Source organism: Photorhabdus caribbeanensis (assembly GCF_018448885.1).
GTDB classification, from domain to species: domain Bacteria; phylum Pseudomonadota; class Gammaproteobacteria; order Enterobacterales; family Enterobacteriaceae; genus Photorhabdus; species Photorhabdus caribbeanensis.
In genome coordinates this window covers 1-57671 of the sequence record NZ_RCWB01000022.1, presented here as the reverse complement: position 1 = coordinate 57671, position 57671 = coordinate 1, and the positions used below count along the sequence as shown (strand labels likewise).

Genomic DNA, 57671 nt, shown 5'->3' with positions numbered 1-57671 from the left:
CAATGAGAACAATCGTCCAGCCCATCCACTTTGTGTTGAGCTATACCCTCGTCTGCCTCAACCTGAGCTGCTACGTCTTGCTGCACTATTCCATGATATCGCCAAAGGGCGTACTGGCGACCATTCTGAACTTGGCGCTGACGATGCGCTAGCGTTTTCACTGCAACATGGACTTAACTCACGAGAAGCTGATTTAGTAGCCTGGCTGGTTCGTCATCATCTGTTAATGTCAGTTACAGCTCAACGACGAGATATTCAGGACCCAGAAATCATCAAGCAATTTGCCCATCAAATCCTCAATGAAACCCGGTTACGCTATCTGATCTGCCTGACAGTCGCTGATATCTGCGCAACCAATATCAACCTATGGAATAGTTGGAAACAGAGCTTGTTACGGGAACTCTATTTCTCTACAGAGAACCAATTACGCCAGGGAAATACGCCAGATTTTCGGGAACGCATCCGTCACAACCGTTTTCAGGCGCTTGCTCTGTTGCGCCAGGATAATATTAACGAACAGAAACTTCATCAGCTCTGGAGTCGTTGTCATGCAGATTATTTCGTTCGCCATACACCAAAACAACTTGCCTGGCACGCCCGTCATCTAGTGCAACATGATTCTCAAGAGTCACTGATACTGATAAGCACCAAGCCAACCCGCGGCGGTACAGAAATTTTTATCTGGAGCTTAGATCGTCCTTCCCTGTTTGCGGCAGTTGTCGGCGAACTGGATAGACGTAACCTGAGTGTCCATAATGCTCAAATATTTACCAATCGTGATGGTATGACAATGGACACTTTCGTGGTACTGGAACCCAATGGTCATCCTTTAGCATTGGATCGCCACGAAATAATACGTAACGCACTTTTACAAGTCGTTCTGGACCCTCATACCAAGACACCGAAAACACGAAAATTACCCACCAAACTGCGCCACTTCAACGTACCAACAAAAGTGACCTTCTTACCTACCCATAACGAGCGACGCACCTATATGGAACTATTTGCCTTGGATCAACCGGGGTTACTGGCAAGAGTCGGTAATATTTTCGCCGAAATGGGGGTTTCACTACATGGTGCGCATATCACCACGATCGGTGAACGTGTTGAAGACTTTTTTGTTCTGGCCGATAAGGATCACAAAGCATTAAATAAAAAAGTCAGAGAAGAATTATCAGAAAGGTTGACAGCAACCCTAAATCCAAAGGATAAAATATAACTCAATATAAGCCCATGATTCGGACGATAACCAAGGAACCGATGCAATGCAGCAATTACAATCCATTATTGAAAATGCTTTTGAAAACCGCGCAACGCTTACTCCAACAACAGTCAACCATGAAACACGTGATGCTGTTACTCAAGTCATCAATCTGCTGGATAGTGGAAAACTGCGTGTTGCAGAGAAAATTGACGGTCAGTGGGTCACTCATCAATGGCTGAAAATGGCTGTACTGCTCTCTTTCCGTATTAATGAAAATCAGATTATCGATGGCACAGAAAGCCGTTATTTCGATAAAGTTCCGATGAAATTCTCTGACTATGATCAGGCAAGATTTGAAAAAGAGGGCTTTCGTGTCGTGCCTCCTGCGGCAGCGCGTCAAGGGGCTTATATTGCCCGTAACTGCGTACTGATGCCTTCCTATGTCAACATCGGCGCTTATGTTGATGAAGGAACAATGGTAGATACTTGGGCAACAGTCGGCTCCTGTGCCCAAATTGGTAAAAATGTCCATTTATCCGGTGGTGTCGGCATCGGCGGCGTATTGGAACCATTGCAAGCTAATCCAACCATCATTGAAGACAACTGCTTTATTGGCGCTCGTTCTGAAATTGTAGAAGGTGTGATTGTCGAAGAAGGTTCAGTGATTTCAATGGGTGTCTATATCGGTCAAAGCACCAAAATCTATGATCGTGAAACAGGCGAAATCCATTATGGTCGCGTCCCTACGGGTTCTGTTGTTGTCTCTGGCAACCTCCCATCAAAAGATGGTAGTTACAGCCTGTATTGTGCTGTCATTGTCAAAAAAGTGGATGCCAAAACACGAGGAAAAGTGGGCATTAATGAACTACTTAGATCGATAGATTAAACTTTAAAATAGCGGATAATAAATAAATCCGCTATTTTTTTGCTTTTTATCATCATTACCGACCTCAGTCAGTGTTATTAATATAGGGAGTTTGAATGCGGACAACGCGCACAACCCGAAACGTACACAGAGTACGTAAGGCGCTTGGCGACAATCCGAATTCAAAATGACACATAAAATAACCTACTGGGAAAAATACCCTTAAGGTGGTGCTATGTACGATAACTTAAAGAGTCTGGGGATCACATATCCCGAAGAAATTGACCGCTATAGTCTGCGTCAAGAAGCTAACAACGATATTCTGAAAATCTATTTCCGCAAGGACAAAGGTGAATTCTTTGCTAAAAGCGTGAAATTCAAATATCCGCGTCAACGCAAGACGGTAACTGCAAACAACACAGAGCAAGGATACAAAGAGATCAACGAAATCAACACTAACCTGCGTTATGTGATTGAAGAGTTAGATCAAATTTGCAAACGTGACCAAGCAGAAGTCGATTTGAAACACAAAATTCTCGACGACTTGCGTCATCTTGAACACGTTGTTGCCAACAAGATTGCCGAGATTGAAGCCGATCTGGAAAAACTGACCCGTAAATAAAACGGTTCTATTAATTACACCGCCTATATCTTATTTGGTATAAGCGGTGTATTGAGATTATTCAAATAATTCTCCCCATTGCTTGATCCAAGACTGAGCAAAAACTTCCGGTTCAGCTTCTTCCACCGCATCCACCATCAAAACCTCACCGATTCTTATTGCCCCTTGCTCTTGTAGCAACTCATCAAAAGCGCGACCACCACCACAAAAATTCTCGTAACTGCTATCACCCAAGGCGATCACGCCATAGCGTAATTCTGGCTGATACCCCAGTTCATCTCGCAAGGCATAGTAAAGAGGCCGAATATTATCGGGCAAATCTCCTTGCCCGGTAGTTGAAGTGATAACTAAAACCATTTGATCAAGATAGGATTGCCACTGTTCCAGCTCCCCTTCTTCAAAGACTTCTACATCATGACCTTGTTGTTCAAGGATCTGCTGTGCTTCTTCTGCAACAGCAAGCGCGTTACCATAAACAGTACCAACAAAAATACCTATCTTTGCCATAATTTATTATCTCTTTTTCAAGGAATTATTTAGTTATCCTCGCTGGCAACAGCAGAAAACTCAACCCTTCCCAAATCAGGGATAATTACCTTTACCAGCTAAGCCGTCGTATCAAATCAAATATTGCCACTATTAAGTTCACTCTGTCATGTAAACAGTATCCCATCAGCACTAATGACTAATCATATATCTGTTAAGCCAATTACGAACAAACGTAGCGATCAATAACTGTAGTTATTCTACATAAAACGGTAACAGGTAATCATCAAAAACATCGTTTTCTGTGACAACCAAGATCAAGTAACAGAAGTGAAGTCATCTTAAATCAAGCTATTTAGCCAATAATAATTCAGTGTTAAAATCACTTTTTTAAACAACTTTAGTTTATGACATTGATATTAATATTAAAAATGACCATATACTTTTTTTCAAGATCAACAATAGTATTATGAGATTAATAGAACGGCATAAGTAAGCGCTAAATAAAGGAAAACCATCACTATGTTTAACAATAGAGCTGTTGTGCTAAGTATACTATTAAGTGCCGCAAATATTACCGGCTCATCTGGCCTGATGATTTGGGTAGATACCGTGCTTAAAGATGGAAGCATGATTTTAAACGCTTATATTCCTGTTTTTTCCTATTTATTGGGGTTATCTCTGGGATGTATGACTGTATCCTTTTTTATTCGAAAAATGAATATTGCTTTTTTTGAAAGAAATATTTTTGGCTTCTTCTTATTACTAGCAACCATAAACTGCATTCTCTTTGCAAAAGAAACAACATTTATTCCAGTTTGGCTGGATACTCTGCATAGAATATTATGGGGAGTAATAAGTGGATTTATTGTCATAATGGGAAGAAATATTCTTATAACCACAGAAAATGAAAAGAAAACGAATAGTAATTTTTCTATTTTAAGCCTCGCGTTATTAAGCCTGCCATTTTTAATTCCAGTTATTTTCTCTCTTTTAAGTCTAAATTCCCGCACATCAGCAGACTTTTTTGCTGCTTTTATTTATTCTATTGCTTCAATTATCTATTTCACTAGCTTTAAAAGCCATAATTTAAAAAAACAAAAACAGGATATTAAAGATTCTGTGAAAACAACCAATAAATTAGTTATTTTACTTGCCTTTTCCAGTTTAGTTATCATCAATGTTTGCTTTTTTCTATCCTTAATGATTATGCCAGCAATGCGAACAAAATATTTTGAACATATTGACATGACTCAAATGTATATCATATTACTGGTTACATGGTTCCCCTGTGCAATTGGCATCATGAAAATCATTAAATCCGCACTTTTAACCAAAAGAATCATGATAGGTAATATCCTACAATTATTTTCTCTCGGATTCTGCTTACTTAGCATTATGATAAATTCTGGCATACTCTATTTACTATTCACAATTATGGTATTTTTAGCTAATACCATTATGCAACCTGTTTTTTTATCTTATTTGGGATTATATTCAAAAAACTCTCTTTATACTTTGGGTATGCAATCAGGTATTTATGTCTTTATTACTATGAGCATTCTTTTTTATACTATTTATTCAGGTGTTGGCGTTGAAGAAATCATTGCTGGATTTACAATATTATTAGTTTCTTCAATAGTTATATCGACTATTTTTCTTTCAAAAATCAATTCAAATAATAATATAATCAATAAAAACCAATAAATTTATATATCATCAATCTTTGCTAATAATATATAAATATTGCCTTTATCTCTTAATTAAAATAATTAAGAGATAAAGGCAACAGGTATTCTTTGAAGACATCCTAATCTATGAAATCTTCTACCTTACTCACTTCATCATATTCCAAATCGGGGATAATACCTTGCCAGCCAAATTGTCGTATCAAATGCTGCCATGATGCATCCCATTTTGCCGTAAGCGATAATTTCTCCCCCGTAACAGGGTGATCCAACTCAAGACAACTGGCATGAAGCATCAACCGGTTGGTTTGATAATGAGCGGCAACCCCTCTGTTTTGCCGTAAATCGCCATGTGTCGTATCACCAATAATGGGGTGACGAATATGTGCCATATGGCGTCTTAATTGATGTTTTCGGCCTGTTTTCGGTGTCAATTCCAACAAACTAAAACGTGATGTAGGATAACGACCTATCTCTACCGGACACTCCACTGTTGCCAGTGATTGGTAATAAGTCACACTGGGTTGAGCTTCTTTACCGCCATCCGCAAATTTATCCGCGATCTTATCCAGTTCCTCAACCAGAGCGTAATCAATAATAGCTGATTCCAACACATAACCGCGCACAACGGCATGATAAGTTTTTTGTAACTGATGATGTTCAAACTGTTGGGATAGCTGACGGGCAACATCGCTGGAAAGCGCCATCAGCAATACGCCTGATGTTGGTCTATCCAGACGGTGTACCGGGAAAACATGCTGACCAATCTGATCACGCAATGTCTGCATAACAAAGACCGTTTCGTGACGCGCCAACCAGCTACGATGAACTAACCACCCCGCTGGCTTGTTAACTGCCACAATATGATCATCCTGATATAACACTTCCAACATATCAGATGTTATCCTGCATAAATAAGCGATCCAACGCACGAAGATGTTCAAGCAGTTGCTGGTAACGCCCAGTAGTATCTTCTTTATAAGATTCCTCAAAGTAAGGCGCGATAGCAAATGCCGTAGGCAACGCCAATCCCTGCTCCAACAACGCATACATTCTCGGAATCAATACCCACTGCAACCACTCTTCCGCTGACATCGTATCAATGGAGAATGGTTCAACACTTTCGAAAGCTTCTGGTTTAGGCGGATGGCTCTGCCACAGGTCAATTTCCCTCATGGCTTCTTCAATTAACTGTAATTTATGCAGAATTTGTTTTGTGGTACTCATATTTTCAGCCCGACTCAGTTTTTACTCAAAACAACCAAGTTCGCAAGAATACCATCGATACCCCTTAAGCTGAAAATTTGCTTGCCCCACCAAATAAGAGAAGGGAGCGAACAAGCGCTCCCCTTAAGTTGATTTTATAGCAGTCCCGCTAATAATAAGATGCTCCCTGCTCACTCCTTGACAAATTGTCCCTAGTTTGGTTATCCCTTACCCATCATTTTATTTATGTTGCATACGATCCTGTTATGCATGGCGTCATCCTGACCATCATCACTTATCTATCCTTGAGAAATTGTGCGCAATGATTCCTTTCCTGCTGAGGACAGCATGAATTAATTCGTTCGATGAAACAAGCTACACATAATGAAACCAGTAAGTGAAGATAGTGAATAAAATCGGTGACTATTTATAGCCTATTGAAATAAAATGGAAATAATAAACTAATGTGAAGCTCACAAAAGTAAACAATGATATCTCTTACATGAAGTGTAAGAGATATCTCACAAATACAACGTTAAAAATCCAGCTCTAACAAATAAAGACAGGTTCAATTGCACCAAGAAACCCAATTAAGTCGGTAAATAACCGTGTTCGTTGATGGCTGCCAAATTGCTCTAAAATCACTTCACCGGTCAAATTACACAGAGAAATGATACCCATATCATCTGATTCCATCGTCGCAATAAATGCCGTTGGCGACAGTTTCAGCCGCTTCTGCGTCACCAAATGTCCTATCAGGTTTTCCTGTAAACGGATAAAGTCATCTTCACTCCAGACCTGAATCAAACTAAGTCGTTGACCTTCAAACGTTACCGTCATATCACCGGCTAATTGTGATGTATAAAAATCATGAATTGCCGGTTGTAATTGAATATCCAGTGCAACTTCGACGCTATTCAGCTTTTCCTCTAAAGGAAAAGGCTGTGGAAGCCAATAAACAATGTTGTCACCAGTCTGGACAATACAAGGTGATGGTACTCCATAAAGTTCACGGCTGGCAGGAGGAGCTCCAGTTTCTTTTTGCCACAAATCAACATAACAACGGGTAAAATTAGACAACGCTTCTGTAACATTAGAAATCATATTATTTTCAATCGGTAACTGTTAGGGTGTACTTAATAATTTTATACTAAACCAAAGATAGTGAACTGAGCGAACAAATAAAATTCAGACAAACGCGCTAACTTGCTAAACTTAAGCCATCACTAATATCAGATTTTGAGGAATAACATGTCGTTATATCGGGATCACCAAGCTCTTGAGCAGCTTACTCTGGGTAAAACCACTTTATATCGTGACCAATATGATGCCAGCTTATTGCAAGCTGTACCCCGCAATATGAACCGTGAACCACTGGAAATTTTCCCTGATAATTTGCCGTTTTACGGCGCTGATATCTGGACGCTATATGAGCTATCATGGCTAAATAGCCGTGGTTTGCCACAAGTTGCTGTCGGGCATGTTAGTTTAAATGCAACAAGTAAAAATCTGATTGAATCTAAAAGTTTTAAGCTCTATCTGAACAGCTTTAACCAAACTCGCTTTGAAAACTGGCAAGTCGTTGCAGAAACACTACAGCGCGATCTGGCTGCTTGTGCTGAAGGCAAGGTGGAAGTGACTCTTCATCATTTAGATCATTTCAATAATCAACCAATCTCCGCTTTTACAGGTGAATGTATTGACGATCAGGAGATTGAAGTGACTGAATATGATTTCAATCGTCATTATCTGCAAGGTGCAGCACAAGGCCCGCAGGTAGAAGAAGTTTTGGTTAGCCATCTGCTGAAATCTAATTGCCTGATCACCCATCAACCTGACTGGGGATCTGTCCAGATTCACTACCAAGGGGCAAAAATCAATCGGGAAGCATTGTTACGCTACCTAATATCATTCCGGCATCACAATGAGTTTCACGAGCAATGTGTTGAGCGTATCTTCAACGACTTACAACAGTTATGCGCACCGGAAAAACTCTCAGTCTACGCTCGTTATACCCGTCGTGGGGGATTAGATATCAACCCGTGGCGTACAAATAATGCAAGCTTTATTCCAGCTATAGGCAGACTGGCACGTCAATAAATCTGTTTTTCTAAACGCAATTTTTGAAAAATAAGCTGAAATAGGGTATGTAATACATTCAGTTTAGTGCTATTGATATGTAATCTATACACGGTATACAAGGAGTCATTCTTGATCACACATATCAACCCACTCGGCTCAATGGATTTACTATCTCAACTTGAAGTAGATATGCTAAAGAGTACCGCAAAAAGTGATCTGTATCGCCTGTTCCGTAATTGCTCACTGGCCGTACTCAATTCAGGTAGCCAAACCGATAATAGTAAAGAGCTGCTCTCTAAATACACCGATTTTGAAATTAACGTACTGCGCCGTGAGCGTGGAGTAAAACTGGAACTGATAGATCCACCAGAAGACGCATTCGTTGATGGAAAAATTATTCACTCACTACAAGCTAACCTGTTCGCAGTTCTGCGGGATATCTTGTTTGTCCATACACAGATTACCGATCCAGGACAACAGGATTATTCCGATTCAGAGAATAGCGCACATATCACCAACAGAATATTCTCTATTCTGCGCCATGCCAGAGCGCTGCATACCGATGACGAGCTCAACATGATCGTCTGTTGGGGAGGCCACTCAATTAGTAAGCAAGAGTATCAGTATGGCCGTAAAGTCGGTAATCAGCTTGGGTTACGCGGGCTGAATATCTGTACTGGCTGTGGCCCTGGCGCAATGGAAGCGCCGATGAAAGGCGCGGCTGTCGGCCATGCCCAACAGAATTATAAAAATAGCCGTTTTATTGGTATCACCGAACCATCAATCATTGCGGCTGAACCGCCAAATCCATTAGTGAATGAGCTGATTATCATGCCAGACATAGAAAAGCGTCTGGAAGCTTTTGTTCGTATTGCTCATGGTATCGTTATTTTCCCAGGTGGTGTCGGTACAGCAGAAGAATTACTTTATTTACTAGGTATTCTGATGAATCCAGAAAATCAGGAGCAAGTACTGCCATTAATTCTTACCGGGCCAAAGGAGAGTGAGGACTATTTCCAGGTTCTGGACGAATTTATTGTTCATACCTTGGGCGAAGATATGCGACGCTATTATCACATCATCATTGATGATGCGCCTGAAGTTGCCAGAATAATGAAAGAAGCGATGCCATTAGTGAGAGATAGCCGCCACAGTACTGGTGATGCATATAGCTTTAATTGGTCAATGAAGATCAATTATGATTTGCAACAGCCGTTTGAGCCATCCCATGAAAACATGGCAGATCTTAATCTCCATCCTGATCAACCATCTGAAAAACTGGCGGCGTCACTGCGCCGGGCTTTTTCCGGGATTGTTGCAGGTAATGTGAAAGAGGTGGGTATTCAAGCAATTGAAAAACAAGGTCCATTCAAAATCCACGGAGATGTTAAAATAATGCGCCATATGGATAAGCTATTGAAAGACTTTGTGGAACAGCATCGAATGAAACTACCGGGAGGCACTGCCTACGAGCCTTGCTACGAAATTATCAAATAAATTACCTGAAAAAATATCTGCGCTCCACGGATGGAGCATTATGCTATTTAAAGTGATCCCATATGATACACCTTCTTATTGTTGATGCCCTTAACCTTATCCGACGCATTCATGCTGTGCAGGGCAGCCCATGTATTCCTGCTTGTGAACATGCACTAAAGCAGCTTATCCAACATACTCATCCCACACATGCCGTCGCAGTATTCGATGAAGAGAATCGCAGTCACAGTTGGCGTCACCAGATATTACCTGACTACAAAGCCGGCCGTTCGCCCATGCCTGACAATCTGCAACAAGAAATGCCGCAAATCAGAACATCATTTGAGCAACAAGGCGTCGCCTGCTGGCATGCAGAGGGACACGAAGCTGACGATCTGGCAGCGACACTGGCGGTAAAAGTGACTTCTGCTGGTTACAACGTGACGATTGTTTCTACTGATAAAGGGTATTGCCAGCTACTTTCACCCAATATCCGTATCCGTGACTACTTTCAAAAACGCTGGCTGGATATGCCATTTGTTCAACAAGAATTTGGCGTTTTACCAGAACAATTACCCGATTATTGGGGGCTGGCGGGGATAAGCAGTAGTAAAATTCCGGGGATTCAGGGGATCGGGCCTAAAACCGCCGCCACTTTACTGCAACAGGCCGGTACACTGGATAATCTGTTCCAGAACCTCAACCAACAACCCGATAAATGGCGCAATAAACTAGAATCCAATAAAGAAATGGCGTTTATCAGCCGGGAAGTTGCATCATTACGTACCGATCTGGCTTTAAATGGTAATCTACAACAACTCCGGCTGACAACAGCAACCTAACGAAAATACTTCGCTATCTTATCCAGATGTTCGCCTTTTAATTCTCCGGCCTCACTAAGCAGGCCGATCCAGGATTTAATATAATTATATTTTGCTTGTGAGAGATCACGTCGAGCAGTATATAACTGCTGTTCAGCATTCAAGACATCCACATTGACCCGCTGCCCAAGCGCAACACTTTTACTGGTCGCGTCTACCTGCAAGCTAGCTGATTCAACCGCCATTTCATAAGCACTGATCCGTTTTTCACTATTTAAGTACTGATTATAATTGCGGCGTAATGCATTGAGGATTTCTCCAGCCTGAGCATCAAGATCATATTTAGTCCTGCCATAGTTGGCCGCCGCCTGACGTACAGAGGCAGACGTAGCACCACCATTATAGATATTCATGCTCATCCGCAAGCCAATGGTATCGGTTCGATATTTTTGATCTATGGTATTATCGCTACTGGATTCGTTTTCAGAATGGGAAGCATAGAACTCCAGCCTAGGTAAATAGCCCGCCCGATTACGTTGCACTTCATGGTACGCGGCTTGCACTTCCTGACGAGAAGCCGCCAAAACCGGATTGTTAGCCAATGCCAATTTTTCCCACTCTTCATAACGCTCCGGCGACAACCTCAATATATGGAAACGCTTTTTATCTGATAGCCGTTGTACAGGTAAATCAACAGGGAGGGGAGCGCCCACAATTAGCTGTAAACTTCGGATTGCCGCATCCAAATCGTCTTTGGCTGCTATCTCATCGGCAATCGCCTGACTGTAACGGGATTGCGTTTCCACCACATCAGTACGTGTCCCTTCACCAGAAATAAACAATTTCTTATTCAGTTCCAGTTGTTTTTCATAAGCCATTTTCTGTCGTATGACTAAATCAATCTGATCCTGCGCATAAGCCACATCCACGTAAGCATTCACGACCCGAACAGCCAGTTGCTGAAAATTCGCCCGAAAACGCTCATTGCTCATCAAAGTGTGGGCTTGGCTGGCTTTATAACGCGCCCATATTTCAAAATCTATCAACGGCTGAGTCAACACAACAGCCGCGTTATAACTGCTATATTGGCGATCCCGGCTGCTAGTTGTCTTCCTGCCCCAGAGGTCATACCCAACAGACTCCATATGTTGCCAATTCCGCGGGGAATTCTGATAAGACATTATTACTTTAGGTAACAATTCTGCCCTGCCGAGCTTTTCATACTCTTCACCGCCTTCCCGCTCTTTCACGGCGGCAAGAAAAGTAGGATCATTTTCTAACGCCAGCGCATAGGCTTCAGTCAAACTCAATGACCATGCAGGAAAAGAGAACAAACTGACGCTGAAAAGAATCAGCAAACCCATTGAGAAAGAAGCATTATTCAGTTTCATAATCACTCCTCTATCAACGATGTTGAAGCCCGATCCAACAGTGGCTTAAACAGATAGCTCAACAGAGAGCGGGAACCCGTTTTGACAAAGACTTCAACCGGCATTCCTGGCCTGATATCCAACCCTTTCAGTTTTTCCATTCCCTCAGGAGAAACAACCACTCTCATCTGATAATAAGGTTGACTGGTGACGGGATCGACCAACCTATCCGCGGAAATCACGGCAACTTTTCCTTCAACTTTTGGCGTCTGATTCTGGTTAAAAGCGGTGAACATCAGATCCACATTTAACCCTTTGCTAATCTTATCTGCCAAATTAACCGCCACACGCGTTTCCACTTCAAGCGGCATCTGGGCCGGCAGAATTTCCATTAGCTTTTCGCCGGGAGCAACAACCCCACCTTGGGTAAAAATATTTAATCCCACAACAGTGCCGTCAACCGGCGCAACAATTGAAGTATGAGTCAGCTCAAACTGTGCGGTATCCAACTTATTTCTATATTCACTGGCGGAAACCTGCACTTCCGCTAATTGCGTGCGCACTTCCCGCTGATAGTCTGCTTTGCGCTGAATAATACGCTGCTGTGTTTCCTGTAACTGTTTTTCAAGCTGACCAGCTCGTCCTGCCATTTCCGCCGTGCTGCTGTTAAGTTCAGCCTGTTCACGCAGAAGTTCCAAGTAACGATTACGCGGAAAATAGCCCTCATCCGCCAAAGATTTTAGATTTGTTATCTGTTCCTTAAGCGCCGCCTGCTGCATGCGCTTACTGAGAAGAGAAGATTTAAGCCCTTTAATTTGGAAATTTATTCCTTCGACAGACTGCTCAAGCCCTTCCAAATCGCTTCTCAATACTTCACGACGTGATTTAAAAAGTTGTTTTTGCAGTTCGATTATCTCATTCACCCGCGGTTCAGATTGTAATTGCTGTAATATGTCGGGGAAAATTAACACTTCATCACCATGCTGCTCGGCTAATAAACGGGCTTCCGTTGCCAGCGTGGTATACAGTTGATCCTGAATCGCATCGACTTGTGCCTTTGCCTGCACTTGGCTAAGCTGAACGAGTATCTGACCCGCTTTTATCGTTTCTCCTTCAACAACCTTAATCTGGCTGATAATACCGCTTGCCGGAGCCTGAACTGTTTTACGATTACCATCCACAACCACCACACCCGAAGACGCCACCCCTTTATCCAACGGCGCTAATGCGGCCCAAATGAGAAATCCCAAGATCCCCACACCAATCACTAACCATCCTAGTCGTAAAAAATTCCTTTCTTCCAAAGGCAATAATCCTTTTTCATCTCTTACCGGCGTAATCTGATCAGACATATCCACTCCCGGACAGAAATCTCCGTCTCAACTATTTGATATTATTATAATTAAATGCACATTTACCTATGATGCCTGTGCGACTGCCTTGGTCGCAGAGTGTTCCTGACTGTTATTTCTTTGTGATAAAGCGGCCATCACCTGCTGAGATGGACCGAACATCTTCATTTTCCCCTGAACCAGTAACAATATTTTGTTTGTCTGTGATAGCAATGAGGTGCGGTGAGTGATCACAATCACTGTCTTTCCTTGCGCTTTAAGCTGAGAAATCGCCTCATTCAATGCTCTTTCTCCTGCCTCATCCAGGCTGGAATTAGGTTCATCCAACACCACCAATGACGGCTCATCATATAGCGCACGAGCAAGGCCAATTCGCTGTTTCTGGCCCCCCGATAATCCAACGCCTCCAGCACCAATTACAGTGTCATAGCCTTTATCAAGTTCTAATATCAGCTCATGAACACCCGCTTTCCTTGCCGCTTGTACTACCTTTTCTGGCTCTACTTCATTAAAGCGAGCAATATTTTCAGCGATAGTGCCGCCAAATAACTCAATATCCTGCGGTAAATAACCGATTGAAGAGCCCAGTTCATCTTTATTCCACTGATAAATATCTGCATTATCCAGACGAACGACACCTTCTTGTGCAGGCCATATCCCCACCAGCAACCGGGCAAGAGTCGATTTGCCAGACGCACTGGGACCAATTAACCCCATTACATCACCGGCAGCCAATGAAAAGCTGATATCCTCTAACACAACTTTATTGTTTCTCCCCGGAGGCGCTGCGGAAACCTTATCCACAGCCAAATTTCCTTTTGGCGCGGGCAATGACATACCCGGTTTACGTTCCGGTTGTTGTTCCAACAAGTTGGTTAACCGCTGCCATGACAAACGAGCGCCACTCCAGCCTTTCCAGGCTTGGATCAGTTGTTCTATCGGTGAAAGCGCACGTCCCATCAAAATTGAAGCCGCAATCATCATGCCCGGCGTGATATGCCCACCAATCGCTAACCAGCCTCCTAATCCAAGGATCAACGACTGCAAGGCCAAACGTACTGTTTTAGTGACTGAATTAATCACCGAAGCCCGCTCACTGGCAATCCGCTGGAAATCTAGAAAACGCTCATGTAACCCAAACCATCTCCGGCGTAGCACCGGTAACATACCTAACGCCTCTATGACTTCGGCATTACGTAAATTGGTGCTGGCAAGACTCGCTGAACGTAGAGAGAGTTTACTGGCTTCGGATAACGGCTGACTTGATAACCACTGATTCAGCACAGCCAAAGCAATCAATACCAACGCGCCTCCCAGTGACAACAGACCAAGCCAAGGGTTAAAAAGAAAAATGACCAGCAGATAGATTGGAAACCAAGGGGCGTCAAAGAAGGCAAACAAAGCGTTACCCGTCAGAAACTGGCGGATATTTGCCAAGTCATTGAGCATCTGACCGGCATCAGTGGTGCCATTTTTCAGATTTGATTCATAAGATGCGGTATAAACCCGGTTATTCAGCTTCATATCAAGCTGACTACCAATGCGGATGACAATCATGCTGCGGATATATTCCAGCATTCCCATCATGGCAAACATGCCGAGGGTAATCAGAGTTAACATCAGCAAAGTGATTTCATTGCCCGACGGCAATACTCTGTCATAAACCTGCAACATATAAACAGACGGAACTAACATCAGCAGGTTAATAAAAGCAGTGAACAACCCGATAGCCCAAAATACCCGGCTACGAGCACGAATGACATCAGTAATTTCATCCTTCGGGAGCAGTAATTTCACATTATTTCCTTATTTTTATCTTTTAAAATATAACTATCTGATGTTAATGTTTCCCTTCTTATTCATTTTTCTTATTAGTCTTATTGGGCTTCATCATTAATTCCCGACCATCGGCAAAACGGGCAAACCAGCCATCCGGCTCATTAGCAAAGAAAGCCAAACCACTACCCTGTTCATCAGTAATTGTGAGGCCGTCAGGCGTAGGCCGCCAACCGGCAGGCACTTCGCCAAACATATACGCCAAACAATCGTCATCACCATTAAGTGACCAAATTGATCCCTCCGGTAAGGGTTGGTCAGTCAATGACACATCACATTGTTGATGTTTATCCGACAGTTGCCACACGCCTTTCAATTCACTGGCGTGTGGGAGAACAAGACTACTTGCCATACTTCCTCCGATAATGCTGAATGTAAGAGCAACAAAGAATGCAAATTTCAGATACCAAGCCGCAAAAACCATGCCGCCTCCAAACAAATAACCGCATCCAAAATCAGATGCGGTTGTGTTGTTGTGTTATGAAAGAATGAAATCAGACTCTAAGATTGGCTCTCCGACAATCTTCACCCAAAAATCATCGTAGGAAAATTCACCGCCCAAATTAATGGCAAAATCATTCACCTTATCAACAGTGTTATAACGAAGCACCGCTTCTCCGACTTCACCCGTGAATTCCCTTACAAATTTAACGCCCCCCTTCCCGGCTTCACCCAGATCGAACAGTGACACATCGATCTTGTCTTTACCGGAAACAAAGTCATGGATCCAATCACGCTCAAGAGGAGGTGATTCCTTGGCGCTCAGGTAGACAAATGTATCGTTGCCCTCCCCGCCCCAAAGATTATCCGCTCCCAAGCCACCGTAAATGATGTCATCACCAGCCCCGCCCTTCAGAGTATTGGCGGCATCATTCCCGATCAAAACATCATTACCACTGCCACCGATCGCATTTTCAATCGTGACGCCACGAGCAATAGAGACGTTCCCTTTCAGCCCACCGACATCAGAGAAAGAGGCTTCATTCAGATTGATGCGTTGATCCTGAGTAAAACCAGAGAAATCAAACGTATCATTGCCACCGGTATCCCAAGCGGTGAACAACAGTTTGCTGTTCTCATCTTTTGCGGTATAGAAGTCACGATCTGTGTTGGAATTAAAGCCATATACTGTGTCATCAGCACGGATTGTATTATTCGCGCCATATACTGCCTGAATGGCAGAAATATCGTTAAGTAATGGTGCGGAAGAATAAATACCTTTAAAGTCCTGACCAGTATTTTTCTCACTGAAATAACTCATGACGGTATAAGCACGGCTATCTTCAAAATAAGTAGCGCTGTTCTTATAAGTTGGGCTTACCTTATCAGACGCATTATAATCAGCCGGATGTTGTAACCCCAGAGTATGACCAATTTCATGAGTAAACGTTTGACGGCCATAACCATTCACATCAATATCATTGTTTGAGAAGGTACGGCTTTTGGCGTTATACCAAGTCCCTAACTGTGTCTTATCTGGACTTGGCAGATAAGCAAATGCATAACTCCCCGTCAAACTAACATCAAAGAACCCAAAAGTGATATTTGCCTCTTTGACATCAGTGGTTTCGACGAAATTGATATTAGCAACATCAGCCCAAGATTGTATTGACAGTTTTGCAGCAGCCTTTTGTTCTTCATTAAATGCTGAAAATTCAGAAATATGCCACGGCATATTATCCGGCTTGCTCTCCAGAAAAGTATACTTTAATTGGAAAGCTTTAGATTTATCGTCGTCCTGATGCCCCCAACGATAATCACCCCGGATTAATTCTTTAGCAGCATCTTTACTAGGCTCATGTTCAACAACAATATTAGAATCTTTACCTGGTATATAAGCCTGTAACCATTTCAGCAACTCATTTGCCTTCTCTGAACCGCTAACGTCTTTGTCTTCCGAGTATGAAATTTTCTTCTTTAAAGACATATATTTCTCCATAAATTCAGGACTTAGATATAAAAATATTTTTATTTTATTAAATACAAGTCAATAAAACCTGAAAACTACAGACCAACCCTGGTCATCCAAATTAACAACTAAAATCCCTTTCACATAAACGTAACACTAAAGTTAATTATGTAAAAAGCAATTAACATATTTTTTTAATATAAACGTGATAAAAATAACATAAAACAAATAAGCGATTGTTTTATATAACATAACCATTTAAGGCGAAAAAAATACCGCTAATTTCTTAGCGGTATTTTCTTACGAATAAATTATCTATTTATTTAACTATCTATGGAGTAAACTTTAAAAAATTTATAGCATTATTATTGATAATTTTAATCAGAAATTATCCCAAGCCGTTATATGAATAGACAAAATCAGAATAATCGACTACCGTTAACTGAAATATTGAACGATATGACGTATATGGAAAAGTTATATACCAGAAAACATCTATATATTATCAAATAAATTAATAATAAATTAATAAAACATTGATTAAATCAGTAAAATATATATCACAGAGCAGTTAACACTTCCTTTATTGTAAAGCACTCCGCCCCAATGCAATTAATTTATATTTGTGGATTTTGAATATTAAACAATAATTACAATATCGATTGTTAATTTATAAAAATAAATAATAAATTTCATTTTGATATAATTAAAATGTTATTTAATTTTAATCCATAAATTAAAATTCACAATTTAATCCTTAATTAAATCAATTAAAGACACAATCCCTTTCATTATTTTTCATTTTATAATCTTAATTTATTGGGTTATTTTAGGTTTAATCAAACGATTACAATAATATATTTATTTTACTATTTACCTTAAGTTAAGTAAAAAAATCAATAATTTTAAGAGAAAAACCATACAATAATTCATTGCCACATTAAATAATAATCACCTCATAATAGAGCATTATGTGATGCCTTGTTAACTGAAAAAATGAATTAAATCCTGCTAATACACCCATTTTACTCCACACAGTAATGGGAGATAAAATGCAATAATATCATTCAATATTGAAAAAAACGCCTCAGAATATAACTGAGGCGTTTTGGGAAATCTTATTTTGTCGGTTTATTCCAGAATGATGATTAACAATCGTGAATTAGTAATCATTCCGGCTAGCGGCATAAGCAGACCAAATACGACGGACATGAACCGTTATTTCTTCCCTGTCATGATAAAGGTGTTTTGCCTGAATTTGCGCATTGACGCCTCCCTCTTTTAATTGCAAGTTCATTTTCTGCAAATTATGAGCAACTTCTTCATAACGCTTTTTCATCGGTAATTTGAGATTAAAAATGGCTTCCCGACACCAGCCATTAACCAACCAATCAGCCATTAACTGCGTCACTTTCGCTGGTTTTTCCACCATGTCGCATACCAGCCAATAAATGTTTTTTGTCGAAGGCTCAAACTTAAAACCATCAACTTTGTGATGTTTAACTTGCCCCGTATCCATCAAACTTTCCGACATCGGGCCATTATCTACCGCATGAACCATCATACTCCGTTTCACCAGTTGGTAAGTCCAACCACCTGGGCATGCACCTAAATCAACCGCATATAAACCACTAGCTAATCGCTCTTCCCATTCATCATGTGGGATAAAGACATGAAACGCTTCTTCCAGTTTTAATGTTGAACGACTTGGCGCATCCGAAGGAAATTTCAACCGAGGAATACCCATATAAAATGGCGAGTTATTGTTACTGTAAGAATAACCAACATAACAGCAACCCGGAGCAATAAAGAAAACGTGTATTACCGGGCGGTTAGCGTTTTCCCGAATCTGCAAGATCTTTTCCTGCCGCATAGCACTACGCAACGGAACAGTAAATTTTCGGCAGAACTTTAATAACTCTTTACTTTCATTAGTATCAGGCACCTCAACCCGTAATTCACCTGCACGCTCAATGACGCCATGCAGCATACCGATAATCGGGCTTATCCGATCTTCCGGAGGCAAATCTCGCAATAATTCACCTACGACCAACATCTGACGAGCAAAAATCAGCTCGCGAAATGGGATCTCTCGAATCAGCCGATCAGCATCCTCATGTTGATAACACTCAAACAGGACATAGCCACTGTTGTCTTTCACCCGGGCAAAACCGTAAATCTCTTTTTGACCCGCTTTATCAGTGATTTCTGCTGCACACTCTTTTTCAAAACCAGGGCGGCAATATAAAGCAATTTTATTCATGGCGAAGCGCCGATTTCCTTAGACGCAAAGCGCCAATTAATACTAAAAACCAGCCGATAAGAAAGCTGAACCCTCCAACTGGCGTAATATAAGTGAAAAATTTAACCTGCAATAAAGCCATACAATAGAGACTGCCGCTAAACAACAAAATACCTACTGCAAAAAAGACGCCGCTCCAGTAAAACCAGAGCACAACTTTACGCATTAGCATGGCAGACATCGCCATCATTGCCAGAGTGTGAATACCCTGATATTGCAGACCGAGATCAATCCAACATATCTGATATTTTTCCATCATCGGAGATAATAAATGTGACCCTACAGCACCAAACGCCACATAGAAAAAACCACTGAAACCAGCAAAGATAAGCATTAAACGACTATTCACTGTTATCTCCCTTTTTCATATTCTCTTTGAGAGCTCTTACAGCCCGAATGCCTTATTCCATCCTTACTCATTGGTAATAAAGCCCAATTTCTCCTGCTCACTGGCTGCCTGTGCCAAAACCCATTGTCTGAATGCGGCAATTTTCCCCAATTCAGCCTGACTGTCATGACAAACAAGGTAAAATGCATTCTTACTCACTAACACATCATTAAATGGGCAAACTAAGCGCCCCGCATCAATTTCAGTCCGAGCCATGACATTATTTGCCAGTGCAATACCCTGCCCATGAACAGCGGCCTGGATCACCATTGCACTATGACTAAATATCGGTCCTTGCTGAACATTTATCTGCTGCTGCATATCAAGCTGACGTACATACGCTTGCCAGTCACGACGAGAAGAATCGTGTAACAACGTATGACGCGCCAAATCTGCGGGGGTTTTCAAAGGATTTTCTCCAGTCAGTAACGAAGGAGAACAAACGGGAAGCAAATATTCTGCGTAAAGACGATCAGTGCGTAACCCCGGCCAATTTCCACGGCCATAAAATATGGCAACATCAACATCATCAGCAAGCTTATCTTCTTCTCTATCTACCGCCTGTATTCTGACATCAATGCCTGGATAAGCTAAATTAAAACTAGACAACCTTGGCACCAGCCACTGGATAGCAAAGCTAGGTGAAAGGCTAACCGTCAAAGCCCCTTTGGCACTTCTGGCTTGAAGTTTACGTGTTGCTTCATTTATCGCCGTGAATATCTCTTTGATGTCCAGATAGTAACTTTGACCTTCTTCAGTCAACAATAATGATCGATTGCGACGACGAAATAACTTCAACCCAAGAAAATCCTCCAGACTTTTCATCTGATGGCTAACTGCGGCCTGCGTCACAAATAATTCTTCTGCCGCCTTAGTAAAACTTAAATGGCGCGCTGCGGCATCAAAAACCCGCAACGCATTAAGTGGTGGTAAACGTTTGGACATGTGAGCCCTTATGTAATGTTGGTGATACCGGTAACTCTTTATGTTTAGTTATTAGTTTTTGTAATCCGAATCATTATAAATTGTCCATTGAGGATACTCCAGTAAATCCCTATAGTGGCGCCACTTCCTAAGCCGGAACGAAAAGTGAATCAGCTTAACGCTATGAAACTTTTGGCTTTGTGGTTGTGATGTTGTGTTTGCAAGTTGTCTGGGAAACCAGACCCTGTAGCTTAAGCTACTGTTTTTTTTCACTTCCTGTACATTTACCCTGTCTGTCCATAGTGATTTTTTAATGCACCGCAGTTGCGGTGCTTTTTTTTGGCATAAAGACCGGAACATGGCAATATTATTCAATGTAATAACCTATCCATTTTCAACCAGAAACAAATGGTTAAACACCATCACCACCAAAACAAAATTAATATATCTATGAAAAAGTTCGAACCAGAACAGTTCCGCCAGCAATTTCCAGCGCTACAATTTTCTACACAAGAACGGACAGTATTTCTGGATAGTGCAGCCACTGCCCTCAAACCACAAGCCATGATACAGGCAACACAAAATTATTATCAAAACAGTAGCGCTACCGTACATCGCAGCCAACACCAAGCAGCGCTGGAAATCACATCCCGCTATGAACAGGCCCGGCAACAGGTTGCTGAACTCATCAACGCTCCACAAGCTGAAAATATTATCTGGACAAAAGGAACAACGGAATCCCTCAATCTGGTTGCTCAAAGTTATTTCCGTACTTATCTCCAGCCTGGTGACGAAATTATAGTGAGTGAACAGGAACATCATTCCAACCTGATCCCTTGGTTAATGTTGGCAGAACAAATCGGCGCCAGAGTTATTAAATGGCCTCTAGGCAATGGCAAATTGCCTGATATCAATATCCTGCCTGAACTGCTAAACAAACACAGTCGATTGATAGCAATCAGCCAAATGTCCAACGTGACTGGCGGAACAGTTGATCTCGCGGCAATAACAGAAATAGCACGCCAACATGGCTGTCTGGTCGTTGTCGATGGCGCACAAGGCGTTGTCCACAATCCCATTGATGTCCAGCAATCAGATATCGATTTCTACGCATTCTCTGCTCACAAACTCTATAGCGCGAACGGCGTTGGTGTACTTTACGGCAAAAGTGAGTTACTTAATGCCATGTCTCCCTGGCAAGGTGGCGGGAAAATGCTCTCCCACACTTCATTCAGCGATTTTATACCAGAAGCGGTACCTTTCCGATTTGAAGCAGGCACACCGAATGTTGCAGGTATTATTGGTTTTTCTGCCACGCTGGAATGGTTGAAAGATATTGATATTGCCAAAGCCGAAACCCATGCGGTCGCACTTGCCGATTATACCGAAGAACAACTCTCCGCTTTACCCGGATTTGTCAGCTATCGCATTGCCGGTTCCAGCTTACTGGCTTTTAATTTTACCGATATTCATCACAGTGACTTGGCCGCCATTCTGGCAGAGCAAAATATTGCTTTACGTTCCGGTCAGCACTGCGCTCAACCCCTGATCGCGGCTTTAGGTATCAGCGGCTGCTTACGCGCCTCTTTTATGCCTTACAACAACCGGCAGGACGCCGATGCTTTAATTCAAGCAGTAAAATTTGGCCTTTCTCTGTTACAGGATGAATAAATTACAGGATGAATGACATTATGACTCAAGCCGCTGAAAACCGGATTGCACCACACCCATTTGGCCGAGAAATCAGCCAACAACAGCTCATTGCAACCTTTGACCAATGCCGCCAATGGGAAGATCGTTACCGCCAATTAATCTTACTGGCAAAGAAACTGCCTGCACTGCCTGAAAACTTGAAACAGCAAGACACTGAAATGTCCGGCTGTGAAAACCGGGTTTGGTTAGGGCATCAATTACTGCCAGACGGTCATCTGCATTTTTATGGCGACAGCGAAGGCCGCATTGTAAAAGGCTTACTGGCGGTGATCTTGACTGCCGTAGAAGGCAAAACACCGGAACAAGTTTTAGCAACTAACCTGTTAGCACTGTTCCACCAACTTGGGCTGGAACAGCAGATAAGCGGATCACGGTTGAACGGCGTGAAATCATTGATTAATACCGTGCAAAACGCCGCAAAACATTATACGTAAGATTAAAGATCACCTTGACGTTGCGCCTTAGCAACCATTTTTTTCAGTGCATGGGAAACCGCCACAAATCCAAATGTCGCCGTGACCATCGTTGCGGCACCAAAACCAGAAGCGCAATCCATACGCTTAGTGCCTTCTGCGGTACTTTTCGCGGCACAAACAGAGCCATCACTCTGCGGATAAACTAATTGCTCGGTTGAGAACACACAATCAATGCCCAATTTACCTTTACCATTCTTCACAACACGATAATCAGATTTCAGCCTTTCGCGCAGTTTAGCCGCTAAAGGGTCCTGAACCGTTTTCGCCAAATCAACAACCTGAATCTGTGTCGGATCAAGTTGCCCACCTGCGCCGCCAGTTGTCACCAGCGGAATTTTATGGCGACGGCAATAAGCCAACAGCGCCGCTTTTGGCCTGACACTATCGATAGCATCAATCACATAACTGAATCCAGCCGCCATCATCTCTTCAACATTATCGGGTGTGAGAAAATCATCAACACAAGTCACTTTGCACTCTGGATTAATTGCCAGAATACGTTCAGCAATCACTTCAGTTTTTGGTTGCCCAATATGCTGTTTTAAAGCATGCAATTGACGATTGGTATTGGTGATACAGACATCATCCATATCAATCAAAGTTATCGCACCGATCCCTGTACGAGCCAAAGCCTCAGCCGCCCAGGAACCCACACCACCGATACCCACAACACAAACATGAGAATGGCAAAACAAAGAAAGCGCTTTTTGTCCATATAAACGGGCAGTCCCCGCAAAGCGCTGCATATATGCATCAGAAAGAGAAGTTTGCATTACTGAATATCAATCCTGAAAACCTAATTATAAAATTTATGAAGAGTCATCACTGACTTACCATCAGCATAGTGGGCTGCGCTTTTTTTAACACCCAAACCCGACCATAGTGGTTATAGAAACCTGCCGCTATACCTGCCGCATCACCAATACCATGATAGATATCGAAATGATGGCCTTTTATTGCCCCACCAACATCCAATGCAACCATCAGGCGCATTTGGTACTGACCGGTAAATTTACCCTCTTTATCCAACAAAGGAATCTCTACCAGCAGGGTTGTTCCCGGTGGAATAAGCATTTTATCCGCAGCTACAGAAGCTTTTGCAATTAAAGGAACGCCACTCGCACCCCGTACCGATGCAAAGTTTTCAGGTTTAAAGAAAACAAATGATGGGTTCTGCTCCAACAGTTCACGGACTTCTGCCTCACTATGAGATTCTGTCCATTTACGAATCGCCAGTATAGAGATATCTTCTTGCGCGATTTCTCCACGCTCAATCAGCAATTTACCAATACTCCGGTAAATATGCCCATTCTTACCGGTATAACCCAAAAAAGTCAGTGGTCCACCATCACCAAAATCGACATAACCACTACCCTGAACCTCCATAATATAATTATCAATCAGTGAACGACTATAACCAATAATCAAACTGGGGCTAAGAGCGCCATTGTATATTTCGGTTCGGTTTGGTAAGCGATATTTACTCTTAGGTGGCATCCGGTACAGAGGATATTTAAATTCCCCCTGTTTAACACGGCGAGCTTGCAACACTGGCGTATAGTAGCCGGTAAATTGGACGTTACCGTAATTATCCACACCTTCCATCTGGTAAGCGCGTAAATTAAACAGATTCAACTTACTGGTTTCACCACCCGCTAACATCCAGTTTTGAACGGCGTCAAAAGTTAAGCTATTACGATTATACAGACGAGGAGCAACCTGATTAATCAGGGCAACCTGCTCTGAAAAATCCTTTGCATTAACTGGTTTACCCTGAGCATTGGGTTGATTCACCAGCCGTAAATCCTGAGCGATATGACCATCTCTATATTGTTGGCCTTGTGCTGTTGGGCGAGAATGACATCCAACCAACAGTGAAATCACGGTTCCACACAGCAGATACTTACCCCAGTATTTCATTGTTGTCTTCTCTATACTTGCCAACATGATTCAACGGCAAACCATACCAAACCAATAAAAATAATGAAACCTACCATAAAAAAATAACTTAACAAAACAACGACACAAACGAATAAAAAAACTCCAATGTGCAGAGTAACCCATCAAAAAAGTAACGAAACAAACAATTTTTAATAAAAAAACTTGCAACGGCTCTTATCCTGAGTATAGTGCCCGCTATCGGACGCGGGGTGGAGCAGCCTGGTAGCTCGTCGGGCTCATAACCCGAAGGTCGTCGGTTCAAATCCGGCCCCCGCAACCAACGTAATAAAGCAGTTCGATAAAACGGACGCGGGATGGAGCAGCTTGGTAGCTCGTCGGGCTCATAACCCGAAGGTCGTCGGTTCAAATCCGGCTCCCGCAACCAATTTTCGCTACTCAAAATATCAAAACGGACGCGGGGTGGAGCAGCTTGGTAGCTCGTCGGGCTCATAACCCGAAGGTCGTCGGTTCAAATCCGGCCCCCGCAACCAATTCTCTATGCGTCTCAGTATACAAACTCCCAAACAACTTCCAGACGATTTATCACCACCACATCTCTGCGGCGATAATAAATGCAAGCAGACTTCGCTATAGCCCGAACATATAAATATTAGCGTGAGTGGAAAAGCAGAAAGAGAACAGGCAATGAAATGCAGATCACACGACGACGCAATAGCCGAGGTGTTCCGCAAAGACCCAACTTACGCGATCGAACTACTAAACAGCATCCTTGAAGATGACGAACAAGCCGAGTTACTGATTGTTCTTCGCCAAATGACCAAGGCTTTCGGCGGAGTTTGTAACGTGTCCAAGGAAGCTGAGTTGAATCCGAACCAGCTCTATCGCACCTTGTCAGCCGAGGGCAACCCGGAAGAAGGCTGTGCCCCTTTTAGCAACAAAATTAACTGGTCGCAGTAGGTTCAAATTGCCAAATTACCACCATTCTTGAAATAAGCTTTGATACCCGCAAAAATTGACTCTGCTACTTGCTGCTGGAAACGTGCGGTTTTCAGTTTTCGCTCTTCTTCCAAATTGCTAATAAACGCAGTCTCTACCAGAATCGAAGGGATATCCGGTGCTTTCAGTACCGCAAATCCAGCTTGATCCACCTGATTTTTATGCAATTTATTCACTTTACCCATACGCTTAAGCACTTCACTACCAAATTTAAGGCTATCATTGATAGTCGCAGTCTGTAACAAATCAAACATCGTATGATCCAGATACTGATCACCGCTTTTACTCACGCCGCCAATTTGGTCAGCTTCATTTTGTGTCTGAGCTAGAAAGCGTGCGGTATTACTGGTTGCACCTTTAGTAGAAAGCGCAAAAACCGAAGAACCACGTGCCGCCCGGTTAGCAAAAGCATCAGCATGAATAGAAACAAATAGATCAGCTCGCATTTTACGCGCTTTTGCCACCCGAACTTTTAATGGGATAAACACATCTTCATTACGGGTCATATAAACTTTCATACCCGGTTCACGTTGAATAAGTGTTTTCAATCGACGGGCAATTTTCAGAACAACGTCTTTTTCACGAGTTTTATATTTGCCAATAGCGCCGGGATCTTCCCCGCCATGCCCAGGATCAAGCATGATAATGATCGGCCTGTCTTTACCTGCCTTACCTGACCTTGGCCTTTCCACTGGCAGATCTTCCGCCAAATGACCTTTATTGTACTCTTCGAGTAGAGCAAGCAATGGATCATCATCCGTATTAACCCCCGCAGCGGGATAAATATCCAATACCAGACGATGTTTAAACTCTGCCACTGGCTTCAAAGTAAACATATGTGGGCTGACGGCTTGTTTAACTTCGAACACTAGACGAACGGTTTTAGGATCAAACTGTCCTACCCTGACCAATTTAAGATAAGGATCGCGGGATTGAATCTGCTCTCCCATCCCACTTAGGGTATGATTCAGTTGTACACCTTCAAGATCAACGACAATTCTATTTGGATTTTTTAACGCAAACTGGCGATATTTGAGTGGAATATTGGATTCAACAGTCACACGGGTATAACTGGATGCTGGCCAAATACGTACCGCTATAACTTTTGCTGACGCTGCGTAACCCACCTGGCTAACACTAAGTAACCACATCGCTGCGGCTCCCTGCAACAAACGACGTCGCGACAGACTATGATCTGAATGACTCATTTACTTAATATTCCATTCATAAAATACAAACACTCAGGGTGATATTCACCAAATGAAACGATCAAATGAAAAACTTTAACCAATCAGCATTATGCTGTCATCAATAAACAGCATTTTATATTTTGCAAATTATTAACGTCTACAGGTACATGAAAATGTTTTTATCTGAATTGCCTCTTGCCATTTTTCCTCAAAAGGAATAAAAAAGCATAAATTACGAATAAAAATTCAATCGAGAGTCTGTTATGAAAGAACGCAGCACCGAATTAGTTGAAGGATTTCGTCATTCTGTTCCGTACATCAATGCACATCGTGGTAAAACCTTTGTTATCATGCTTGGTGGAGAGGCTATTGCTCATGAAAATTTTTCCAATATAATCAATGATATAGGATTACTGCATAGTTTAGGCATCCGCCTGGTCGTCGTTTATGGCGCCAGACCTCAAATTGAACAAAATCTTGCAGACCATCATTACACACCGGTTTACCACAAACATACCCGTGTAACCGATAATAAAACATTAGAATTAGTCAAACAATCTGCTGGTTTGCTGCAACTGGATATTACCGCACGTCTTTCTATGAACCTGAATAATACCCCGTTACAAGGAGCCAATATTAACGTTGTCAGCGGTAACTTCATTATTGCTCAACCTCTTGGTGTTGATGATGGTGTGGATTATTGCCACAGCGGCAAAATTCGCCGTATCGATGAGAATGCCATAAATCGTCAATTAGACAATGGCGCAATCGTGCTAATTGGCCCTGTTGCGGTTTCTGTTACTGGAGAGAGTTTCAATTTACCATTTGAAGATATTGCTACTCAGTTGGCTATCAAACTACAAGCTGAAAAACTGATTGGTTTCTGTTCTACTCAAGGTGTACAAGACAAAAACGGAAAAATTCTATCAGAAGTCTTTCTTAATCAAGCACCAGAGCTGATTAAAGAGCTAGAAGTCAAAGGTGACTACTATTCAGGTACAGTCCGTTTTTTACGGAGTGCAGTAAAAGCTTGCCGTCGTGGCGTTCGTCGCAGCCATTTATTAAGTTATCAGGCAGATGGTTCTCTACTTCAAGAATTATTCTCCCGAGACGGTATTGGCACTCAAATAGTAATGGAAAGCGCAGAACAAATACGCCGAGCTAATATCAATGATATTGGTGGTATTCTCGAACTTATTCGCCCACTGGAACAACAAGGTATTCTGGTTCGCCGTTCAAGAGAACAACTTGAAAGAGAAATTGACAAATTCATCATTATCGAACGCGACAACCTGACTATCGCCTGTGCTGCTCTCTACCCTTATCCTGAGGAAAAAATTGGCGAAATGGCTTGTTTAGCGGTTCATCCTAAATATCGCAGCTCTTTAAGAGGTGAAGTATTACTGAATCGTATTGCGGAACACGCCAAACAGTTCGGACTGGAAAAACTGTTTGTTCTGACTACCCGCAGCATTCATTGGTTCCAAGAGCGAGGTTTTGAACCCGCAGAACTCTCAATGCTACCGATTCAGAAACAAGTGTTATACAACTATCAGCGCCGTTCTAAGATTCTTATGCTGAATTTAGAACCACAACAATAAACGTATTTATGCCGAAAGGTTTACATTGCCCTGAATTCAGCGGCAATGATATTAAACTTACGGCATCTTGGATTCACATAATAAGCGCAACACCATTAATCTGTTTTTAATTCCACACTGACTGACATACTTGGCGATTAAATAAATGGTTATTTTGTATTTTCCATTCATATATTAAATGATGAAAGCGCGCCCCAAAAGTTAGACATTTTGCCTGTCGAAAGACAGAAGTCCTCATATGGGGCGCTTACATTTAAACGGCGCAATTCACCTATTTATGAAGACCCGCGATAACCATCGCGGGCCTTATTACCGATCAGTTCCAGTTAGCTGCCAGCACAGGTTGCAGCCGCTGTTGCTCGACATCGCCGAGCATTGTGGTCGCAGGCGCTGGTGGCGCGAAGGCAGCCATAGCCTGGACAAGATTTTCGACATTACTGTCCATCAACCGATGACCGTCACCCGCCATGATGCTACCTGGTCGTTCGGCGGGACTGGCATACCAATTATGCAGTGTTACCTCCTGCTTGCTGCCAATGACCGAAATTTGCAGATCCTGCCCTTCATGCTGGAACCACAGACGCTCAGGGCTGATATCCTTTCCAAACACCAACCGCCCCCTATTACCGCTAAATTCCAAATCGTTGTCCCCATGCCCGACTTCTACCGTCGACATATCACCACTGTCCACAATATGGTTATTACCCTCCCCGGCTTTCACTTTCGACATAAAACCGCTGGTCACGATATGGTTATCACCATTCCCTACTTCTACTGTCGACAACTCACCGCTGGTCACAATATCGTTATTACCATCCCCTACTTCTACCGTCGACATATCACCGCTGGTCACAATATTGTTATTACCATCCCCTACTTTCACCCTCGCTGAAATTCTTGGGATGGTAATGCGATTATTACCATGCCCGACTGTTAGTCTGTCGACCTTGCCGGCAATGACATTGTTACCATTACCTAGAGTGATATCGGCAAAACGGCCCATCACATTCACCTTATTGTCACCGTTGCCGGCAACCACTTTGCCATTTCCAGCATCCACATTGTGGGTAATGATGTTGTTGCCATGTCCGACTGTTAGTCTGTCGATATTGCCAACAATGACGTTTTTACCATTACCTAGCGTGACATCGGCAAAGCGGCCCACTACATTCACCTTATTATCACCGTTGCCGGCAACTATTTTGCTATCCATAGCTTCCACATTGTGGGTAATGCTATTATTACCATGCCCGACTGTTAGGTTGCCGACATTGCCGACAATGACATTGTTACCATCACCTAGAGTGATATCGGCAAAGCTGCCCATCACATTCACCTTATTGTCACCGTTGCCGGCAACTATTTCGCTATCCCTAGCTTCCACATTGATAGTCTTACTCTCGTCCCCCAACGTAACCTTAGCAAAGGGAATTTCGACCGTAATGGAATTAGGGTCAGTAGTCACCGGTGTAGGTTCCGCTGCTGGCTCAATTTTAGGAACGTTAAGCGTTGTGCGCGGCTCAACAGGAGGAGTGCTAGTCGGCTTCCGGTCAATCAGTGACATCCGGTCAACATTCTGGTCAAAATGCGACCTCAGGTCGACAAAGCCAGTGCCAATTCTAATCGGCTCCAGCTTAACAGGGGTAACTTTAATCATATCCCGGTTAATAGGTGACATCCGGTCAACATTCTGGTCAAAATGCGACCTCAGGTCGACAAAGCCAGTGTTAATTCTGGTCGGATTCAGCTTAACAGGGGTAACTTTAATCATATCCCGGTCAATATCAATAGAAGAAATTTTAGTCAGATTCCAGTCAATAAGGGGAATGCTAACCGGCTTCCTTGGGGGAATACTAATCGGCTTCAGGTCGATAGGGGAAAGTGGTAAAGGCTTATCAACGCCAAGGGGGTCGACAATTGGTGTCAATGAACCCGGTACAGTAATCGTTGGTTTATCAAGAGATTGCGTCACCACTGGCTTGACCGTTGGGACCAAATCCGGTGTAGGTTCCGCAAAAAGGAAGTCGGCCGCATCGACCTGCGAAATGTCCAAGGTATCGAGATACAGTAACTTCACGTTTGAATTAGTACCGCTGGCCCCATTAAAGATAACTTCAACGCCATGAATTTGCGACAGGCCGTTGATCGTGCCACGATTGCTCTTAGCAATTGTGAGTTGGCTGAAATCAGTGACGCCGGTTTGACGCAAATCAATTTTATCAATGCCGTGACGGAATCCACGTAATGCATTCTTGTAGTCCTTGACACCCGGTTGGGCTGCCACCACAAAAACGTCTGACGCCGCACTGTCATGACTATAGATCGTCCCATTCAAGCTAAATTTCATCTGACCCTGAGCATCGCTAGTGAGCATGACGCCCTTGCCGCCGCCCTTAAGGATCACGGTTCCCAAGCCTTCTTGTGGCTGGAGCGTTGAGGCGTCGCTACTCGTGTAAGCCACCGGGGCGATAAAGGTGTCCTGGAACTTGAAGTTCGCCGCACCGATCCCGGCGAGTGTCTGATTTTTCAGGACAATGCTCTGCCCCTTACCCAGATCGACCTTAACATCCGCCCCCTGCTGCGTCAGCAACAGATCGGCAAACGTTTTTCCACGAAATCCGACCAGATCGATGATCTCGCCACGAGCCGCCTCGAAGTTGCTAATGATATCGCTACCCGCCTCACGGCGGTGGACCACAAAGAAGTCCTTGCCCGCACCGCCTGCCAGTGTATTGTTTCCACGCCCGCCATCAAGCAATGCGTCGGTATTACCAGCGACTAACGTATCGTTGCCATCGCCGGTGACAATGTTCTGAATGCCCGACGGATTCTTTATTGTCAACGCTGTGCCGCCAATGTTGGCAACGCCAGTCAGCAAGTTGACCGAGGTATCCCGCGAAACAGCCGCCGCATTGAGAGTATTACGCCCTCCCGCCACGCCATTCGCCGCATCATCCAACACCGCGCGGTTGGCCTGCCCGACCACCGATTGGATATATTCGTCGGTGTAAAAGTAAGTGTCATCCGAGGTGCTCTTGCTGCCGTACAAACGTAGCGACCAGGCATTTAATGTGACCGGCAGGCCGGAATTCGCATCGCTCACCTGTAGGGTCCAGTTGCCAGCCGAGCGTTCACCAAAATCATGGGTCGACATAAAGCTGTATTTGAACGTCCCCGACTGGCTACTACCTAGATCAGTCGCGCTCGCGCCCGGCATACCGTCTGGAACCTTACCCTGACGATTGAGCAATATGCTCTGAGTGCCATCAGGAGAGATCAGTTTGAGCGTCAGATCGCCAAGACGGCCTACCTGAGCGTCAAAATCGATCTCGACATGTTCGACATTCAGACCGGCATTCATGGCGATGGACGACGTTAGCGTCTCGCCCGCTGCCAAGGTTTTCCCCAGAGGGCCGCTGGATGCGCTATAGACGAACTCGTTGGCAGCGGTGCTTTGAGTCATCCAAGACTCAGCCAAGCGAACAGCGGCTCGCGCATCGATTTGACCGAAACCGTAATCGTTGCTGGTATGCATACCGCCGCCATTCCAGCTATGACTGTTATTATCGCTCCATGCGGTAGATGGGTCATTGATCTTGCGAGCGGATAGAGCAAGGATCTGCTGCACATCCCGATAGCCTAAGTTCGGGTTGGCCTCAAGCATCAACGCAACAACACCGGAGACTATCGGAGCGGCAAAGCTGGTGCCTTGCATGCTGGTATAGTCATTGCCGAAAGTTGAGCCACGTTCGGTTTTCAGCATATAGCTGGTAGACACGACATTGCTGCCCGGCGCCGAAACCAACAGGCTGGCTCCCGGGTTGGAGAAGGGTGAGGAGCCAATCTGCAAAGTCGACAAATCGCCCTGTGCATTGATTGCACCGACTTCCACCGAAAAGCGGTTGTTATTGGTCAGCGACCCTTGGGCATTGCCGCCTTCTGCACGATGGTTGCCGCCCGCCGCCACGATGACGGTACCCAACCCGCCACGGCCATTAGCCGCCGCATACTGCGCATTCATGCTCAGCGACGCGGCAGTATTTATGGAACCGCCCTGAAAGCTGCTGAGCGCGAAATCGTTGGCAAATCCCCAGCTATTGTTGGCAATATCAAAACTGACCATATGCCCCAGTCCCGCAAGATCGGCGCCATCATTGGCCAGATAATAGCCGCCCAACGTAGCATCATGGGCAACCCCGACGCCACCGGTATTATTCTTCGCCGCGACCATCACACCCGCCACCATCGTCGCGTGGTTGGAGACCACATTCGGCAAGGTGCCATTGGTTTGCTGAGTCTGCAACCAAGCTTTGTCGACATTCGCCGCAAGATCGGGGTGATTGACATCAAATATTTCAGGCGCGGTAGCAAACTTACCGCCCGGCTCGAACTGACCAATGCGTACGCCCTTGCCGGTATAGTCCTTCCAGACCGGCAGAATGTTGGCATCGCTCAAATACCATTGTTGAGCAGCTAATGGATCGAGCGGGACTTCCGGGGTCAGTAATGTCGCAACGGCACGCATCGGCGCTGTTTCCCCATTGCTTAGATCGACTACCGATGCTGACGGATTACCGGCTGCGTCAGTTACACCATATTTAAAGCTAATGACACCGGTGTAATTTGCATCCGGCGTAAACAAGACATCGCCCTGGGCTGTGAGTTTGACCGTACCGCCTATCGCATCCCCAACATTGGCAATGCGCAGGGCACCCTGACTGTTAAGATGTTGATCGTTAGCCAACAGGCTTTCTGCGGCAATCAAATGTGGCTGAGTACGATCAAAAACCTTGCCGTCCTTGTCGTGAGTGAGGACATCCTCGACAGGCATCGCATTGGGTGTTTGTAAATCAACCGCCGAAATATCTGAAAAATTGAGTTTTTGGATATTTTTCAACGTAACCGTGCCGTCACGCCCGGCGACTTTATCGGCCACCACATACCCACTGTCGGTACGGGTGATTTGATAATCGCCGTGGTTACCGTGCAGGCTGACGATGTTGACCCCGCCGTCCCCATCAATCGTAGCATTGCCGTGACCCACTTCGATCACGTCGTCACCAAAGCCGCCAAAAATCTTATCATCACCGCCGCCAGCGTGAATAATGCTGCCGTCCCTGGAGGCGTAAATTGTGTCACCCTGAGGACCGGCATAGATAACCGACTTACCCGTGCCACCAACGATGGTGTTGTGCCCGCTGCCGCCGACCAGGACGTCGTTACCCATGCCACCTATCAGAGTCGAATTGCCGGAGCCCCCCTTGATAAAGACACCGTTGACACCGCCACTTATAATCGTATCATTGCCGCTCCCGCCTTGGGCAATAGTTAAACCTGCCCGATCCATGTCCAGTGCCACACCTTGGTTACCGACAATGATTCCCGTATCGTGCCCGCCATTACCGTGAATATTTTTCGTATCGTCAGAAGCGCTGATAACAAAAACATCATCGCCGGCACCACCGACATAGGTATTGCTCCCTGCGCCCCCGACCAGCCAGCTACCAGTTTTTGCCGCAATCAACGTATCATTGCCGCTGCCACCATACAGATTGCTCACTCCCAGTTGCTCCGCATTGAGGGTTTCATCTGTTTCACTCTGGCTGGCGTAAGCCGTGGTTGTGATATCGTTGGTGGTGGAAGTCACTTTCGTGCCGGTTCCCTGAGTACTCAGGGTGTTGCTAACGGTATCACCAAGAAAATCGACAGCCAGTACTTCCTGAGTTTTACCATTGATAGTAAACGATCCACTGGCAACGACCTTATTCCCATCACGGACGTCTGTTTTGTTCGAAGCCCGGACGTTTATCTGGGTAATACCCAATTCCGCCAGTGTCTTGAGTTCGCCCACATCAACTTTTGCATCGTGTGTGCTGTCGACCCAAACCCTCAGCTTGCTCCAGATCGGGTCATTCTGATCAATCACTCCATCCTTGTTGGCATCTTCACTGGCTAAAGCACCGAAACCATCCTTGAATTTTTTTTCGCCAGCGGCACCGTTTATCCCAGCCTTACCACCGTAGTATTCGGAAAACATCTGGCTGGCATTTTTTATCTGACCGCTACCATCATCGATCACCAGTATTCCCGTATTGCGATCCGCCCAGCCACTGCGCTTAAGCGTGCCACTGTTGTCCATGTCGAACAGCACGCCGTCACGAATGTCAGTCATATGCACACCATTGCCGCTCAGATCCAATAACAGCGGGTCAACATAAGTGTTAAACGTTGTCATCGCCGACAAGCCGTTCAACGTCACAGCATTACGTAAGCCGAAATCCAGCTTACTAGTGTCCCCGGGTTGGTAGAAAGGCTTATAGAACTCTGACAGATAGGTATTAGGTCGGACATTGGGGTCAAGCTGCATTTCACCGGGACGAATACCACCGGTGGCAAGGCTGGCCATTTGGGTTGAAGTGAAGTCTGTTTTATTGAGCATATCCCCGACGGCAGATATTTTATGTGTTGCGGAATTTTGTATAAACCCGTTAGCAACATCCTGCTGAGCTTTGTTTTCGCCCTGAATATGCTTCTGCGGTTGTGGGGAGGATTTGATATCAATATTAATTAAGCTTTTTGGTGGGCTGGGAAGTGTACCCTCGGTACCTACCGGTTTAAGCCATTCAGGGGTAGACCATGGAACAACTCTTTTTTCATAATGATCACCATTACGCATGAGGTCGTCCCGAATGATTTGAGCTCCATTAGATGTAAGCATAGCTTTCAACATAGCACGATTAGTATTGGGAACCACATTTCCTTCAAAAATCTTTCCTAGGAAATTCTTGCGATTGTACCCAATAGATTGTAATGAGTAATACACGAAATCTACGCAACTGTTGGAATTCACCCAATAGGTTTCAGGATTAAATCCACCTGACTTTGGATTGTCTGAAAAGCCGATTAATGCGTTGTACTGTTTCTCAGTCAACGCAATGGTGACTTCATAAGTGGTCTCTTGGTAGGCCGCATTATCATGACGAGTTATATTTCCTGCTCCAACTGGCACACCGTCCCTTGACTCGAAACCGACACTTCTTTCATTTCCGTTACCGTCACTTATCACATACCACATATGACCGCCAGACGACTTGTGTATGTCTCCCGCTTTGTTATTTTTCTTATCTTCCTGATAAACATATTTAGCCCCCATCGGAGCAACTTTATAGGTTACAGTATATTTCTTTTCCATACTTATTATTTCCTCTAGCTGTTATTTCTCTTTATTTTTCCTACATAAATCAAATCTTCGGATCGTAATGGTTGAATTCAACAAAACTCTCAATACCATTAAAAACAGGGACATCCTCCAGGGTGGTAATTACCGCAGAATAGCGTCCGGGAGGTAATGAAAATTCTTTAATTTCTCGCACAGCCGTATTTATACTTCTCTCTTCGTAATCGAAGACACGCCCTCCTTCGGATCCCGCAGCGTTTATTTTCTTGTCAAAAAAAATCTTGCCATCTTTAACGATATGAAGTGAAACGGGGGTTATTACTCCGTCTTTATCAGCTCTCCCAAACAACTTAAACCTCCTTGCCATTTCATCATAATCATCTGTAGTAGCAAACAGCAGGACAAACTGATAATTGCCTTCCTTGCTGATTTCAAAATCAATTTTGACTGATTGACCAGACTTCGATACGTCAATCGGTCTGTATATATCAATGAACTTAGAGCAGGCCATTAATAATGTACAGCCCATAAAAATAATAATATTTCGCCAATTTTTAAACCTTTCATATATACGTAATACTTTCATTTTGTCACTCCAAATTTTGATATTTCCTTTGTTTATACTGATACCATTTTAAATCTTCTTAAATTTTCGGATTAAAATATGTGAGCTGTACAAAACTCTGAATGCCATTAAAAGCAGACACATCCTCCAGGGTGGTAATTACCGCAGAGTAACGTCCGGGAGGTAACGAAAGTGTCTTAATTTCTCGCACTGCCGTAGTTATACTTCTCTCTTTGTAATAAAAGGATTGTGTTCCTTCGCTCCCCACCGAATTTATTTCCTCGTCAAAAAAAACCTTGCCGTCTTTAACCAGACGAAGCGAAACGGGGGTTGTAACCCCGTCCTTATCAATACTCCCGAACAATTCAAGCCGCCTTAGCATTTCTTGATAACCATTCCCTTTAGCAAACAGCAGGGCAAACTGATAATCTCCAGCCTTGCTCTTACTGAGTTCAAAATTAATCTCGACGGATTGATCAGAATGCGACATATCAATCGGTTTGCGTATAGTCTCAATATGCTTAGAGCATGCCATTAATAAGGTGCAACTCATAAAAACAATAATATTTCGCCAGTTTTTGAACCTTTCGTATACCTGTAATACTTTCATTTCATCACTCCAAATTTTGATATTTCCTTTGTTTATACTGATACTATTTTAAATCTTCTTAAATTTTCGGATTGTAATAGGCGAACTCGACAAAACTCTCAATGCCATTAAACTCAGGCACATCCTCCAGAGTGGTAATTATTGCAGAGTAACGTCCGGGGGATAACGAAAATGTCTTAATTTCTCGCACAGCCGTATTTACCCTTCTCTCTTCGTAATAGAAGGACTGCCCCCCGTCGTATCCCCCAGCGTTTATTTTTTCATCAAAAAAAACCTGACCGTTTCTAACCAGATGAAGCGAAACGGGAGTTGTCACCCCGTCATCATAAATACTCCCAAATAACTCATCTCTCCTGTTCATTTCATCATGACCATCTCCTCTAGCAAACAGCAGGACAAACTGATAATTTCCAGTCTTGCTGATTTCAAAATCAATTTTTACTGATTGACCAAACTTCGATACGTCAATCGGTTTGTATATATCAATGTGCTTAGAGCAAGCCATTAATAAGGTGCAACTCATAAAAACAATAATATTTCTCCAGTTTTTAAACCTTTCATGTACCCGTAATATTTTCATTTCGTCACTTCAAATTTTGATATTCTCTTTGTTTATACTTGTCGTATTTCAATATGTATTTGTTATCTCCCCACCATGCGGGGAGATAACAAGCGGCTTCCATCTTGCGAATGGCAACTTGAAGTGTATAGGGTATATACTGATACCATTTTAAATATTCGGAAAATATGTAAGTCGTACAAAGCTCTCAATGCCATTAAACTCAGGCACATTCTCCAAGGTGGTAATTACCATAGAGTAACGTCCGGGGGTGAACTGAAATATGTCAATATTGCGCACCGCCGCATTTATCTTTTTCTCTTTATAATAGATGGTATGTTCCCAACTGCGCGCACCCACCGTATTTATTTCCTCGTCAAAAAGAACCTTGCCGTCTTTAACCAAACGAAACAAAACTGGGATGGCAACCCCATCAACATGAGCATTGAACAACTTAAATCGCCTTTCTCTTTCCTCATGACTATCCCCAACCGCAAATAATAGGGAAACCTGATACTCTCTAACCTTGCTGATTTCAAAATCAAATTTAACTGATTGACCAGACTTCGACACATCAATCGGTTTATATATATCCATCGGCTTAGAGCATGCCATTAACAAAGTGCAGCTCATGAAAATAATCATATTGCGCCAGTTTTTGAACCTTTCGTGTATACGTAATTCTTTCATTTCATCACTCCAAATAAAGCAAGGCGGCAAAAAACATTAACGGTCACTTATCTCAAACCTGGAAAACGGTGAGGATGGCGAGCCGAGTTCACAGAGCTGCCCTCACAACCTACCGCTCTCTCAAACTTTCATCTATATGTTGCTGTAATGGACTCAAGAAGTAATCGATCACGCGACGCTGATCAGTTTTTATTTCTGCCGTGATCGACATGCCCGGAGACAGTGGGACTCGCTGACCATTGACCAGCACGTGATCAGACTTCAAGCGAATACGGCTGCTATAGATGAGTCCACGCTTTTCGTCCTCGATAGCGTCGTTCGATACGTTCAGCACTTCGCCGTCAACGGTGCCGTACTTGGTGAAAGTAAAAGTTTCCACCTTAACGGTGACCGGTTGACCAACATGGACGAAACCCACATCCTTGTTTTCCAGCATGGCCTCCACTTCTACCGGTTGGTCTGCGGGGACGATGACCATCAGCGGTTGAGCGGGTGTCACCACGCCACCGACAGTATGGATAGCGAGTTGTTGAACTGTGCCGGCCACCGGGGCTTTGAGGCTGGTCAAGGTTTCCTGGTAGCGGGCCTTCGCCAGCTCCTGAACCAGGGTCGCTGCTTTTTTGTTGGCTTCCTGTTGCAGGTCGAGCATGGCGCGACGATTTTGCGCAACAACAGTCTCACGCCGACGTCGCGCCTCGTCCTGAGCGGCGGTGTACTGCAAGACACTGGCCTGTTGTACGCTTAACTGGCGTTGCAGATCCAGTCGCGTCTGCTCTTTCTCCAGATATTCATGCCGCGACACATACTGTTTCGTCAATAACCGTTGGTAATCCTCGGCCAATTGTGTAGCAATCGGCAGCGTTTTTCGCAGGCTAGCTACCTGGGATTGGGCTGACTGGATTTCGGCGCTGCGTTGGAGGATTTCTGCATCCACCAACTCCAGGTTGCTGCGATATTCCTGATATTGTCCTTGTAGCCAGCGTTGGGCACTGAGCACCTGCTCAGGGTTGGCGTTGTCAATCGTTCCTACCAGCGAAGCCGGAGACTTTTGTTGATTGATCGCGTCGAGCATGGCGGCACTCCGCGCACTGTCGATACGAGCAGCCAGCAGCTCGCTCTGAATCCGGCTGACGTCGGCGCTCGCCGCCGTCGGATCGAGTTCGACCAACAACTCGCCGACTTTCACCGACTGACCGTCATTGACGTGGATCGCTCTGACCACCGCCGTTTCGCTGGATTGAATCAACTTAGTCTTGCCATTGGGAACAACCTTTCCCGGGGCGATAGCCACTACCTCGATTTTGCCGATGTAAGCCCAGAACAACGCCAATACAGCGAAACCCAGAATGCCCCAGGTGAAAATCCTCGGTGCTGGGTGAACAGGTGTTTCCTGCAACTCCAAAGCCGTCGGTAAAAATTGTAATTCATGAGCAAGTCGCGGCGACACGTCCATGTTTTTACGTTGGCGCCAAGACTCACGCCACACGTGACGATAACGCTGCAATAAGGAAAGGGTGGCGCTCATTTGAAATTATTTTCCTTGAATCGGAGTATGTTTATCTCGATCACATCTGCCTCTGATTGTGTTATTAACCATTGATTACGTTATTAACCGTTTTCATCGTACGTTCTGGAAATGGAAGCCTTTCAGCCCTGCTGCATTCGATACAGTCGTGAATAGTGGCCGTCCTGACGCGCCAGTAACTCGGCGTGGGCTCCCTGTTCAACGATCTGCCCGCGATCCATCACAAGGATACGATGCGCGTCGCGTACAGCGGACAACCGATGAGCGATAATGATGACCGTACGCCCCTTGCAAATGCTTTGCATGTTCTGCTGCACCACCCGTTCAGACTCGTAGTCCAGCGCACTGGTCGCCTCGTCAAAAATCAAAATGCGAGGATTGCCGATCAAGGCTCGGGCAATGGCTACCCGTTGCCGTTGACCACCCGAAAGTGACGCGCCGTGCTCCCCCACAATGGTGTCGTAACCTTCGGGCAGTTCAAGGATGAATTCATGAGCTCCAGCCATGCGGGCGGCGTGCATGACCATTTCGAGCGGCGCACCCGGATCGCTTAAGGCAATGTTTTCACGAATGCTGCGGTTGAATAGCATATTGTCCTGCAACACCACGCCAATCTGCCGGCGCAGCGAAGACACATCAGCCAATGCCAGATCCATGCCATCAACCATGACCCGTCCGCGCTCTGGAACATAGAGCCGCTGCAACAAGCGGGTCAGAGTACTTTTGCCGGAACCGGAGCGGCCCACTACACCAATGATTTCTCCCGCGCCAATGACCAGATTGACGCCACGGAGCACCTCAGAACCATCAGCCCGATAACGAAAATGCACCTGTTCGAACTCTACCTGCCCCTTGAGCGGCGGTACTGTGCTACGTGTAGCCTGAGACAATTCAGTACGGGAATTGAGGATGTCTCCCAGACGCTGCACCGAGACCCCGGTCTGCTGGAAGCTGGTCCACAGTTGCGCAAGACGCATGATCGGGCCGCTGACACGGCCGGCCAACATATTGAATGCTATCAGTTCCCCCACCGATAGCTGCCCCTCTATCACGAGACGCGCACCGAGCCAGAGTGTGGCGACCGTCACTAACTTGCCGATAAGCGAGACGCTTTCATTGGCGATAGTGGATAAGGTCTGTGTTTTGAAACCTGCGGCAACATAAGCCGCCAGTTGGTTGTCCCACTTGCGGATGGCCTGCGGTTCAACCGCCATTGACTTTAGGGTATCGATGCCATTGACCGTTTCGACAAGGAATGCCTGATTCTCAGCGTTGCGTGTGAAGCTATCCTGTAATCGCTTACGCAAGAGAGGTGTAACCAACCCCGAGACGAGTGCATAGAGCGGCAATGATAACACCACAACAAGGGTCAACCAGCCGCTGTAATAGAACATCACAAGGATGAATACCAGAGAAAAAAGCACGTCAAGCATCAGGGTAATAGCGTTGCCGGTGAGGAAGCTGCGGATGTTTTCCAGTTCACGTACACGAGCCACAGAATCACCGACTCTCCTTGCCTGGAAGTAAGCCAGCGGCAGATTAATCAAGTGCCGAAACAGATTCGATCCCAACTGTACATCAATACGGCTGGTCGTATGGGCAAACACGTAGCTACGCAGACCGCTCAGAGCCGACTCGAACAACATGATGCCCAGCAATCCCGCCGCGACAACATCCAGTGTGGTTAGGCCGTGATGCACCAGTACTTTGTCCATGACCACCTGAAAGAATAACGGAGTCACCAGGGCAAACAACTGCAAAGCAAAAGACCCCAACAAAACTTCGCCCAACAACTTGCGGTATTTGACGATAGCCGGGATAAACCAAGTGAAGTCAAAGCGTGAAGTCTCTCCGGGCAGACCGTTACTGGAACGCACAAGCACCAGTTGCCCTGTCCAACGCTGCTCAAGCTGCTCGAAGCTGATAACTTCGGGGCGCACCGAACGTGGGTCCTGAATCAAAGCCTGTTCTTTATCCAGTTTGGCCAAAATAAAAAACTGCCCATCTCTGTCCATAGCAATGGCAGGCAATGGAGTATGTTCAAGTCTGGTAAGTGTTGTGTGTACAGCCTTAGCTTTCAGCCCTGAATGACGAGCAGCCAGCAACAGCTCCTTCAAGGTAAGACCTTGGTTGGAAGTGGAAAATTCGTGTGAAAGTTGTTCAGTCGATATAGCTATGTTGTGAAATCTAGCCAACATGGCTAGGCAAATCAGACCGGTATCCAGCTCCGGGGAAGAGTGGGGTGACTCAGTACTCATTTCATTATCCTGCATCAGACAACTTAATCCTTAAATCAAAAATCTGGATATTCATCTCACCCCTAGCAAGCTATCCAGACATATCCGCAATCCGTTTAGTAAACAAATCACAATTCATATAATTAGGCGTTTATATCATCAAATAATAATAAATTTCATTTAATATATTCACAAACTGTGACATTAACCACACAATAATATTAAAATTTATTAAATTTATAATCTTGTTGTTTACATTGATAACAAAATACAAACATCAACAATTTGATTCAGTCATTGCAACTATTTTTGAATCTTTTGAATCGGTGAAATTAAGATATCGATCGGTATATAGCCATCACGATGAAACTATTCGATATGGCTGACTGAACGATTGCGACTCACAATCAATCAACATGAAGGACTAAGAAAAGATATTTCAATTGAAAAATAACAAAAATTTGGCATAGGTAGGTTTAAGATACATTTATCTTGTATAGGTCAATGTAATCTCTAGTTCACTGCACGAGAATTTTTTAATCACCTAACCGATAACTTTTTACAAAAACAAAAAGGCGTATTTACCGAAGTCAGCACGGCAAATCAGAAATCTCATTAAAGGCATTAATGATCTGATTGTCGGGCTTAAAAGCCCATCCAACAACCGAACAAATCACGATCAAAAAAAATGTCAGAGAAGATATGGCAACATCATTAATATATAAATTTTTTTACACAAGTCGGTCTATCAGAGCAAACGTTAATCCACCTGTAAGTTAAGCCGTTCTGCTAATCCACTTCGCCTTTGAGTTGGCATCTGGATTGCCTGACGCAATACCGCTTCATGTGCATAAAGAGTTAGTTTTTCTCTGGCCCGGGTTATCGCTGTGTAGACCAGTTCACGGCTGACAACCGGCACAAACTGCGTCGGCAATACCAAAGCTGTGTGGTCAAATTCTGAACCCTGTGATTTATGTACGGTCATCACATATGCAGTTTCATGTTGTGGCAAACGACTTGGCTGGATTCCTTTAATCTGTCCATCAGGCAACTGAAAATAAGCTCGCAGTTCATGATTTTCGTCTCTGAGCATAATACCGATATCACCATTAAACAGGCCCAGTGTGCTGTCATTACGCGATATCATGATGGGGCGGCCAGCATAACCACGACTGAAAGTCCCGACAGGGCGACGAATAAGCCCCTGACGATGTAATAGCTGTTCTATACGCTCGTTAAGCCCACTGACGCCAAACGGTCCTTCTCTCAGCGCACACAACAAACGATAGTGGTTAAATTCATCTAAAATCGCTTTGGCCGGTGCCTGCTTTGCCACCAGTTGCAAATAAGCGTGATAACCCGATACCGTTTCTGTCAGCAACCGCTGATAATCTTCATCGTCGGACAATGGGTAAAAACAGATATCCTTCAACGGTTGCTGCAAAATAGAGAGAGCTTGTCGACTCTTCCCCTGATTAACGGCCGCAGCCAACTGACCAATTCCAGAATCTACATTAAAGCGGTAACTTTTGCGTAAAAGACACAAACGTTCACGAACCTCTGGGATATTTTGCTGATCACCCGCAACTAACCGACATCCTGTTAATCTGCTTAGCTGTTGTGCCCTCGTTATGCTGTATCCCTGTTCAGCAAAACGGCAAATATCACCCAACACCGCGCCTGCTTCCACTGATGCCAATTGATCACGGTCCCCAAGCAGAACAATTTTTGCTTTCGGAGGCAATGCATCAATCAACCTAGCCATCATGGGTAAATCCACCATTGAAGCTTCATCCACCACCAGCACATCCAAATTCAGTGGATTATCTCGATCATAGCGCAATCGCTGGCTATCAGGCTGCGCTCCTAGCAAGCGATGAATCGTCTGTGCCTGATCCGGCATACATGCAAACTGTTCTTCCGTCAGAGGCAGTTTTCTGACCGCACTATTAAGAGATTCGGTCAATCTGGCGGCCGCCTTTCCTGTCGGAGCCGCCAGTTGGATAACCTGCTTTTTATCAGGATGAAGTTTGATTAAGGCAGCCAACAATTTAGCAACTGTCGTTGTTTTTCCGGTTCCCGGTCCGCCAGAAATAACTGAAATTCTGCTAGTCACCGCAACAGCCGCAGCTACCTTTTGCCAGTCCATTGTTTCCTCAGGCAGCATGAATAATTCATCCAAAACAGTTCTCAGTTGCTGTTCCTGAATATTATCGGTTGGTTGATTGCCGGAAAAGAAAGCCGCCACCTGACATTCACTTTGCCACATTCTCTGCAAATAAAGCCGGTCATGGGAAAGCACCACTGGCGTTGGTTGAAATCCATCACTAACCGCAGCACAATTTTCCAGCGCTATCAGCAAACTCTGTTCATCTGGTTTTCCCGCAACCCGCCACAACTGCTCTGCAAATTCACGATGTCGCCCATCAAAAAAATATTCTGGCGTTATCCGATTAACCGGCAGGCAAACATGCCCGGCACCAGTTTCAGCGCTCAACAGCGCCATCACCAACAACGAAATAGGATCTTTATCCTCAATCAATGCATGAGCAAACTGTAAGTCCAATGAACGCAAAAGTCTGAGGTTTACTGCCTGTTGTAATAACGAAATCATCAATTTTTCTCTTTTTCAGACTGTTCATGACCACTGAAAAGCAGATCCAAAGCATCAACAAATTCAGCCGATGGCCGACAATTGAAAATACCATTCCCCGGTTGTTGTTTATCTATTCCCCTCAGAAACAGGTAAATCACGCCGCCGAAATGTTGTTGGTAATCATAATTAGCCAGCCTGTGACGCAAATAACGATGCAATGCCAGTGTATAAAGCTGATATTGCAGGTCATAGCGATGTTCAATCATGGCTATTTCCATTGCCTGTTGAGTATAAAACTGGCTCTCCTCTCCCAACCAGTTTGATTTGTAATCCAGCACGTAAAATTTGCCTTGCCAACAGAAGACCAAATCAATAAACCCTTTCAGCATTCCTTTCACCTGCTGAAATTCCAGTTGGGGACAACGGGCAGAAATCGGATCATAACGACGCATCAGTGTATCCAACGTCTGAGATCGCAAAAGTTGCTCAACCGGCAGATAAAACTGCATTTCATCCTGTTGATGATGCAACGGAATTTTTGCCAGTTGCACTCCTTCATCATTCAATGGAATGGTAAAAATGTCGGTCATCCATTGCTGTAACGTCCCACTCCATCGTTCATCAAATCCGGCTGATTGCAGTTGTTCTGCCAACCATTGCTCATCAGGTCGTTGGCTGAAACTAAGTTCTTCCAAAATAGCGTGTAAAAAAGTCCCCGCGGAAGCTCCCCGAGGAAATGTATGAGGTGTCATTTCAAGTTGTTCTGCTAACTGTCTTTCACCACTAGCATCAACATCAAGCTTTGGCGCAATAGATTGAACAATCACGTCAATAGACTCTTCTCCAGCAAAATAAGCAGAAACATTGCCACGATGAACCATAGAGTTTCGTAAACCAGAATAACTGGTAATACGCCAGTCATCCTGGACTCTGCGTTTAAATTGCCTGGCCGACAGGACTAAATCATTTTTACTTTGCGATTGCCAGGGATGACCATCTGTTTCATTAATTGATGATATAACAATGCCATCCCCACTCAATTCTTTAAGCGATGTCGCCAGAAAATCAGCATCCCCTTTCACTCCCTTTTGCAACAGGTAGCCCAGAGCACACTGATGCAGATCAGTATCCCCGATCTTTTTCTTATTGCCTTTTATCAGCGGAGCCACGCCGACACTGCAATGGTAAACAGAGCGCGTCAATGCGACATAGAGTAAACGCAAATCCTCTGCCAATCGCTCTTGTTCCGCCAGCTTAATCGTCTCGTCGTCAGGAAAGATATCGAGGCAAGCATTAAAGCTTGTACGATCATGATATATCGCCCGCTTCTGCTCCCTGAAATTACAGATAAATGGCAACCATACCAGCGGATATTCCAGACCTTTAGATTTATGGATAGTACAAACTTGTACTAAATGACGATCGCTTTCCAGCCGCATCTGCTGGTTTTCAGATTGTGGATCAGGATGAGAGATTTGCTGAGCTAGCCAGCGGGTGACTGCATGTTCACTGTCAAGTTGTAAAGATATTTCCTGCAACAACTCACCAATATGCATCACATCCGTCAAACGCCGTTCACCGTCATAACTGGCAAGCAAATTCTCAGCAATATGATGGTTGGCGATTACCGCTCGTAACATAGGTAACACACCACGGCGTTGCCATAAACGAAAGTAACCATCAAATTCATCAACTAATTGATCCCATGTCTTTTCATCATGATTCAACTTGTCTATCTGCCGGGCAGTTAGACCAAATAAACCACTCGCCAACGCACTTCTCAAAACCCGTTCTTTTTCTGGTGATAACACCGCTTGCAGTAACCAGAGAATATCCTTGGCTTCCGTGGTAGCAAATACACTTTCTCGGTTAGAAAGAAATACAGAAGGAATAGATAACAGGTTAAGTGCATTACGGATCAATGTAGCTTCCTTTCTGCTACGTACCAAAACCGTAATATCAGCCGCCGTCACAGGCCGGGAACCTTCACTTTTATGTAATAAAGCCCGCCCTTCACTACCTGCCTGCAACCAATCTCGAATTTGCGCAGCACAGAGCCGTGACATCGTTTGTTCATAATCTCCAGTAGAGACACCTTCTCCTGGTTGTAACCAGAAATTCAGTGCGGCCTGTTCTTCACCATCATAGCTAAAAGAGAGTTCGCGGTTTTTTTCTGCCGCAGAAACTTCAATAAAAGGGATCTGTTCAAACAAAAATGGATTTTCTGAACGCATAAACAGTTTGTTTACTGCCTGTACCATTGAGTAAGCAGAGCGCCAGTTTGTTTCCAGAGTATAGTGAGCACTTACCTGAGAACGGGCACGAATATAAGTGAAAATATCTGCGCCGCGAAATGCATAAATAGCTTGTTTGGGATCACCAATAAACAGCAATCCATTTTCAGGTTGAGTGCCATAGATAGTATGAAAAATCCGGTATTGCTGTGGGTCGGTATCCTGAAATTCGTCGATCAACGCAATCGGGTAGCGCCGACGAATAGTCTCAGCAAGCAAATCACTGCCGGGACCTTTCAAAGCATCATCAAGACGGGTAAGTAAATCATCAAACCCCATCTGACCTCGTGTTAATTTTTCCTGACCGATTGATTGACGAATCTCAATAATAGCCCTGGAGATAATCAAATCACGTAAAGTAAGTGGTTGCTTATATAAATCATCTATCGCAACAAAAAGTGAATGTTCAGGCACCTCGCCTTTTTTTGTCTTTTCTGCCAACACCGACTGCCGGAACTTTTCCAATGCTTTTGGCAACAGATAATCCTCTGTAGGCGCTTGAGTCCATTCCGTGACGCTATTCAACCAATTTGGTAAGTGCTTACTACTGTAACTTCTTTTATCAACACCAGAGCCCGCAATTAAATCGTGTAACTCTCCAGCAACTTCATTCCATTGGTATTTAACATCACTGATCAACTGGATAATTTTTTCATGGCGACTTAACAACGTTTCATCACTGTCCGGCGCATTAACAATATATGGCATATCCCCTTGTAAATAAGGGTGTAATTCAGCCAGCAGAGCTTCCGGCCCGCTCCACTCCTGACTGATTACCTGTGCCATTGATAACGGCAATGGATAACAGTGGCGCCGCCAGAAATCGGCACACCCCTGCCGTTCTAATGGCTGTTGATCTTGAATTAATGTCTGTTCAAACAAGATCCCAGATTCAAAAGCATTATGTGCCAACATCCTCTGACAAAAACCATGAATAGTATAAATCGCGGCTTCATCCATTTGCCGCTCTGCGGCCAGTAACCAGATAGCCGCCCGCCCTTTATCTGGGATTTCATCCAATAGCTGTTGATAGGCTGGCTCTGCATCTTCTACTTCGTTTCGAATACAAGCAAGGCGAAGTTTATGAATATTTTCACGGATACGTCCACGTAACTCATTCGTTGCTGCCTCAGTAAAAGTGACTACCAAAATTTCTTCTACACTCAAAGGTCGTGAAAAAGCGGCATCTTTCCCCAACCCAAGCAGAAGACGCAGATATAAGATGCCGATAGTGTAGGTTTTACCCGTTCCGGCCGATGCTTCGATCAGCCGCTGACCATTCAGCGGCAGAGTTAATACATTAAGCCTGTGAACAGATATCTCTGTGATCACTGATCTCTTACCTCAACAGATAACCGTTTCTGAAATTCAGTCACATTCTGATAGGTTTTCCAACCTTTCAATTTCGCATATCCATCCAAGCCTCCTGATTTACCAATCACTTGTGAAATCAATGACAGCCCTCGATGTTTGATTACCGCATTCCGATAGAAATTAATCAATTGTTGCTGTGTGGTTTTCTTTAGGATCTCAAGCATTTTATCTCTGCTATCAAAACTAAAGTTATTGCGGCTAAAATCACTAGAGAAACGGGCAACTTCGGCATAGAAAGTTTGTGGCGGCTGCTGTTTTTCATTAATCAGCGCACTCTTGTATTGTTCAAAATCAGCTTGAGACATTGCTTGCAATTTATTACCGGCGTTCTGATAGAAATCTCGATAACGCTGATTCAAATATTTTGGTTGTTTACTATTACTTTGTAGCAGGAAACCCAATCCCCACTGCTCCCCTACACTGGTATTGAAAGCAAACACCGCATACCCTAGTTGTTCTACTGTTCTTAACTGCTCATAGAACCACGGCTGGAGCATATTACTTAACAAACTGGAATAAACATAACCTTCTATACGGTTATAACCCGTCGGAATATAAACCTCGGCTAAAGCACCATCTGTACTGCTGCCAACACGCTGGAAATTAACCGGGTAATTTTTATCAATCACCACCTTATTCCCAATCCACCAGTCATTTCCTTGATTCGCCAGTTGGTTATGGGCAGATTCAGCAATCACTTTGCTCTGTTGTTCGGTCAAGTTGCCAATTATCATCATTTGCAAAGCAGCATTTTTTATCATTTCATGACGATACGTAACAATATCCTGAACCGTGATAGTTTCCAGCGCTTTTAAACGAGTGGACTGCTCAGTGTAAGGCACCACAGAAAGGCGCTTCAACGGCTGCATAGCCATGTCATAAGCTTTAGCGTTATTAGAAACCTCTATCTGCTCACGATACCAAGACTTAGCTTGTGACAGTTGATCCTCTGTTGGAGTGAACGCCATGTAATTACTGATTAAAGAGGTTAAAAGCGCCGATAGATTTTGAGTGTAACCACTTACTTCCAGTTGCAGTCCCTGTGATGAACTAGTAAAAATATTCATTCCAGCAACAGAAGCCTGATAACTAAGCTGGTCGAGGGAAAGCCCTGCTAAATAATCAAGCAAAGAGGAAGTGACCTGCTCACGGGCGCTATCCAAACTGTCCGCATTACGTAAATCAAGCGTAATACTGGCCTTAGGCTCATCAGCAAAATATTGGCTCGGCATATAGAGTAGACGAACATTCGGCTGTTCAAAAATCATCTCTGGATGTTTTTGACTGTTACCTGCTTTTATCAGCTTCAAGTCGTCAGGAATATAAGGATTTGGCACAGGCAAAGAAAAGTTCATCCGCGCCTCTAACTGCTGCCATTCCATCCGTTGCTGTGATGTGATTCGATCAACCTGATAAGGCGCCTGAACAAAATAAGCCTGTTTATCGTGCGGCTCTTTTGGGCTGATATACCAAATTCTTGCATTTTCAGGCGTCAACTCAGCAAGCCGGTTGGCAATTGCTTCTGGGTCATAGCTATCAGCCAAATAACCGGCATTAAGTACATTGGAAACAGGAACTCGCAACATAGCATCCGATAACCATTCGATATAATGCATATCACGAACAATGGAGCCATAGCGGAAAGACAGATTCAAAACCTTCGCGATCTCATCAAAATAACTTTTCTGGATGCCTTTTTGTTTTAACAAATTAATATACGCAAAAATAGCCGCAATAACCTGATCCCGTTGCGCAAGCCCTTTATCTGTCAACGTTACATAAATAAAATAGATACCCTTGTTACGATCAATCATAGGCTCCGCACCAGCACTGATACTTTCTGCTAGCCCTTGAGTTTGTAGCCAATCTGATAATGTATTCAGGCTACGGTTGCCAATCATATAACCGAGATATTCATCGGTTTTACTGCGGAAATCGGCGCTGTTATTGTCAATACTGAACTCCAATTGCAACGCCTTTTGCGGTTGGGCAGGAACATAATGGATGATAATCCCTTTCTCTTTTTCCGTTACTGCCGGAACAGTAATCGGCGGCACGCTCGCTTCTCTGTCAGGTATCCGACCAAAAGTATCAACAGCAATTTGAGTCAGTTTATCGATAGGCTGATTACCGTAAATGACTCCTTTCATCAGATTGGCAGAATAATAACGCTGATAGAAATCCACCAGTTCTGTCTGTAATTTACTCCCTGGTTTATCTTTCAATGTTTCTAGATTACCACCAGAAAAACGGGCATTGGGATGCTTAGGATTCAGGGTTTCTGCCCGTATTTGAGCCACCCGCATCCCATCACGAGAACGCGCCATTGTTAGCTCTGCATTAACGGCGTTTCGCTCCCGATCTGCATTCACTGGATTAAGTAACGGCTCAGCCAGTGCATCAGCCAGACGATCTGTAGCTTGAGCTAATGACTCATTTTCTACTTCAAGGTAAAAAGCCGTGCGGTAAGAGGCTGTGCTGGCATTATAGCTACCACCATGCTTTTGCAAAAATTCCGATAAATCACCTGACTGCGGGTAACGTTCAGATCCCATCAGAACCATATGTTCCAGATAATGTGCAAGCCCAAGCTGGCTGTCAGGGTTTTCCATACTACCAACCGGAATTGCTACCGCTGCCAGAGATTTGGTTGCCTTCTCATCAGATACCAGCAAGACCGTCATATTGTTTGCCAATCTGATTCCCTGATACTGACGATGATCATTTTCGCTTTTATAAATTGTCTCTTGCAGTAGCTGCCACTGTGATGTTTGCGCATAGCTTACTGTTCCCCAAAAAAGCAGGAACATCACAGTAATTATGCGAACAAAATGTTTATGCATTATCCGATATTCTCCCTATGTTTCTGATTTCGCGCCATCGGTGACAAATAATTGAGCGCTTCCTGTTTAAGTTTTGCTAAAAATGATTCATCGATTTGCCTGAAAGCCCGCTGAATATAAGAATCATCTCCTTCACCTGAGCGTCCCTGATCTCCAAGCCATACCTTCAATAGCTGGCTTTCAGCTTTTGATTGAATTTCATCACTACCATCAATCTCACCTGTCTCTTTATTCATACATGTTAAAAGCCACGCCCAACCACTTTTACAAAACAGTGGCAGAGGCGCTGATATTCCTCGTTGATAACCTTCAACCAGTTGATTCAGATAATCTTTCGCTTGTTCTGAAGACACAGAAGCAAAACGCCATTCGCTGCCATCACGCCCATAACTGCGGCTTTCACCCTCCCCTCCGGCAAGACAGTAAGCCAAATGCTCAATCCACAATTGCATGCCATCATTGGCTGTTAAACTGGCTGGCCGCCAACGTAGCAAACCATCTGGTTGCACCCTATTAATTCGCCCTGTCAGCGTCACCTGGCCTAAATCATGATGTAAATCAACAGATAAAGTTTCCATCTGTTGTTCACGAATTTTATCCGCCAGAGGCTGCATCTCTTTTTGCTGCTTTAACCAATAAACCTCGCCAAAAGCACCAAAAGGCAACCCGCCAGCAGCACGAAGCCGACTGAAAAGTGGTTCAGGTGATTGCTGTTCAATGAGGGCACTCAGCAATAGCTGATTAAACTGATAACGTTGAAGATTATCTAAAACGAAAGGTTCTTCCTCTGGTAATTCCGTTTCTTCAATAACGAAATTGACTTTCAAGCAACGTTGGAAAAAAAACCGAACGGGATGGCGGTAAAAACTGCTCAAATTATCAAGTGTAATTTCTTGAATTTGCTCCGTTTCAATAGATTGGCAAAATTCAGCGTATGCCGCACCTTGCTCAGTTGCCGCCTGTAACCACTCCCCGGCATAGCTTTGCTGATAACTGCCCGGTATAAAATTTTCCGGTGCAAATGGAACGCGGGAATGAAGAGATAACAGATGTTCTCTAACATGAGTAGCACTTTGATCAACATTCAGTTTTTCATTTCCCGGCAAACAAAAACTTTGGCAGACATAATCCAGTAATTCATTCACCAATACGGAAGGATTACATTCCGTATCATCACGAATGGATTTACCAATATAGCTGATATAGAGAAACTGTTCGGCAGATATCAAGGCTTCAAGGAATAAATAACGGTCATCATCCCGCCGTTTTCTGTCTCCCCTCTGACCTTTTTCCGCCATCAGATCAAATCCAAGCGGTGGAATTGAACGGGGGTAGATACCATCATTCATTCCCAATAAACAGACAACTTTAAAGGGAATAGAACGCATCGGCATTAGAGTGCAAAAATTGACAGAGCCGGCAAGAAAACGCTGGCTGATTTTTTCATTATCAAACTGAAGTGCCAATTCATCTCGTAATAGAACCAATGGCACACTTTCTTGATAACGGGCATTCAAGCCATTGACGATGACTTTCTGCCATTGCTGTTCTATCATCGCCACTACTAATTCAGTTTCACTATCTGATGCAAAAAATGTCTCCAGCAACTGCTGGCAGATAGGTACCCAACCCGTTAATGTTCGGCTCTCGCCAAGAATCTTGCGCCAATAGCTTAATTGCATTAAAAGTTCAGCTAATTGGCCGGCAAGCTCTGCGGCTAAACCACTGGATTCATCATAAGGCAATACCTCTTTCCAAGGGCCTGACCGACTATCCATTGCGTAACCCAATAACATTCGAGTGAGTCCAAAACGCCATGTATGCTGACCTGTTACCGGCAAAGAGAGTTCTTCTACATTATCGTCATCCAGCCCCCAACGAACCCCTGACTCTTCGACCCAACGCCTTAATAAACGTAAACCATCTTCATGAATGTCGAATTTATTCGCCAGCGCGGGTACTTCCAACAATGCTAAAACCTGTTCTGTCGTAAAACGGCTTTGGGGTAAATCAAGCAGTGTAATAAATACCTGCAAAACCGAATGTGCCTGACGAGCCTTACGATCAGAAATGGCAAATGGAATATAACGTTCAGCAGAGACATTACCAAATACCGCCTGAACATAGGGAGTATAACTGTCAATATCCGCGACCATCACAATAATATCCCTTGGCGTCAGCGATGGATTATCTTCTAATAATCGCAATAGCTGGTCCTGTAAAACTTCCACTTCACGTTGAGGGCTATGGCAAACATGGAAAGACAAAGAACGATCCAACGGATCAAGTACTCTTTTTTGCAGACTGTTTTCAAATGTTTCTTTCGTTGAACCAATTTGGGCATGATCTTCCAGATAGAGAATATCCCTTTGTAATTGATGTAATAGATTATCCTGTTCTAATTCAACAAAGGCGTGAACATCCGAACTCTGCTCAAGTTGCGACAATAAATAGAGATTATCACGACCCAACCGTCCCCACGATGCCAGCAAGGGATTACTTACATCTTGTTCACCGTCATCGTTAAACAGTGATTGAGCATTACCCGGATCTTTAAAATATTCCAGCTCCTGTTCGCTCTTATAATGACGCGGTTTACGGCTGCTCAGTTTCGCCAGAAAAGCATAATTCTGAATATCTCCCCAATAATATTTACATGGGTTGGTAAACATTAGGTGAATATCAATATGCCGTGCCAGTGCCTGTAAAGCTTGTAAATAGACCGGCGGTAAGGCAGAAATACCACAGATAAATACTCGTTTCGGTAAACAAACTGAAAGCTTAGTACTATTTTCTCGTTCAAGACTGTTTTCCCATTCAAGACTATTTTCCCGTTCAAGACTATTTTCCCGTTCAGGACTATTTTTCAGTTCAGGACTATTTTCCAGTGTCGAAATAAAGCGCTGATATAAATTAGCACGATGCCACTGGGGTTGTTGTAACTGGTGAGTATATTCCGTCAGTTCCAACCACAATCTTTTCTGCCACAACTGATTATCGCTCAAGCCATCAATAAGCTGGCCTTGTTGCCAACTTTCCAACCATTGCGGGCGATAAACTAGATATTGGTCAAACAGATCAGCAACCCGCCCGGCCAGTTGATGAATCTTCCGTTTATCAAAATCTTGATCAAGGTAATGCCTGAGCGCGACAAACTCCGCTTCTGGCAACAATTGAGGCAATAACGCCATCAATTTCCATGTCATAGCATCTTTACTAAAAGCACTTTCTTTAGGAATATCAGGCAATACTTTGGTAAACATATCCCAAATAAACGTAGCGGGAAGCGGAAATGAAATATTGGCTGATATGCCTATTCTTTCGGCCAGTTGGATTTGCAGCCACTGTGACATACCAGGACTTTGTACCAAAATGACTTCCTGCTCAAATGGATCAGTCAGGGGATTATCCCCGATCAATATTGCTATCAATTCCTTAAGAAGATCTAATTGATTAGAATGATAAACCTTGAACATCGGAACTCCCATTTGAACAAATCCATCGGCTTGCTTTACTTTGCTGATTATAAGGCGTTATTACTATAACTGTAAGCTGATAGCAGCCAGACAACGGATATGTTGTCTGAAATTCAGCGTGCCAACCCGATGGTAATATTATTTCTGGCAAAGGATTTTGACCTGCAATTAATTCATATTGTTCCAGATACCCATAAGATAATTTATCCGCCTTTGATTGCTGCCAATGTTGCTGAAACCCAAATAATAACGCCTGATGATAACGCATTAATCCCAATAGAGAGACCGAAAAAACCATAACAGCAATCATTACTTCGGGCAAACTCATGCCTGATTGATGCTCATAAAAAAGATCTGACTTCATGAACAAAATCCTACATCTACTTCAGGACAAAAATCCAGCCAACCACTTTCTACCGGGATAAGAGAATCTCTTCCACCAGCAGAAAGTAATTTCATCCATTGATATAATCCAACAGATTGTCCAGATGCCACATCAGCCATACCTTTCAGTAGAAAGAAATGACTCGATTGCCTTTTTAAGCAACTGGTCAAATGAAATTCTTGCTGTTGCTGGCAATACCACTCTTCTGTCTCATTACTATGAAGCGGCCATGACTGAGCGATTCCCCATGCCAATGAAGATTCTGCTTGCTGAAAAGCTTTTAGATATCTGCGTTCATCAACCATCATGATTAAAGCGTTATCCAGATGATGATGCAAAGCCTTTAACATCATCAGGCTCACTGCCAACAATATCAGCACTGAAATTAGCAATACATTACCTTGCTGATATTGAAAGCAGTCATGCGGAGAATGCTCAGCCACAGTACTTATCCCCTGATATTGCGCAAACGTATTACTGACTGATATTGGTAGTTTATCGATGGATGTTTAAACCAATGTGCAATAAGCACCAATTTGATAAAAACCAAGCCATCTTTTGCTGGTAATTTTTCAGCTTTAAAGGAATCTACCACTATTTCATTTGGATCAAACAGCCTTTCCCAACCATTTTCCTGACAGTTACCGGCCCCCCTTTTCCACTCTACTGACTGATTGCTAAGGCGATAGCCAAAGAATTCCGATTCACTGTGTTCTGGCGGTTCCCATTGGCCATTTATGTTAAAATCGTATGCAATAATCAGGCATGAATCACCACCCTCATCACTTTTATTATCGATGAATATCGGCTTGCCATCACAATAATGCTGGCAATATCCAGCACGGCGAATATCTTTTTCTATAATATGTAATGTTTGTTTAATGAAATAACCTAAACGATATCTCTGATATAACTCCATTATTTGTTTAGTTAAAATAGGATAACTTTTCGCAATCGCTAGTAAGATAATACTGCCAATAGCCATTGCCACAATAACTTCTAATAATGTCATTCCAGATTGATTTTTATATTTCATTATTCCAATAAAGTATTTATTATTTTAATGAAAAAAGCATCATTAATCACAAGCTGGAATTTGGTTAAATTTATTATTACTACATGATCTCATCCTACCTCGTGAAGAAAAAATAATAGATATTTCACCTGCGGAATTCGCCAAAGTAAAACTCGCAGGTATCATGGTGTTTCTTATTCCATGAAACTCTATCTGATCCTTGGTTGCTGAACTGATAATAACATCCTGATAAGGGGAACTTATTCCCTCAACATTTTCTAAATCACAATTAGCCAATACCGGATTAGAGAGCGTGATGCACCAATCCTTTCCGATTTTCAGCCACAACACGACTCTTTTATTCAGATAATTTGCCAAAGATTGTTGTCTGGCTATAAATGTTAATATTTTCTGTGCTGATTCCTGCAACCTGGCTCTTTCCTGGTGATAGCCCCATTCCTGCACTCCCCATAAGGAAAATATTGAAACCAAAACAATAACGATCATCAATTCCAATAAAGAAAAACCTAATTGATTATCAATATTATAATGACCGATTATATTCATATTATTTACCATTGATAATTCCTTATTTCCTTTTGTAAGACATTCTATTTATTTTCAAAACAAAATAAATATAAATTTGAATTTTATGCGAGAGTGCATCAATAAAAAAACAATAGCCTATTATTGTTACATTTAAATTGCGTAGAGCTTCGCAAAAATCAACGAGAATAGTTTTTTTTGTTTCTTATTATTGTCATGCATTGTAAGATTATATGGCTATGAGGAAGAAGCTTCATGAGCATAATAAAGAAAATATTGAATGCTTTACATGAGGGTGTTATTACTATTAATTTATTCTATAAAGATAAATAATATCAGACTAGAAAGTAATTAATTGAGAAGCTTGTTTTAAGTATAGAGATCAATAGTGGTATATACCCAATGGATTTCAAGATGCATCGCGGCGGCAAGGGAGCGAATCCCCGGGAGCATAGATAACTATGTGACCGGGGTGAGTGAGTGCAGCCAACAAAGAAGCAACTTGAAAGACGACGAGTATATTGATATTGGTGGTAATAATGTCCGGTTACTGGCCTTTATCAAGTTTTCAATGGAGCACCATTATATTAAACATATCGTATCTCACGCAGAATACGACAAGCTAACCAATGACTACCGGAGAAACAGAGAATGATCAATTTTTCAGTCGTTCAGGTACGGGCTCGCGCTCTGTTTTCAGAGATCCCTTGGCTGTCCTACATCGATACCTCAGAACAGTACAAAGAAGCGCTGGATTTGATTGATGAGCTTTTCAAAGACTATGACAATAACAAAGGGTTAATTGATATTCTAACTACAACAATTGAACGCTATGAAGATACCGCCCCTGAATTTGCAGAATTTAACCAAGCTATTGAAAATATCCCTACGGGGGTTGCAGTCCTACGAGTTCTGATGGATCAATACGGTCTTACACAAGCCGACCTCAAAAACGAAATCGGAGAAGCTTCTCTGGTATCACAAATTCTGAATGGAACAAAGTCACTAACAGTAACCCATATAAAAGCCTTGAGTACACGTTTCAAAGTTTCTAGTACAGTTTTTATCGATTAACTTTATCTATTTCTACAACTGATTGAGTAAAAAAAGATTTTTTAAGATCTTTCATATTGCTGTCTTAGGCTGGGTTTAATACCGACCTATCCGACTCTAAGACTAACCCGAATTCTGCTTAAGCCATCATTGAAATATCTTTCTCTGAGTAGAAAATTTTCAGTGATGGCTTTTTCAATTTAAGGCTGTAAGCAATCAATCCACCTAAAACACACAACAGAAAGCCTTTTATACTTCGGTGGCGCGAGTGCTCAATTTGAGAAATGGTCTTTAATTGCCCATTAATCGTTTCGATG

The 57671-nt window shown here is 43.6% G+C and carries 44 protein-coding genes and 3 tRNA genes (1 of these 47 running past the window's edge); 16 read left to right on the top strand and 31 right to left on the bottom strand.

Annotated elements, in window-relative coordinates:
• From glnD to EAE90_RS15130, 3 genes are all read left to right on the top strand, one after another.
• Positions 1 to 1219, top strand: partial view of a bifunctional uridylyltransferase/uridylyl-removing protein GlnD gene (glnD, locus tag EAE90_RS15140; protein ID WP_214054158.1) — the 3' end only. It extends 1430 nt beyond the left edge of the window; the window shows 1219 of its 2649 coding nt (coding positions 1431-2649); its start codon lies off the left edge, out of view; its stop codon occupies positions 1217 to 1219.
• Positions 1220 to 1265: 46 nt separating this feature from the next.
• A complete protein-coding gene (dapD, locus tag EAE90_RS15135) occupies positions 1266 to 2090 on the top strand; it encodes a 2,3,4,5-tetrahydropyridine-2,6-dicarboxylate N-succinyltransferase (RefSeq protein ID WP_214054157.1) in 825 nt (274 codons plus the stop codon).
• Positions 2091 to 2304: 214 nt separating this feature from the next.
• A complete protein-coding gene (locus EAE90_RS15130) occupies positions 2305 to 2691 on the top strand; it encodes a DUF3461 family protein (RefSeq protein ID WP_036781518.1) in 387 nt (128 codons plus the stop codon).
• A gap of 57 nt (positions 2692 to 2748) precedes the next feature.
• Here the strand turns inward: EAE90_RS15130 and EAE90_RS15125 are convergent, their stop codons facing one another.
• Entirely contained in the window at positions 2749 to 3198 is a 450-nt protein-coding gene (locus tag EAE90_RS15125) for a flavodoxin (RefSeq protein ID WP_214054156.1), read from the bottom strand.
• A gap of 501 nt (positions 3199 to 3699) precedes the next feature.
• Between EAE90_RS15125 and EAE90_RS15120 the strand changes: the two genes are divergently transcribed.
• Positions 3700 to 4884, top strand: a complete 1185-nt coding sequence (locus EAE90_RS15120) for a hypothetical protein (protein ID WP_214054155.1) — start codon at positions 3700 to 3702, stop codon at positions 4882 to 4884.
• A gap of 103 nt (positions 4885 to 4987) precedes the next feature.
• On the opposite strand, the gene truC is transcribed toward EAE90_RS15120, so the two are convergent.
• The 3 genes from truC to syd all read right to left on the bottom strand — a co-directional run bounded on the left by truC (position 4988) and on the right by syd (position 7175).
• Positions 4988 to 5758 (bottom strand): tRNA pseudouridine(65) synthase TruC, encoded by a 771-nt coding sequence (gene truC, locus EAE90_RS15115; protein WP_214054154.1) that lies wholly within the window; start codon positions 5756 to 5758, stop codon positions 4988 to 4990.
• A 1-nt stretch (position 5759) separates the two neighbouring features.
• Complete coding sequence (locus EAE90_RS15110; protein WP_214054153.1) at positions 5760 to 6092, bottom strand: YqcC family protein; 333 nt, start codon at positions 6090 to 6092, stop codon at positions 5760 to 5762.
• Between the two features lie 528 nt (positions 6093 to 6620).
• Entirely contained in the window at positions 6621 to 7175 is a 555-nt protein-coding gene (gene syd, locus EAE90_RS15105; protein WP_214054152.1) for a SecY-interacting protein, read from the bottom strand.
• A gap of 147 nt (positions 7176 to 7322) precedes the next feature.
• Between syd and queF the strand changes: the two genes are divergently transcribed.
• The 3 genes from queF to xni all read left to right on the top strand — a co-directional run bounded on the left by queF (position 7323) and on the right by xni (position 10471).
• Complete coding sequence (gene queF, locus EAE90_RS15100) at positions 7323 to 8171, top strand: NADPH-dependent 7-cyano-7-deazaguanine reductase QueF (protein WP_214054151.1); 849 nt, start codon at positions 7323 to 7325, stop codon at positions 8169 to 8171.
• Between the two features lie 111 nt (positions 8172 to 8282).
• Complete coding sequence (gene ppnN / locus EAE90_RS15095; protein WP_214054150.1) at positions 8283 to 9650, top strand: nucleotide 5'-monophosphate nucleosidase PpnN; 1368 nt, start codon at positions 8283 to 8285, stop codon at positions 9648 to 9650.
• Between the two features lie 62 nt (positions 9651 to 9712).
• The gene (gene xni, locus EAE90_RS15090; RefSeq protein WP_214054149.1) at positions 9713 to 10471 is read left to right on the top strand and encodes a flap endonuclease Xni; all 759 of its coding nucleotides are present in this window, start codon (positions 9713 to 9715) and stop codon (positions 10469 to 10471) included.
• On the opposite strand, the gene EAE90_RS15085 is transcribed toward xni, so the two are convergent.
• The 8 genes from EAE90_RS15085 to EAE90_RS15050 form a co-directional block, all read right to left on the bottom strand.
• Positions 10468 to 11841: a TolC family outer membrane protein gene (locus tag EAE90_RS15085; protein ID WP_214054148.1), complete on the bottom strand. Its 1374-nt coding sequence runs from the start codon at positions 11839 to 11841 to the stop codon at positions 10468 to 10470. The two genes, xni and EAE90_RS15085, sit on opposite strands and share 4 nt — an antisense overlap.
• A gap of 2 nt (positions 11842 to 11843) precedes the next feature.
• Positions 11844 to 13172, bottom strand: a complete 1329-nt coding sequence (locus EAE90_RS15080; RefSeq protein ID WP_214054147.1) for an HlyD family type I secretion periplasmic adaptor subunit — start codon at positions 13170 to 13172, stop codon at positions 11844 to 11846.
• Positions 13173 to 13238: 66 nt separating this feature from the next.
• A complete protein-coding gene (locus tag EAE90_RS15075; protein WP_214054146.1) occupies positions 13239 to 14969 on the bottom strand; it encodes a type I secretion system permease/ATPase in 1731 nt (576 codons plus the stop codon).
• Between the two features lie 58 nt (positions 14970 to 15027).
• A complete protein-coding gene (locus tag EAE90_RS15070; protein ID WP_214054145.1) occupies positions 15028 to 15432 on the bottom strand; it encodes a protease inhibitor Inh/omp19 family protein in 405 nt (134 codons plus the stop codon).
• 54 nt (positions 15433 to 15486) lie between these two features.
• Positions 15487 to 16947 (bottom strand): serralysin, encoded by a 1461-nt coding sequence (prtA, locus tag EAE90_RS15065; RefSeq protein ID WP_281422351.1) that lies wholly within the window; start codon positions 16945 to 16947, stop codon positions 15487 to 15489.
• A 1132-nt stretch (positions 16948 to 18079) separates the two neighbouring features.
• Entirely contained in the window at positions 18080 to 19180 is a 1101-nt protein-coding gene (gene rlmM / locus EAE90_RS15060) for a 23S rRNA (cytidine(2498)-2'-O)-methyltransferase RlmM (protein ID WP_214054143.1), read from the bottom strand.
• Positions 19173 to 19568, bottom strand: coding sequence for a DUF423 domain-containing protein (locus EAE90_RS15055; RefSeq protein WP_214054142.1), 396 nt, complete (start codon positions 19566 to 19568; stop codon positions 19173 to 19175). Before EAE90_RS15055 ends, rlmM begins: the two co-directional genes overlap by 8 nt.
• Before the next feature lie 63 nt (positions 19569 to 19631).
• Positions 19632 to 20552 carry a transcriptional regulator GcvA gene (locus EAE90_RS15050; RefSeq protein WP_040151422.1) on the bottom strand — a complete coding sequence of 307 codons (921 nt, stop codon included), beginning with the start codon at positions 20550 to 20552 and terminating at the stop codon, positions 19632 to 19634.
• A gap of 429 nt (positions 20553 to 20981) precedes the next feature.
• Between EAE90_RS15050 and csdA the strand changes: the two genes are divergently transcribed.
• Together csdA and csdE are read left to right on the top strand one after the other, a co-directional pair.
• On the top strand, positions 20982 to 22202 hold the full coding sequence (gene csdA, locus EAE90_RS15045) for a cysteine desulfurase CsdA (protein ID WP_214054141.1): 1221 nt from the start codon (positions 20982 to 20984) through the stop codon (positions 22200 to 22202).
• Positions 22203 to 22222: 20 nt separating this feature from the next.
• On the top strand, positions 22223 to 22678 hold the full coding sequence (csdE, locus tag EAE90_RS15040) for a cysteine desulfurase sulfur acceptor subunit CsdE (RefSeq protein ID WP_214054140.1): 456 nt from the start codon (positions 22223 to 22225) through the stop codon (positions 22676 to 22678).
• 2 nt (positions 22679 to 22680) lie between these two features.
• On the opposite strand, the gene tcdA is transcribed toward csdE, so the two are convergent.
• Both tcdA and mltA read right to left on the bottom strand, forming a co-directional pair.
• A complete protein-coding gene (tcdA, locus tag EAE90_RS15035; protein WP_036781567.1) occupies positions 22681 to 23493 on the bottom strand; it encodes a tRNA cyclic N6-threonylcarbamoyladenosine(37) synthase TcdA in 813 nt (270 codons plus the stop codon).
• Between the two features lie 49 nt (positions 23494 to 23542).
• Positions 23543 to 24640, bottom strand: coding sequence for a murein transglycosylase A (gene mltA / locus EAE90_RS15030; protein WP_214054139.1), 1098 nt, complete (start codon positions 24638 to 24640; stop codon positions 23543 to 23545).
• 224 nt (positions 24641 to 24864) lie between these two features.
• Here mltA and EAE90_RS15025 point away from each other — a divergent pair.
• The 4 genes from EAE90_RS15025 to EAE90_RS15010 all read left to right on the top strand — a co-directional run bounded on the left by EAE90_RS15025 (position 24865) and on the right by EAE90_RS15010 (position 25579).
• Positions 24865 to 24941, top strand: a tRNA-Met gene (locus EAE90_RS15025).
• Between the two features lie 28 nt (positions 24942 to 24969).
• Positions 24970 to 25046 (top strand) — tRNA-Met (locus EAE90_RS15020).
• A 29-nt stretch (positions 25047 to 25075) separates the two neighbouring features.
• Positions 25076 to 25152 (top strand) — tRNA-Met (locus EAE90_RS15015).
• Between the two features lie 154 nt (positions 25153 to 25306).
• Positions 25307 to 25579: a helix-turn-helix domain-containing transcriptional regulator gene (locus EAE90_RS15010; protein WP_214054138.1), complete on the top strand. Its 273-nt coding sequence runs from the start codon at positions 25307 to 25309 to the stop codon at positions 25577 to 25579.
• 2 nt (positions 25580 to 25581) lie between these two features.
• On the opposite strand, the gene amiC is transcribed toward EAE90_RS15010, so the two are convergent.
• The gene (gene amiC, locus EAE90_RS15005) at positions 25582 to 26826 is read right to left on the bottom strand and encodes an N-acetylmuramoyl-L-alanine amidase AmiC (protein WP_214054137.1); all 1245 of its coding nucleotides are present in this window, start codon (positions 26824 to 26826) and stop codon (positions 25582 to 25584) included.
• 245 nt (positions 26827 to 27071) lie between these two features.
• Here amiC and argA point away from each other — a divergent pair, with 245 nt between their 5' ends.
• Positions 27072 to 28409 carry an amino-acid N-acetyltransferase gene (gene argA / locus EAE90_RS15000; RefSeq protein ID WP_214054136.1) on the top strand — a complete coding sequence of 446 codons (1338 nt, stop codon included), beginning with the start codon at positions 27072 to 27074 and terminating at the stop codon, positions 28407 to 28409.
• 316 nt (positions 28410 to 28725) lie between these two features.
• Here the strand turns inward: argA and EAE90_RS14995 are convergent, their stop codons facing one another.
• The 15 genes from EAE90_RS14995 to EAE90_RS14925 all read right to left on the bottom strand — a co-directional run bounded on the left by EAE90_RS14995 (position 28726) and on the right by EAE90_RS14925 (position 56322).
• A complete protein-coding gene (locus tag EAE90_RS14995) occupies positions 28726 to 35601 on the bottom strand; it encodes a S8 family serine peptidase (protein ID WP_246550797.1) in 6876 nt (2291 codons plus the stop codon).
• Between the two features lie 49 nt (positions 35602 to 35650).
• Entirely contained in the window at positions 35651 to 36172 is a 522-nt protein-coding gene (locus tag EAE90_RS14990) for a DUF5625 family protein (protein WP_214054135.1), read from the bottom strand.
• Between the two features lie 58 nt (positions 36173 to 36230).
• On the bottom strand, positions 36231 to 36761 hold the full coding sequence (locus EAE90_RS14985) for a DUF5625 family protein (protein ID WP_214054134.1): 531 nt from the start codon (positions 36759 to 36761) through the stop codon (positions 36231 to 36233).
• 58 nt (positions 36762 to 36819) lie between these two features.
• Positions 36820 to 37341, bottom strand: a complete 522-nt coding sequence (locus tag EAE90_RS14980; protein ID WP_214054133.1) for a DUF5625 family protein — start codon at positions 37339 to 37341, stop codon at positions 36820 to 36822.
• Positions 37342 to 37491: 150 nt separating this feature from the next.
• The gene (locus EAE90_RS14975; protein ID WP_214054132.1) at positions 37492 to 38010 is read right to left on the bottom strand and encodes a DUF5625 family protein; all 519 of its coding nucleotides are present in this window, start codon (positions 38008 to 38010) and stop codon (positions 37492 to 37494) included.
• A 109-nt stretch (positions 38011 to 38119) separates the two neighbouring features.
• Entirely contained in the window at positions 38120 to 39535 is a 1416-nt protein-coding gene (locus tag EAE90_RS14970) for an HlyD family type I secretion periplasmic adaptor subunit (RefSeq protein ID WP_214054131.1), read from the bottom strand.
• 122 nt (positions 39536 to 39657) lie between these two features.
• Positions 39658 to 41793 (bottom strand): type I secretion system permease/ATPase, encoded by a 2136-nt coding sequence (locus tag EAE90_RS14965; protein ID WP_200868797.1) that lies wholly within the window; start codon positions 41791 to 41793, stop codon positions 39658 to 39660.
• Between the two features lie 739 nt (positions 41794 to 42532).
• Positions 42533 to 44386, bottom strand: coding sequence for an exodeoxyribonuclease V subunit alpha (gene recD, locus EAE90_RS14960; protein WP_214054130.1), 1854 nt, complete (start codon positions 44384 to 44386; stop codon positions 42533 to 42535).
• The gene (gene recB / locus EAE90_RS14955; protein ID WP_214054182.1) at positions 44386 to 47991 is read right to left on the bottom strand and encodes an exodeoxyribonuclease V subunit beta; all 3606 of its coding nucleotides are present in this window, start codon (positions 47989 to 47991) and stop codon (positions 44386 to 44388) included. The genes recD and recB overlap by 1 nt, the downstream gene beginning before the upstream one ends.
• Positions 47991 to 50879, bottom strand: coding sequence for a pitrilysin (gene ptrA, locus EAE90_RS14950; protein ID WP_214054129.1), 2889 nt, complete (start codon positions 50877 to 50879; stop codon positions 47991 to 47993). Before ptrA ends, recB begins: the two co-directional genes overlap by 1 nt.
• Entirely contained in the window at positions 50879 to 54355 is a 3477-nt protein-coding gene (recC, locus tag EAE90_RS14945) for an exodeoxyribonuclease V subunit gamma (protein WP_214054128.1), read from the bottom strand. The genes ptrA and recC overlap by 1 nt, the downstream gene beginning before the upstream one ends.
• On the bottom strand, positions 54333 to 54719 hold the full coding sequence (locus EAE90_RS14940) for a prepilin-type N-terminal cleavage/methylation domain-containing protein (RefSeq protein ID WP_214054127.1): 387 nt from the start codon (positions 54717 to 54719) through the stop codon (positions 54333 to 54335). Before EAE90_RS14940 ends, recC begins: the two co-directional genes overlap by 23 nt.
• Entirely contained in the window at positions 54716 to 55183 is a 468-nt protein-coding gene (locus EAE90_RS14935; protein ID WP_051560827.1) for a YgdB family protein, read from the bottom strand. Before EAE90_RS14935 ends, EAE90_RS14940 begins: the two co-directional genes overlap by 4 nt.
• A 5-nt stretch (positions 55184 to 55188) precedes the next feature.
• A complete protein-coding gene (locus EAE90_RS14930) occupies positions 55189 to 55776 on the bottom strand; it encodes a prepilin peptidase-dependent protein (protein ID WP_214054126.1) in 588 nt (195 codons plus the stop codon).
• A gap of 42 nt (positions 55777 to 55818) precedes the next feature.
• The gene (locus EAE90_RS14925; protein WP_246550794.1) at positions 55819 to 56322 is read right to left on the bottom strand and encodes a prepilin peptidase-dependent protein; all 504 of its coding nucleotides are present in this window, start codon (positions 56320 to 56322) and stop codon (positions 55819 to 55821) included.
• A gap of 451 nt (positions 56323 to 56773) precedes the next feature.
• On the opposite strand from EAE90_RS14925, the gene EAE90_RS14920 reads away from it, so the two are divergent.
• Both EAE90_RS14920 and EAE90_RS14915 read left to right on the top strand, forming a co-directional pair.
• Positions 56774 to 56956, top strand: coding sequence for a type II toxin-antitoxin system HigB family toxin (locus EAE90_RS14920; RefSeq protein ID WP_246550793.1), 183 nt, complete (start codon positions 56774 to 56776; stop codon positions 56954 to 56956).
• Positions 56953 to 57375 carry a helix-turn-helix domain-containing protein gene (locus EAE90_RS14915; RefSeq protein ID WP_036776948.1) on the top strand — a complete coding sequence of 141 codons (423 nt, stop codon included), beginning with the start codon at positions 56953 to 56955 and terminating at the stop codon, positions 57373 to 57375. Before EAE90_RS14920 ends, EAE90_RS14915 begins: the two co-directional genes overlap by 4 nt.
• Positions 57376 to 57493: 118 nt before the next feature.
• Here the strand turns inward: EAE90_RS14915 and EAE90_RS14910 are convergent.
• On the bottom strand, positions 57494 to 57671 hold a 178-nt coding region (locus EAE90_RS14910; RefSeq protein WP_281422327.1), incomplete at its 5' end, for a transposase.

Excerpts from the sequence above, each read along its gene's own strand:
- EAE90_RS15110 (WP_214054153.1), bottom strand. The coding sequence starts at position 6,092 with ATGAGTACCACAAAACAAATTCTGCATAAATTACAGTTAATTGAAGAA.
- rlmM (WP_214054143.1), bottom strand. The coding sequence starts at position 19,180 with ATGAATAAAATTGCTTTATATTGCCGCCCTGGTTTTGAAAAAGAGTGT.
- EAE90_RS15070 (WP_214054145.1), bottom strand. The coding sequence starts at position 15,432 with ATGGTTTTTGCGGCTTGGTATCTGAAATTTGCATTCTTTGTTGCTCTT.
- EAE90_RS14975 (WP_214054132.1), bottom strand. The coding sequence starts at position 38,010 with ATGAAAGAATTACGTATACACGAAAGGTTCAAAAACTGGCGCAATATG.
- csdE (WP_214054140.1), top strand. The coding sequence starts at position 22,223 with ATGACTCAAGCCGCTGAAAACCGGATTGCACCACACCCATTTGGCCGA.
- truC (WP_214054154.1), bottom strand. The coding sequence starts at position 5,758 with ATGTTGGAAGTGTTATATCAGGATGATCATATTGTGGCAGTTAACAAG.
- tcdA (WP_036781567.1), bottom strand. The coding sequence starts at position 23,493 with ATGCAAACTTCTCTTTCTGATGCATATATGCAGCGCTTTGCGGGGACT.
- EAE90_RS14990 (WP_214054135.1), bottom strand. The coding sequence starts at position 36,172 with ATGAAAGTATTACGTATATATGAAAGGTTTAAAAATTGGCGAAATATT.
- EAE90_RS15080 (WP_214054147.1), bottom strand. The coding sequence starts at position 13,172 with ATGTCTGATCAGATTACGCCGGTAAGAGATGAAAAAGGATTATTGCCT.
- EAE90_RS14940 (WP_214054127.1), bottom strand. The coding sequence starts at position 54,719 with ATGAAGTCAGATCTTTTTTATGAGCATCAATCAGGCATGAGTTTGCCC.
- argA (WP_214054136.1), top strand. The coding sequence starts at position 27,072 with ATGAAAGAACGCAGCACCGAATTAGTTGAAGGATTTCGTCATTCTGTT.
- EAE90_RS15130 (WP_036781518.1), top strand. The coding sequence starts at position 2,305 with ATGTACGATAACTTAAAGAGTCTGGGGATCACATATCCCGAAGAAATT.
- recC (WP_214054128.1), bottom strand. The coding sequence starts at position 54,355 with ATGTTCAAGGTTTATCATTCTAATCAATTAGATCTTCTTAAGGAATTG.
- EAE90_RS15120 (WP_214054155.1), top strand. The coding sequence starts at position 3,700 with ATGTTTAACAATAGAGCTGTTGTGCTAAGTATACTATTAAGTGCCGCA.
- mltA (WP_214054139.1), bottom strand. The coding sequence starts at position 24,640 with ATGAAATACTGGGGTAAGTATCTGCTGTGTGGAACCGTGATTTCACTG.
- csdA (WP_214054141.1), top strand. The coding sequence starts at position 20,982 with ATGAAAAAGTTCGAACCAGAACAGTTCCGCCAGCAATTTCCAGCGCTA.
- recD (WP_214054130.1), bottom strand. The coding sequence starts at position 44,386 with ATGATTTCGTTATTACAACAGGCAGTAAACCTCAGACTTTTGCGTTCA.
- EAE90_RS14995 (WP_246550797.1), bottom strand. The coding sequence starts at position 35,601 with ATGGAAAAGAAATATACTGTAACCTATAAAGTTGCTCCGATGGGGGCT.
- EAE90_RS14970 (WP_214054131.1), bottom strand. The coding sequence starts at position 39,535 with ATGAGCGCCACCCTTTCCTTATTGCAGCGTTATCGTCACGTGTGGCGT.
- amiC (WP_214054137.1), bottom strand. The coding sequence starts at position 26,826 with ATGAGTCATTCAGATCATAGTCTGTCGCGACGTCGTTTGTTGCAGGGA.
- EAE90_RS14985 (WP_214054134.1), bottom strand. The coding sequence starts at position 36,761 with ATGAAAGTATTACAGGTATACGAAAGGTTCAAAAACTGGCGAAATATT.
- prtA (WP_281422351.1), bottom strand. The coding sequence starts at position 16,947 with ATGGAGAAATATATGTCTTTAAAGAAGAAAATTTCATACTCGGAAGAC.
- EAE90_RS15050 (WP_040151422.1), bottom strand. The coding sequence starts at position 20,552 with ATGTCCAAACGTTTACCACCACTTAATGCGTTGCGGGTTTTTGATGCC.
- xni (WP_214054149.1), top strand. The coding sequence starts at position 9,713 with ATGATACACCTTCTTATTGTTGATGCCCTTAACCTTATCCGACGCATT.
- syd (WP_214054152.1), bottom strand. The coding sequence starts at position 7,175 with ATGATTTCTAATGTTACAGAAGCGTTGTCTAATTTTACCCGTTGTTAT.
- EAE90_RS15085 (WP_214054148.1), bottom strand. The coding sequence starts at position 11,841 with ATGAAACTGAATAATGCTTCTTTCTCAATGGGTTTGCTGATTCTTTTC.
- EAE90_RS14930 (WP_214054126.1), bottom strand. The coding sequence starts at position 55,776 with ATGAAATATAAAAATCAATCTGGAATGACATTATTAGAAGTTATTGTG.
- queF (WP_214054151.1), top strand. The coding sequence starts at position 7,323 with ATGTCGTTATATCGGGATCACCAAGCTCTTGAGCAGCTTACTCTGGGT.
- EAE90_RS15010 (WP_214054138.1), top strand. The coding sequence starts at position 25,307 with ATGAAATGCAGATCACACGACGACGCAATAGCCGAGGTGTTCCGCAAA.
- EAE90_RS15125 (WP_214054156.1), bottom strand. The coding sequence starts at position 3,198 with ATGGCAAAGATAGGTATTTTTGTTGGTACTGTTTATGGTAACGCGCTT.
- EAE90_RS14925 (WP_246550794.1), bottom strand. The coding sequence starts at position 56,322 with ATGAATATAATCGGTCATTATAATATTGATAATCAATTAGGTTTTTCT.
- dapD (WP_214054157.1), top strand. The coding sequence starts at position 1,266 with ATGCAGCAATTACAATCCATTATTGAAAATGCTTTTGAAAACCGCGCA.
- EAE90_RS14915 (WP_036776948.1), top strand. The coding sequence starts at position 56,953 with ATGATCAATTTTTCAGTCGTTCAGGTACGGGCTCGCGCTCTGTTTTCA.
- EAE90_RS14980 (WP_214054133.1), bottom strand. The coding sequence starts at position 37,341 with ATGAAAATATTACGGGTACATGAAAGGTTTAAAAACTGGAGAAATATT.
- ptrA (WP_214054129.1), bottom strand. The coding sequence starts at position 50,879 with ATGCATAAACATTTTGTTCGCATAATTACTGTGATGTTCCTGCTTTTT.
- EAE90_RS14965 (WP_200868797.1), bottom strand. The coding sequence starts at position 41,793 with ATGAGTACTGAGTCACCCCACTCTTCCCCGGAGCTGGATACCGGTCTG.